Raw genomic sequence first — 57,671 nt, forward strand, 5'->3', positions numbered from 1 at the left:
GCCTGCTCGGCCCGCGCGCCGAGATGGTCTTCGCCATCACCTCCGGCCTCACCTATGCGGGCGGCATGCTGGCCCGCTACATCTTCGACAGCCCGCCCTGGCTGGCGACCACCCTGTTCCTCGCCACCTACTTCTTCGGCGGCTTCTTCACCGTGCGCACCGCGGTGCACACCGTGCGCCGCGGACGCTTCGAGGTCGACTTCCTCATGCTGGTCGCGGCCGTCGGCGCGGCGGCGGTCGGCAAATGGGCCGAGGGCTCGGTGCTGCTGTTCCTGTTCAGCCTCGGCCACGCGCTCGAGGAATACGCCATGAGCCGCGCCCAGCGCTCCATCTCGGCGCTCGCCGAACTGGCCCCGCGCACCGCCTTCATCCGGCGCGGACCCGACACCGTCGAGGAGATCGACGTCGACGCTCTCACGGTCGGCGACGTCATTGTGGTGCGGCCGAACTCGCGACTCAGCGCCGACGGCATCGTGGTCGCGGGCGTGAGCGCCGTCGACGAATCCGCCGTCACCGGCGAGAGCATGCCCGTCGAGAAACAACCCGCCCCCGACCCGGGCGCGGCCCTGACCAGCAACACGCCGCTCCCCGAAGCACAGCGCGTCTTCGCGGGCACCCTCAACGGCTCCGGCGTCCTCGAGGTCATGGTCACCAGCCGGGCGTCCGACTCCACCCTCGCCCGCGTGATCGCCATGGTGCGCGACGCGGAAACCCAGAAATCCCCCACCCAGCGCTTCATCGACCGCTTCCAACTGTTCTACGTGCCCGCCGTCATCCTCGGCGTACTGGCCGTGATCGCCTTCGGCGCCTGGGTTCTCACCGAGCCCTTCACCGACAGCTTCTACCGCGGCATGGTGGTGCTGGTCGCCGCCAGCCCCTGCGCGCTCGCCATCGCCACTCCCAGCGCGGTGCTCGCCGGCGTCGCCCGCGCCGCCCAGGCGGGCATCCTGGCCAAGGGCGGCGGGCCGCTGGAATCCCTCGGCCGGGTGAAGTCCATCGCCTTCGACAAGACCGGCACGCTGACCTGGGGTCAGCCCCGTGTCACCGATATCGAGCCCGCCCGGCCGGAACTGCGCGAGCAGCTCGTCGCCACCCTGTACGCGGTGGAATCCTTCAGCGACCATCCGCTGGCCTCCGCCATCACCCGCGACCTCGCCCCACTGGTCCCTGCGGAGCCGGAACTCACTGCCACCCAGGTGAATTCGGTGACCGGCCGCGGCGTCACCGCGCTCGTGAACGGTGTCGCCACCGAGATCGGCAACACCACGATGTACTACGAACTCGACCCCGACGGCCTGCCCACCGCCATCCTCACCACCGTCGACCGCCTGCACGCCGCCGGACGCACCACCATGATCGTTCGCAGCGGCGGCGTCTACCTCGGCGTCGTCGGCGTCATGGACACGCCACGCGCGGAAGCCGCCGCCGTCATGGATCACCTACGCGCCCTGGGCATCTCGGATCTCATAGTCATCTCCGGCGACAATCAGCGGGTGGCCGACGCGGTGGCCGACGGCCTCGGCCTGGACGCCGCCCACGGCGGCCTCCTCCCCGAGGACAAGGTCGACATGATCGGCCGCCTGCGCGCCGAGGGCGGCACCGCCATGGTCGGCGACGGCGTCAACGACGCCCCCGCCATGGTCAACTCCTCGGTCGGAATCGCCATGGGCGCAAGCGGTTCCGCCGTCGCGCTGGAAACCGCCGACGTCGCCCTCATGACCGACGACATCGGCCGCCTGCCCTTCGCGGTCGCCCTCAGCCGCCGCACCGCCGCCATCATCCGCCAGAACCTGACCGTGGCCCTGATCATCGTCGCCGGTCTCGTCCCCGCCACCCTGATCGGCCTGCCCATCGGCCCGGCCGTCTTCATCCACGAGGGCTCCACCCTCCTGGTCGTCTGCAACGCCCTCCGCCTGCTGCGTTTCCGGCGGGGCACCGAACATGCGGGCATCGACCACGAGTCGCGCCCCGGCAGCTGATCCCCTTAGGATCGAGCCGACCCTCTACTCGGATCGTCCGGCACGTTCCTGCCGGTGAAGGGATGTATTCAGCATGGCTACGGTCACTTTCGACAGCGCCACCCGGCTCTACCCCGGGGCCACCACCCCGGCCGTCGACGCCTTGAACCTCGATATCGAGGACGGCGAATTCCTGGTCCTCGTCGGACCCTCGGGGTGCGGCAAATCCACCTCACTGCGCATGCTCGCCGGGCTCGAGGAGGTGAGCACCGGGCGCATCCTCATCGGGGACAAGGACGTCACGCACGCCGAACCCAAGGAACGCGATATCGCCATGGTCTTCCAGAACTATGCGCTCTACCCGCACATGAGCGTGGCGGAGAACATGGGATTCGCGCTGAAGATGGCGAAGGTGTCCAAGGCCGAGCGGGAACAGCGCGTGCTGGAAGCCGCCAAGCTGCTGGACCTCGAGCAGTACCTGGGCCGCAAGCCCAAGGCGCTGTCCGGTGGTCAGCGGCAGCGTGTCGCCATGGGGCGCGCGATCGTGCGGCAGCCGCAGGTGTTCCTCATGGACGAGCCGCTGTCCAACCTCGACGCCAAGCTGCGGGTGCAGACGCGCACCCAGATCGCGCAGTTGCAGCGCCGGTTGGGGACCACGACCGTGTACGTCACACACGACCAGGTCGAGGCCATGACCATGGGTGACCGGGTCGCCGTGCTGAAGGACGGGCTGCTGCAGCAGTGCGCCTCGCCGCGAGATCTGTATCGGAATCCGGCCAACCTGTTCGTCGCCGGGTTCATGGGGTCGCCCGCCATGAACCTGTTCACCCTGACCGTGGAGAACGGGGCCGTGGAACTCGGCGGATACCGGCTGGCGCTGCCGCGCACGGTCGCCGACGCCACCGATGGCACCGTGGTGGTGGGCATTCGGCCCGAGCACTTCGAGATCACCGGGGGCGCGAACGGGCTGAGCAAGGAACCGACCGGCATCACCATGGAGGTGGACGTGGTCGAGGAGCTCGGCTCCGACGCCTACGTGTACGGGCGGGCGCTCGGTGCGAACAGCCAGGAAAGCATTGTGGCGCGGGCGGATTGGCGTAATCCGCCGGCCAAGGGCAGCCGGTTGGTGCTCACCGCCGACACCGAGCACATCTACTTCTTCGCGCCCGCCGACGGGCGCCGGCTCAACTGAATCGCGGTGGTGGCGTAAGCCGTCGAGTCCCTCAGGACCCGGCGGCTTTTCGTTTGCGCCGCCACGCGTCGTTGACGCGGACGCGCAGGTGCTCCGGGGGGACCTCGCGGCCCGAGGCGCTGCGCAGTTCCACCCGGACCGGTTCGCCGGTGGAATCCTCCAGGCGTTCCAGGGGTGCGACGCCGTCCTGGAGGTATTTGTCACCCCACTGCCAGAGGCCGACCACGACGGGGATCAGGTCCAGGCCCATCTCGGTGAGGATGTACTCGTTGCGGGTGCGCTTGCCTTCCTCCTGGTAGGGGCGCTTCTCCAACAGACCGGCCGCGGTGAGTTTGCGCAGGGCGCTGGAGGCGGCGGCATCGGTGACGCCCACCCGCGCGGCGAAACCGTCGAAGCGGGTGGTGCCGTAGTAGGCCTCGCGCAGGACGAGGATCGCCGAGCGGGTGCCCACGATGTCCATGGCCTTGGCGATCGAGCAGCCCTCCGGCTTCCAGCTGCTCAGATCACTGAGGGGTCCTTCCAGCACGAATGACATGACGCTCATCATACATGCGCTGACTTGCCTCTACTATCGCCAGGGCATACCCTGACTTTAGAGCAACGAAGCCAGGCAACTCCTCGAAGGACACAGCCATGAGAGACGCAGTCATCGTCGAAGCGGTCCGCACACCCATCGGCAAGGGCAAGCCCACCGGCGCCCTGCACGGCATCCACCCCGCCGACCTGCTCGCCCACAGCCTGCGAGAAGTGGTGCGGCGCAGCGGAATCGACCCGATCCTCATCGACGACGTGATCGGCGGCGTGGTCACCGCCGTCGGCGAACAGGGCAGCAATCTCACCCGGCGCGCCGCACTCGCCGCCGGATACCCGGAATCGGTGCCCGCCACCACCGTGGACCGGCAGTGCGGCAGCAGCCAGCAGGCCATCCACTTCGCGGCCCAGGGCGTCATCGCCGGGGCCTACGACATCGTGGTCGCCGCCGGAGTGGAATCCATGAGCCGAGTTCCCATGGGCACCAACCTGATCGGAGCCGAAGACGTGAGCGGGCTCGGCTTCGCCGAACGGTATCCGGACGGGCTGGTGCCGCAGGGCATCAGCGCGGAACTCATCGCGGCACGGTGGCAGCTCAGCCGGACGCAGCTGGACGAATTCGCGCTTTCCAGCCACGAAAAGGCCGCTCGCGCAACGAAGAACGGGTCGTTCGAAGCCCAGATCGCGCCCATCGCAGGGGTGAGCCTCGACGAGGGCATCCGCGTCGGCAGCACACTGGAAACGCTCGGCGGATTGCGGCCCGCGTACTTCAGCGAGGAGATGGCGGCGCGGTTCCCGGAGATCGGCTGGAACATCACCGCCGCCAATGCCAGCCAGATCAACGACGGCAGCTCCGCGGTGCTCATCATGACCAGTGAACGCGCCGCCGAACTGGGATTGCGCCCGCTCGCCCGGGTGCACAGCTTCGCCGTCGCGGGCGACGACCCGCTGCTCATGCTGACCGCCGTCATCCCGGCGACCCGGAAAGTATTGCAGCGCGCCGGACTTCAGCTATCCGATATCGACCTCTTCGAAGTGAACGAGGCGTTCTCCTCGGTCGTGCTGGCCTGGGCCCACGACACCGGGGCCGACCTCGGCAAGGTCAATGTGCACGGCGGAGCCATCGCCCTGGGCCACCCCCTCGGCGCCTCCGGCGCACGGCTGGCCACCACCCTCGTCCACGCACTACAGGAAACCGGCGGGCGCTACGCGCTGCAAACCATGTGCGAGGCAGGCGGTCTCGCCAACGCCACCATCTACGAGCGGCTGTAACAGTGCTAAGAGACCGCCACCATCGCGACCAGTAGCCCGGCCAGCCACGAGAACGCCAGCATCGGAAACGCCAGCAGGGCTGTGGGCCACGCCCGCTGACCCAGCCGAATGGCATGCAGCGTCCACAGCGGCACCAGCATGAGCGTGGCGATGATCCCGAACCAGCCCACGGCGTACGCGAGCGGCAGGTACCGGTCCCGGCCCGTATCGGCCACGAGCGCACCGTATTCGGGCACGAGCAGGGCCGCGAACCAGGCCGCGCCGCACGCCAGCACGTAGATCACCGTGGCGACGACGAGATCCAGCGAGCGTCCAGGCGGACGCCACCACTCCACCATGTCTCCGGAATGCCCCGTAACGACCGCGGCCATTCACCACCGACCGGTCGGTGCTATCCCTTGTCCCGCAACCCTTTCAGCTCACCGCCCCATTCACCAGGAAGTACCCGGCCAGCCCCGCCACCACGATCACCGGAAACGCCACAGCCGTCCACAACCAGGCATTTCGTCGCGTCACCGCCGCCACCGAGGCCAGCACCAAAGCGGCCACCAACGCCAAAGAGATTCCGCCACCAGCGATCAACAACCCGAGCAAGCCCGACGTGGGCGGCCGGATCACATCGCACTGCACCGAGAAATCCCGCTTCGCCGTACACCGATTGTGAATCAGCCCCGACAGCTTCCCCAGCACCAGATACCCGAGCACGAACGCCGCCACCACGTCCGCGGCGTACACCGCCACCGCGATCAGCACATTGCGCTTCCGCAACGGCCCCGCACCGACGGCCACGCCACTGCCCGCCTCCGAGCCCTCCGGCACCGACAGCGGCCGCTTGGCGGTCTCGACATCGTCCTCGGTCAGAACCGACGTCCCACCGAAACTCCCCGCGCTGGAGCGGTTCTCCGCCCCGAACGGTTCCATCGACCCATCCGGCCCGAACGACCCGGCGGGCACAGCGAACTCACCCGACCGAGGCCCCATCGGCATCGGAAACTCGCCAGATCGCGGCCCCGGCTGCTCGTACGCGGGCGGGAAGAACCCCGAATCATGCTCCTGCCCAGTGCTTCCCGGCCGATACGGCGGTGCCGGGACACCCCGGCCCGACGGCTGCGCCGGAGCCGCCGGCTCCCGCCGCCCCGCCCCCGGCGATCCCGCGTCCCCCGGCCACTGCGAGCGCCCGGCGCCGCCCTGCCGATTCGACTGGCCGGGTGCGCCGGCCGAGGCGGGCTGCGCCGGAAATCCCTGGCCCGCTGTTGAAGTGGGTGCGTCAGGATTGCGCGCCCCCTCCTGGCCGCCGGGCCGATACTGCGGTGCCGGATCTCCCGGACCAGGTGCTCGCCCCGGAACCGGATGGTTCGGTCCGGAGGGCTGATCGTCGGGACCGCGCCCAGGACCACCCGATCCGAACGGTCGCGCGGGTCCCCCTGGAGCAGATGGCCGGCCCGCACCGCCGGGGCCGAACGACTGCGCGGGTCCACTCGATCCGTGCTGCGGCCCCGCACCGCCGGAACCGGTCGGTGGCAGCGGATTCCGCGACTGCGCCGCACCGGCCGGATCCCGGACCGGCCCCGGTCCCTCCGCGCCCGGCTCTCGTCGTGGTCCCGGCCCGCCCGGTTCGAATGGCCGGCCGGGTCCGGCCTGACCGAATGGCGACGGCGCTTCTCCCGCGCGCGGCGGCTGACCTGGATTGCGCGACTGACCCGGTCCGCCCGGAGCCGAGGGCTGGCTGGGTCCGCCCACGCCGGGTTGCCCGAAACCACCCGGCCCGGCCGGGGCAGGGCCGCGCGGGCCGGTGGGACCGCCCGGTGCGGGCGCTTGGCCCGGCCCGGCCGGGGGGTGCGGTGGCAGCGGGCCCGCGCCCTGCGGCTGGGCGGGGGGCGTGAAACCTGGTGGTGGGAGAGGGTTTCGCGGTTGCGAACCGACCGGTCCGGGCTGCGCGCCCGAGGCATCTCGGGCCGGTGCCTGGCGGTCGCGGTCGCGCGCTTGCCCGGCGTTGCCGGGCGGATTGTCCTGCGGGGCAGGTCCGCTCGATCCCGGCGGACGGCCCGGAGGTCCCGAATGTCCCGATCCCTGCGCGGGATTCGACTGCTCTCGATCCTTCGGCGGCATTGGTGGCTCCCCCTGTCCAGTGGTTCGCCCGGCCTCGTCGGGGCCATTGGGCGGCACCATGTTCCACGTCTGTGTCATGCCGCCCGGCGTCGGCGGGCGCGCCGGTTCCGGGGGCGGACCGGATTCCGGGGCGCGGCGTCCAGGCTGATCTGGCGAATTCATGGCGCTGGCTCCCCGGGTCGATCGATGCTTTCTCCGAATTCTCTCCGGGTGGGAGATCCAATGCCACTCCGATTCCCGCGCGGGCACGGTGAGTAGGGTCTCCGATGTGAGTGAGCGCGTGGATACGCCGGACTTCGCGGGCGCGGTCGTGTACGCCATTCCACTGCGGACGCGGTTCCGTGGAATCACCGTGCGGGAGGGGATGCTGATCCCCGGACCCGCAGGCTGGGGCGAGTTCTGCCCGTTTCCCGAGTACGACGATCGGGAGGCGGCGGGCTGGCTGGCGACCGCCGTCGAACAGGCCACGATCGGGTGGCCGCGGCCGGTGCGGGATCGAATCCCGGTGAACTGCATCGTGCCCGCCGTGGGGCCGGAGCGAGCGCGCGAGATAGTCGCCGCCTCGAGTTGCCGCACCGCCAAGGTGAAGGTCGCCGATCATCCGGACTCCCTCGGTGCAGACCTGGAGCGTGTCGCGGCGGTGCGCGACGCGCTCGGCCCGGACGGCGCGGTGCGCATCGACGCCAATGCGGTCTGGGATGTGGACACCGCCGTCGATCGGATCGAGCAGATCGACCGCGCCGCAGGCGGATTGCAGTACGTCGAACAACCCTGCCGCACCATCGAAGAGCTGGCCGCCGTGCGCCGACGAGTGGACGTCCCCATCGCCGCCGACGAATCCATCAGGCGCGCAGCGGATCCGATGCGCGTCGCCGTCGCGGGCGCGGCCGACATCGCCATCCTGAAATGCACCCCGCTCGGCGGCGTACGCCGCGCCCTCCAGGTGGCCGAGGCCGCCGCCCTCCCCTGCGTCGTCTCCTCGGCCCTGGAAACCAGTGTGGGCCTCGCCGCCCAGATCGCCCTCGCCGCAACCCTTCCCGACCTGGATTACGCCTGCGGGCTGGGCACCCTCTCGCTCTTCACCGCCGACGTGGTGACCGATTCCCTCCGCCCCGTCGACGGCTGGCTGCCGGTTCCGCAAACCCCACCGGAACCCGACCCGGAACTCCTCGCCCGATACCTGCATCCGGATCCGGAGCGCACCGAATGGTGGCGGCAGCGCCTCGACCGCGTCCGGAAACTGCTGGACTGAACGCTCAGATCCGGACGCCGCAATCGAACATGGTGGTGCGCATGAGAAGTGCGGCTTCGGGTCCGACCACGCCGTCCAGCAATTCCAGATAGCGGTCGCAGAATTCCGGACCGTGCGCCGCGGAGTCGCCGGGATTCGGGTCCAGGTGATGGGCGATCTCGTGCAGGACCACCAATTCTCGTAAAGCCCAGGCGGTTCCGCGCGCGTGCAGCGGGACCGCCAGAACCGCACCCTCGCATTCGTAATGCGCGGCTTTCGTTCCCGCGCGGGAGCGCACGGTGATCGGCGTGGCGGCCCGCTCCCAGCGGGCCCGGACCCAATTCAGCGCAAGCACTCGATTCACGTAGTCCTGAATGGAATCCACCGAGGCGAAACGCCGTTCTATCGGCAGCGTCAGCTGTGAGCCGTGCAGCTCGACTGTTCGCGCACCGAATTCGTCGGCGCGCTCGAACATTCCGCGCACGAGACCTTCCGCGTCATAAACACGCGAGCGCTGCGAATCACGAACCATCGGTCAATTTTGCTCGCGCGGCACCCAATTCAGGTGCGGTGCCGAGACGGGCGGCGCGACCCGCGCGATCACCGGCGCGGCGCGCGGCCGCCGAGTAACCGGCGGAAGCCTGCGGCCCGCGCCAGGTGCCGCGCGCCTCCGAGGTGGATTTGTAGAAGTCGGTGAGTTCGAGTTCTTTGTTGCGGAGGGCCAGAGCGGTACCGGCGGAGGCTTTTTCGGCGGGATCGGCGCGCACGGCCTCGGCCTCCACGTCGGCCTTCACTTCCGAGAGGCGGGCGCCGATGCGGGACGCGAAGGCCATCTGGAAATTCAGGCGGGCGGTCACCGCGGCGACAGGCGCTTGAACCTTGCGCTGCACCTTTCGGCCCCAGCGGGTTTCGGTCACCAGTTTCGGGGTGGTCGCGGTCTTGTACGACCCGGACTTGATGTACTGATCCGACGCGCGCACCATCTGCACCAGCAGGCTGGCGTACAGCGCCTCGCAGGTGTCGATGTCGGTGTCGAAACCGTAGGCGTACACCGTGGTCGAGGTGCGGGCGACGTCACAGCGGACGTCATTCGCGTGGGCTATGGCCACGAACAGTTGCACGTAGGTGCGCAGGCCCTTCTTGCCGGGCTCGCCGATGGGGATGACCCGCTGCACCGGGGTCGGGCGTTTCTCGCGATTGGCGATGTGCGAGCGCGCCACCGCCAGGTCGACGGAGGATCGCGTGGCCAGCCGTTGGGCGGCCGCCAGGAACGCCTCGGCTTCGTGCTCGTTGTCGGTCGACTCCGCCTGCCGCAGCAGTCCCCCGATGCGGGTCAGCATCTTGTCCTGAGAAGACATCGAGAACCAGGGTAACCACAACGAAGATCACCGCGCTCAGCTGCAACGAGCGAGGTAGTTGGGGCGCGAGGAACATCCACCATGTATCTTCCTGTGTGCAAACGGCTGAGTGTGCCGCCGCTCACGTCTCGACCCTGGAGTTTCCGCGATGGCTTTGAAGAAGGTGTCGTCCCTACGATCGTCGCTGGTGCCGCGAGCGGCCTTCGCGGCCGCCTCCGTGGCGCTGCTGACCGCGACGTTCGCGACCGCCTGTTCCAGTGACAGTGGCAGCAATGCCATTTCGCAGAACCTGACCGGGCGCGGGCCGATCACCTACGTCGAGGGCAAGGACACCACCGAAACCGGTGCGGTCAAGCAGCTCATCGAGCGTTGGAACGCCGCGCACCCGGACGAGAAGGTCACGTTCAAGGAGCAGTCGAACGACGCCTCCCAGCAGTACGACGACCTCAAGCAGCACCTGAAGGCCAAGTCGGCCGACTACGACGTGTTCGCCATGGACGTGCCGTGGACCGCCGAGTTCGCCGCCAGCGGCTGGATCCAGCCGCTGAAGGACTCCTTCGCGCTGGACACCGGCACCCTGCTGTCCCCGCCGGTGGAATCCGCCAAGTACAACGGCACCCTCTACGCCGCACCGCGCAACACCAACGGCGGCCTGCTGTACTACCGCAAGGACCTGGTCACCGAGGCCCCGAAGACCTGGACCGAACTGCTGGCCCAGTGCCCGAAGGCCAAGGAAGCCGGAATCGGCTGCTACGCGGGCCAGTTCGCGCCCTACGAGGGTCTGACCGTGAACACCGCCGAGGTCATCAACGCCTTCGGCGGCAGCTTCGTCGGCCCCGACGGCAAGACCCCGACCGTGGACTCGGCGCAGTCGCGCGCCGGCCTCGCGACCCTGGTGGACGCCTACAAGAACGGCGACATCCCGAAGGAAGCCATCTCCTTCAAGGAGCCGGAGTCGCAGAACGCGTTCGTGACCGGCAAGCTCATGTTCATGCGCGGCTGGCCGTCGTCCTTCGGTGACGCCGGATCCGACGCCTCGGCGGTCAAGGACCGTTTCGCGGTCGCCCCGCTGCCCGGCAAGGACGGCATCGGCGCCTCGACCCTGGGTGGCTACAACGCCGCCATCAGCGCGTACTCCAAGAACAAGGCCACCGCGCTGGACTTCCTGCGCTTCCTGATCAGCGAGGACGCCCAGCACATCATCGCCACCGGCGCGTTGCCGTCGGTTCGCGCGTCCGTGTACGACGACCCGGCGCTGATCGCCAAGATGCCGTACCTGCCCGCGCTCAAGGAATCCATCGCCTCCGCGGTGCCGCGACCGGTCACCCCGTTCTACGACGCGGTGTCGAAGGCCGTGACCGACAACGCCTATGCTGCGTTGACCGGCACGAAGTCCGTCGACGACGCCATCGTCGGGATGCAGAAGGGCATCGAAACCGCCGGATCTCGCTAGCCGACGGCCCGACCGCCCATCCCGTAGGAGAGAGAAACGGTGTCACGTCCTTCGGGAGCGACCGAGTTCGCGCCGCCCGACCTGACCGACATGAAACCGCAGTCCGCCCGACCCAAAGGCCGTGCCGCACTGAGCGACACGGCCAAGGGCTGGCTGTTCGTCACCCCCGTGCTGGTCGCACTGGCCGTGGTGATCGGCTATCCGGTCGGCCGGGCGCTGTACATGTCCTTCCAGAAGGACGCCGGACTCGACCCCGCCACCGGCATGTTCGTCGAGGGCGGCAGCGCCGGTTTCGACAACTTCAAGCACTGGCTGCTGCAGCAGTGCACGAACTCGCTCGGCGAGACCGTCAGCTGCCCGACCGGCAATCTCGGTTCGCAGTTCTGGCTGGCCATCGGGGTCACGCTGTTCTTCACCGTGATCACCGTCGCGCTCGAGGCCACCATCGGCCTCGGCATGGCCGTGATCATGGGCAAGACCTTCAAGGGCCGCGCCCTGCTGCGCGCCGCCGTGCTCATCCCGTGGGCCATCCCCACCGCCGTGACAGCGCGGCTGTGGGAGTTCATGTTCCAGTACGACGGCGTCGTGAACCGCATCTTCGGCACCCACATCCTGTGGACCGCCGACGAATGGCCCGCCCGTTTCGCCGTCATCGCCGCCGACGTCTGGAAGACCACGCCGTTCATGGCGCTGCTCATCCTGGCCGGGCTGCAGGTGATTCCGGAGGACGTGTACGAGGCCGCGCGCGTGGACGGCGCGTCCGCCTGGCAGCGGTTCTGGCACATCACCATGCCGCTGCTGAAACCCGCACTGCTGGTGGCGGTCCTGTTCCGCACCATGGACGCGCTGCGCATGTACGACCTGCCCGCGATCATGACGCAGTCGAACCCGAACACCCGCACCATCTCCATGCTGGTGGTGGATCAGGTGCGCCAGGGACCCAACAGCGCCTCGGCGCTGTCGGTGCTCACCTTCCTGCTCATCTTCGCCGTGGCCTTCCTGCTGGTGAAGGTGCTGGGCGCCAATGCGGTTCGCACCCAGGAAGAACAGCGGGAGGCGCACTGATGATGAGAAAGCTCGCCAGCGGGCGCGTCTACCTGGGCGCGCTGATCGTGCTGATCTGGGGACTCGGGCCGTTCTACTGGATGGTCGTGACCGCCTTCCGCGATCCCGACTACCAGTTCGAGAACACGCCGTGGTTCACCCACGTCACCTTCGAGAACTTCACCAATGCCTTCGACACCAGCCGCGGCAACGACTTCGGGAAGGCGCTGATCAACAGCGTCATCATCGGCACGTTCACCACGCTGGCGGCGCTGCTCATCGGCGTCATGGCGGCGTACGCGCTGGCGCGGCTCACCTTCAAGGGCAAGTACGTGGTGTCCGGGCTGATCCTCAGCGCGTCCATGTTCCCCGTGGTCGTGCTGGTGACTCCGCTGTTCCAGCTGTTCACCAATCTCGGGTGGATCGGCGAATACCAGGCCATGATCATCCCGAATATTTCGTTCGTGCTGCCCATGACGGTGTACATCCTGGCGTCGTTCTTCACCGAACTGCCGTGGGAGCTGGAGGAAGCCGCGCGCATCGACGGTGCGTCGCGATTCCAGGCGTTCCGGCTGATCATGCTGCCTTTGGCGGCGCCGGCCGTATTCACCACGGCCATCCTGGCTTTCATCGCCTCGGTGAACGAATATCTGCTGGCGCGACTGCTTTCCAGTGACAAGACCGAACCCGTGACCGTGGCCGTCGCGCGATTCTCCGGCAACAATCCGCTGGTGCAGCCGTATGCCGCGATCATGGCGGCGGGCACCATCGTGACGATTCCGCTGGTGATCATGGTGCTGCTGTTCCAGCGGCGGATCATTTCCGGTCTCACCGCCGGTGGCGTGAAGAGTTAGGAATACGGGGGCCGTGCTCCCGGCCTCGCTGTAGCCGAAAGCACGGCTGTCAATTGTCTCGTCGTGGCCCATGCGTCCATTAGCATGGGCCACGCCGCATTTCGGGCCGCGGCATTCCCCCGTACGCAAGGCTTTTTCGAACGCTCCGGAAGGAGATGCTCGTGAGCTCTTCCCGAAAACGGCAGCGTGGCGAACCGGCTCCGTACGCCACGATGGCCGGGTGGAACGAGCTCGCGGCCGCGAACTCCCGGCGGCAGCCTTCGCACAGCAGGCCCCGGCGACGTCAGAAACCGCCCAAAACGTCCAAGCGGCAGGAGGGTTCGCGGCGGCCGCGCGCCTCCCGGGGGCGACGGGTCTTACGGGTGTTCACCATGCTGTTCGTGATTTTCGCCGTGATCCCCGCGCTGCTCGTCGGCCTCGCGTACTGGAGCGCCGAGATCCCGGACCCGAATGCGGTGCAGACCAACCAGATCGCCACCATCCTCACCGCGGACGGCCAGAACGTCATCGCGAAAGTCGTTCCCCCGGAGGGCAATCGCGTCCCCGTCCCGCTCACCGACGTGCCCGAACCGGTGCGCCTGGCCATGCTCTCCGCCGAGGACCGCAACTTCTACACCAACCCCGGCTACTCCACCTCGGCCTTCGTCCGCGCCGCCCGCGACAACCTGATGGGCAAGGAGGACGCCGGCGGCGGCTCCACCATTACCCAGCAGTATGTGAAGAACGCCTTCCTCACCTCCGAGCGCACCATGAGCCGCAAGATGCGCGAACTCATCATCTCCGCCAAGATGGCGCGCCAGTGGAGCAAGGACGAGATCCTCGAGGCCTACTTCAACACCATCTACTACGGCCGTGGCGCGTACGGCATCTCGGCCGCCGCGCGCGCGTACTTCGCGAAATCCGTTCCGGAACTGACCCTCGCCGAGGGCGCGGTGCTGGCCGCCGTGGTGCGCACCCCGTCCATCCTCGACCCGGAAACCCACCTGGACGCCCTGCAGAGCCGCTGGCACTACGTACTCGACGGCATGATCGAAATGGGCGTGCTGAACCGCTCCGAGCGCGCCGCCACCCAGTTCCCCACCATCGTGCCGGTCACCGAGGTCGCCGATACCGCCCCGCGCGGCCCGGAGGGCCTGATCCGCGCCCAGGTGCTGCGCGAACTGCGCACCTCCGGCATCAGCGAGCACGAGTTGAACACCGGTGCGCTGCAGATCTTCACAACCATCGACACCCGCGCCCAGCAGGCCGCCCTCGACGCCGTCGGCGACAACCTCGACGGCCAGCCGACCGAACTGCGCACCGCGGTGGTGTCCATCGATCCGCGCTCGGGCGCGGTGCGCGCCTACTACGGCGGCCCCGACGGCATCGGCTTCGACTTCGCGCAGGCCCCGCTGCAAACCGGTTCGGCCTTCAAGACTTTCGCGGTGCTGGCGGCCCTGCAGCAGGGCATCTCGCTGTCCTACAAGATCGACAGCGGTCCCATCACCGTCAATGGCGAGAAGATCCAGAACGTGGGCGGCGAGACCTGCGGCACCTGCCCGCTGTCCGAGGCGTTCAAGCGCTCGCTCAACACCAGCTTCTACCGGCTCAGCCAGGCCCTGTTCGAAGGCCCCAAGGCCATCGCCAACGCGGCGCACCAGGCCGGCATCCCGGAATCGATTCCGGGCGTGGGCAAGACGCTCACCGAGGAGGGCGGGCCGCCGCTGCCCGCCATCGTGCTCGGCGCGTACTCCGTGCGCCCCATCGACATGGCCTCGGCCTACGCCACCCTCGCCGCCTCCGGCGTGTACCACGAACCCTATTTCGTGCAGAAGGTCGTGACCGGCGACGGCCGGGTGCTGCTGGACCGCGGTGAACCGGGCCGCGGCGAACAGCGCATCCAGTCCACTGTCGCCGATACCGTCACCTCGGCCATGCAGCCCATCGCCGCCTACTCCAACGGCCACGCCCTGGCCGGGAACCGGCCGTCCGCGGCCAAGACCGGCACCACACAGCTCAACGACACCGACAGCAACAAGGACGCCTGGATGGTCGGCTTCACGCCTTCGCTGTCCACCGCCGTCTGGGTGGGAACCGAACAGTCCCAGCCGATTCGGACCGCGCGCGGTTCCTCGATCTACGGATCGATGCTGCCCGCCGACATCTGGAAGGCCACCATGGACGGCGCGCTGGAAGGCACTCCGGTGGAACAGTTTCCGAGTCCCGCACCGATTGCCGGAGCGCCGCCCGCCGACGGCAATTGGGACATTCTCAATCCCGGAAACGGCGCGCAGCAGGATCCCGTCGTGGTGATTCCGCCCGCACCGGAGCCCAAGCAGGTCGAGATCTTCCCCGGCCTGTCCATACCGGTTCCGGGTTAGCCGGAAGGCAGCTGTTGATCATGAATCAGCACTACCCGACCCATCCGAGCCCGGCTGTGGATATTGTGGAATCCGCCACCGATGCCAGCGACTCCGGGCAACGGTGGCAGGATGCGGGTGAGAGCAGGGTGGGGTCGGAGACAGCACGAGACTTAGGGGCGACGCCGGTGGATTTCCATGTCGTTGAACGCCACGAGACGCTGGTGGCCGGAACGGTGCTACGCAGCCCGGCACTCGCGGTCGAGGGACCGCGCCGTGTGAAGGTCGAGGAAGCCTGGAAGCGCAACCTCTCGCGCACGCTTCCCGGACCGCCCGCGACCGCCTATGTGGATCACGCGCCGGAGATCGGCTCGTACCTGACCCACATCGTCGGGTACCGCTGCCGCAGCCTGGACGACCTCGTGGCCGGCGATGTCCTGGCCCGCATACCGGCCGGCAAGTTCGCCCTGTTCACCCGCAGCGGCGACAATCTGGGCGACACCATCGCCTCCATCTGGCGCACGGTGTGGGATCTGGAAGCATCGGGCACGCTGCAGCGCGCCTACACCGGGGATTTCGAGCGGTACCCGGATTCCCGGACCGTGGAGGTTTACGTCGCGCTGGATACGAGCGCGGAGGGGTAGGGGCAGAAGTGGACTTCGAAATCATCACCATGGATCCGTTCCTGGTCGGCGGGCTGACCATCCCGCTGGCCGGGCGCGAGGTCACCGCCCGTGACCTGGACCTGGTCAACTTCACCTGGGACCGCTACCTGGCACGGGAGAAGAAGGTCGAGCGGGTGGCGGCCTACATCGGGCAGAACGATCACGCGGTCGCGGTGCTCGGCTACGAGCTGAAGAGCCTCGACGATCTGGACTACGGTGACGTGCTCACCCGCATCCCGGCGGGCCGCTACGCGAAATTCGTTGTCTCCGACAAGCCTTACGACCTGCTGCGCACCGCGTGGGCCAAGGTCGCCAAGGCGGAGAACGCGGGCACCATCACGCGCAGCCACACCGCGGAGATCGAGCGCTACACCGGGCCCACCTCGGTCGAGGTCTACGTCTCGCTCGACTGACCCCGTCATCCCGGCACGTTTTTGGCCGGGATCCACACCCGCAGTGCCCCAACAGGTTTCGTCATTCCGGCCACAAGCACGCCGGAATGACGAAATGGAGCCTCCCACAATGCGAAAGCCCGGCCGGAGCATCCCCGGCCGGGCTTCCCTCATCCATGCGCCGAATTACTCCGCGTCGATGATGAACGCCTCGAGCTGGGCGCGGGCGATATCGTCGGCGATCTGCTTCGGCGGGGACTTCATCAGGTAGGCCGAGGCCGGGATGACGGGTCCGCCGATGCCGCGGTCCTTGGCGATCTTCGCGGCGCGCACGGCGTCGATGATGATGCCGGCCGAGTTCGGCGAGTCCCACACCTCGAGCTTGTACTCCAGGTTCAGCGGCACGTCACCGAAGGCGCGACCCTCGAGGCGGACGTAGGCCCACTTGCGGTCGTCGAGCCACTCGACGTAGTCCGACGGGCCGATGTGCACATTGCGGTCGTGCACCTTGCCCGCCAGCGGACCCTCGAGGTTGGAGGTCACGGCCTGGGTCTTGGACACCTTCTTGGACTCCAGGCGATCACGCTCGAGCATGTTCTTGAAGTCCATGTTGCCGCCGACGTTCAGCTGGTAGGTGCGGTCCAGCGTGACACCGCGGTCCTCGAACAGCTTGGCCATGACGCGGTGCGTGATGGTCGCGCCGACCTGCGACTTGATGTCGTCGCCGACGATCGGCACACCGGCATCGGTGAACTTCTTGGCCCACACCGGATCCGAGGCGATGAACACCGGCAGCGCGTTGACGAAGGCCACGCCCGCGTCGATGGCGCACTGCGCGTAGAACTTGTCGGCCTCCTCCGAACCCACCGGCAGGTAGGACACGAGGACATCGACCTTGGCATCCTTGAGCGCCTGCACGACGTCGACCGGCTCGGCATCCGACAGCTCGATGGTCTGCGCGTAGTACTTGCCGATGCCGTCCAGCGTCGGACCGCGCTGCACGGAGATGCCCGACGGCGGCACGTCGGAGATCTTGATGGTGTTGTTCTCGCTGGCGAAGATCGCGTCGGCCAGGTCGAAGCCGACCTTCTTGGCGTCGACGTCGAACGCGGCGACGAACTTCACGTCGCGGACGTGGTAGGGACCGAACTTGACGTGCATGAGACCCGGCACGGTCGAGTCAGCGTCGGCGTCCTTGTAGTACTGCACGCCCTGGACCAGGGAAGAAGCGCAGTTGCCAACGCCGACAATGGCCACCCGTACTTCGGTGTTGATGTCACTCATGGCCGATATTTCCCTCTTTCTGTGGTGCCGCCTTCGTCGATTGCTCCGCAGCAATCAACTCGTTGAGCCAGCGCACTTCGCGCTCGCTTGATTCGAGACCGAGTTGATGGAGCTGGCGGGTGTAGCGATCCAGCTGCCCGCTGGCTCGTTTGATCGCCTCCCGCAGTCCTTCTCGGCGCTCCTCGACCTGTCGCCGCCTGCCCTCCAGGATTCGCATCCGCGCTTCCGCGGGGGTGCGGCTGAAGAAGGCGAGATGAACGCCGAAGCCGTCGTCGGTGTAGTTCTGAGGTCCGGTATCCGCGAGCAATTCGTTGAACCGCTCCCGGCCGGTGTCTGTGAGGTTGTAGACCCGCCGCGCCCGGCGCGTGGCCAGACCCAGCGGTGCTTCCTCGGCGATGAGGCCGTCGGCCTGCATGCGCCGCAGGGTCGGATACAGCGACCCATAGGAGAAGGCACGGAACGGACCGAGCAGGCCGGTGAGGCGTTTGCGCAGTTCATATCCGTGCATCGGAGATTCGAGGAGCAGCCCGAGGATTGCCAACTCGAGCACCGGGCCTCACCTCCCTGACTGTTCTCTACAGACCTAACCGATGGATGCAGCTCCAAACTATATCGCCGCGATATAAACGCGCTACATTTCGACCCCCGTGGGAACCCTGAGAGTTCATCCGGGGAGTGCAAGGGTCGTACCCCCGCAAGTACTCTGGGTCGCGTGCGAATACAGCGGCAGGTAGTGGACTATGCGCTCCGGCGCCGGTCGCTGCTGGCCGACGTCTATGCGGGCCGGGTGGCGGTCGCCGAGGTGTGCGATGCGAATCCCTACCTGTTGCGTGCGGCCAAATTTCACGGCCGCGGGAGCGAGGTCACATGCCCGATCTGCAGGAAAGAGCAGTTGACCCTCGTATCCTGGGTCTTCGGCGACGGGCTGGGGCCCGCCGCCGGCTCCGCCCGCACACCCGAGGAGTTGCTTCGGATGGCCGAGGCTCGCGAAGAGTTCTCGGTTCACGTCGTGGAGGTGTGCCGGACCTGCAGTTGGAATCACCTGGTGCAGTCCTACGTGCTGGGCCACGCGCCCGCGCCGACGGGACGCCGCCGCACCGGGACCCGGCGTTCCGCCGCCGAGTGAAAGGCCACGCAGACTGCTGATCCGCGGGCGCGTGCGTGCCCGCAGCGGTGAACGTGACCGCGTCGAGCCATCAGGACCGTATTTCGAGTAGTTATTGGAGAGCCAGGCTGTGAATTCGCCCTATGACGACGGACCGCGCGGCGGCCGCCCCCGTGGCGGTTCGCAATCCGGCCCCGGCGGCTACCCGCCGCCTCGACCGGCAGGCCCGCCGCCCGGCGCACGACAGCCCGGTGGCCCAGGACCCGTTCCCGGCGGCGCGCCACGGCGCGGCCCGGCGCAGAACGGCCCCGGCGGGCTGCCGCCACGCGGCCCGCAGCCCGGCCGCACTCCCCTACCTCAGGGCGGACGCGCCGGTGACGCACCGCGCCGGCCCGCGCCGCAGGGCGGTCAGCCCGGGGGCGTAGGCCCCGGCGGCACCCGCAAGCTACCCCATCCGGCCGCGAATACCGGTGGGCGACAGGCGGTTCCGGAGCACATCCAACGGGCCGCCACCTCCGATCGCGCCCAGCGCGCCGCCGAATCCGGCCGCCGCGCGGGCACCGCGACCCGGCCGCGCCCGGCCGACGACCGCACCCGCCCGCCGTCGGGCGCGCAGCCGGCGTCCCGGCGGCCGCAGGGCGACGCTCCGGCGGGTCCGCCGCCGCGTCGGCCCGGTGGCGGGTCCGGCGGGTCGGGTGGTTCCGGCCGCGGGCCGGGCGGCAAGAAGAAGACCTCGCCGTGGAAGATCATCCGGCGGGTCTGCTACATCACGCTGGCGCTGTTCATCATCGCGCCGAGCACCGTATTCCTGATCGCCTACTCGACGGCCACCGTGCCCAAGCCGGGCGACCTGAAGACCAACCAGGTGGCATACATCTACGCCGCCGACGGCACCACCGTGCTGTCGAAAATCATTCCGCCGGAAGGCAATCGGACCGATGTGACCATCGATCAGATTCCGCCGCAGGTGCGCAACGCGGTCATCGCGGCCGAGGACCGGTCCTTCTACACCAACCCGGGCTTCTCGATCAGCGGCTTCATCCGCGCGCTGTGGCGCAATGTGCGCGGCGTCGAGGACGCCGGTGGTGGTTCGACCATTACGCAGCAGTACGTCAAGAACGCCATGGTCGGTAACGAGCACTCGCTCAACCGCAAGCTCAAGGAGCTGGTGATCTCGGCGAAGATGGCGCGGCAGTGGTCCAAGGACGACATCCTCACCGCCTACCTGAACACCATCTACTTCGGTCGTGGCGCGTACGGCATCGACGCCGCGTCCAAGGCCTACTTCGGCAAGCCGGTCGGCGAGCTGAACGTCGCCGAGGGCGCGGTGCTCGCGGCGGTCATCCAGCAGCCGTCCAACCTGGACCCGGAGAAGAACCCGACGGGCGCCAAGGACCGCTGGAACTACGTGCTCGGCGGCATGGTCGACATGGGCAACCTGTCCGCGCAGGACAAGGCGAGTATGCAGTTCCCGCAGGTGATTCCGGCCGCGGACGCCGCGGGCGAGAACACCACCGACAACGGTCCCGAGGGCCTGATCAAGCGGCAGGTGCTCAAGGAACTGACGGCGGCGGGCATCTCCGAACGCCAGCTCAACACCGAGGGTCTGTCCATCACCACCACCATCGATCCCACCGCGCAGCAGGCCGCGGTCGACGCGGTGGCCAAGTACATGGACGGCGAGCGCGAGAACCTGCGCACGGCAGTGGTTTCCGTCGATCCGAAGTCCGGCGCGGTGCGCGCCTACTACGGCGGCAACGACGGTTCGGGCTTCGACTTCGCCAATGCCGGTCTGCCGGCGGGTTCCTCGTTCAAGGTGTTCGGCCTGGCCGAGAACCTGGAGCTGGGCAAGCCGCTGTCGACGCTGTACGACTCGGGTCCGGTCTCGGTGAACGGCATCAAGATCACCAACGTGGAGGGCGAGCAGTGCGGTAACTGCACCATCGCCGAAGCGCTCAAGCGCTCGCTGAACACCAGCTTCTACCGCATGATGCTCGACATGCCGGGCAACGGCCCGCAGAAGATCGCCGACATGGCGCACAAGCTCGGCATCCCGGAAGAGATTCCGGGCGTGGGCAAGACGCTCACCGAGCCGGACGGCAGCGGCCCCAACAACGGTGTCGTGCTGGGCCAGTACCAGGTGCGGCCGCTCGACATGGCTTCCGCGTACGCCACCCTGGCGGCCTCGGGCGTCTACCACGCACCGCACTTCGTGCAAAAGGTCGTGGCCTCCGACGGCAGCGTGCTGCTGGACCGCGGCGAGGTCGCCGGCGAACAGCGCGTGTCGGCGGCGGTGGCGGACAACGTGACCGCGGCCATGAAGCCCATCGCGGCCTGGTCGCGCAACCACAATCTGGCCAACGGTCGCGAATCCGCGTCCAAGACCGGCACCCATCAGCTCGGCGACACCGGCAACAACCGTGACGCCTGGATGGTCGGGTACACGCCGTCGCTGTCCACCGCGGTGTGGATCGGCACCGAGCAGGGTGATCCGATCCTGACCCCGGGCGGCGGCCTGATCTACGGTTCCGGCCTGCCCTCCGACATCTGGAAGGCCACCATGGACGGCGCGCTGAAGGGCACGCCGAACGAGACCTTCCCGAAGCCGGGCGCCATCGGCGGCCAGGCGGGCGTGCCGTCCTGGTCCGCGCCGTACACCGCGCCGTCGAGCACCGCGCCGACCATCGCACCGCCGGTGATCACGCAGAGCCAGGTCGAGATCCTGCCGGGCATCACCATCCCGGTTCCCGGTCTCGCGCCGCAGAATCAGCAGCAGCGGCAGACCGAGGACGAGGACAGCGGCGGCAACACCGGTCCCATGCCGGGCCAGCCGGTCGCACCGTCCGACGGGTCACCGCTGACCACCACGCGACCCGCGCCCACCACCGCCAACAGCGGCGGTGGCACCGGGAACGGGAATGGCAACGGCAACGGGTCACCGCGGTCTCGGTAGCCTTCTGCCGTGATCGAGCAGGAACTGGAACACCGGCCGGCCGCCGCGGGCGCGCCGGCCGGTGCCACGGTGGGGACAGGGGAATCGGTGACCGAAGACGCTGGTGCGGCACGCGATTCGGGTGAACCACACGATTCCGCGGACCTGTACGTCTCGCCCGCACCGCTCGCCGCGGATCAGCGGTCGCTGGACGACCGCGACGAACCCAGCCGCACCGACACCCTGACCGCGCAGCTGTGCACGCTCGTCGGCGGACCCGTCGGTGACCACGCGCTGATCGGCCGGGTGCGGTTCTGGACACCCATGCGCGTCATGATGGCGTTCGCGCTGCTGTTCCTGGCCTTCGGCTGGTTCGGCAAGGCCGGCTGCATCCAGCAGACCCGCGACGCCGACGGCCTCATGAGCCTGGACTGGAACAACGGCCGGCAATACGTGGCCATGTGCTACTCCGACACCGTGCCGCTGTACGGGGCCGAACACCTCAACGAGGGCGCCTTCCCGTACAAGAAGCAGTGGACCGACTTCGACAGCGACGGCCGGCCGCAGGTGCGGTACATGGAGTATCCGGTGCTGTCCGGGCTCTACCAGTACGGGGCCATGGGAATCGCCAAGGTGTGGAAGGCTTCTCCGCTGCCCGGCGGGCTTGAGGTCGTCATCTACTTCAATGTGGTGGCGATCGGACTGGCCATGGCGTGGCTGGTGACGGTGTGGGCGTCGGCGCTGCTGGCGGGCCGCCGCATCTGGGACGGGGCGCTGATCGCGCTGTCGCCACTGGTGGCGGTGCACGCCTTCACCAATTTCGACGCTCTCGCAACGGCTTTCGCCGCCGGAGGGCTGCTGGCGTGGGCGCGGCGACGCCCGGTGCTGGCGGGCGTGCTGCTCGGGCTGGGCGGGGCGGCGAAACTCTATCCGCTGCTGCTGCTCGGCCCCATCCTCATCCTGTGTCTGCGCGCCCACTGGCAGGAACCCCCACCCAGTGACGGGGGCCGGGGGCAGAGCCCCCGATTCCGGGGGTCCGGGGGCGGAGCCCCTGGGAGTACTCTGCGCAGCGCCGGGTACACCATCGCGGCGACGGCGGTGACCTGGCTGGCGGTGAACGCGCCTATCGCCATCCTGTACCCGAACGGGTGGTGGGAGTTCTTCCGGCTCAATACCGAACGGCACGCCGACCCGGATTCGATCTACAACGTGATCACCTCGTTCACCGGATGGGGCGGCTTCGACGGACCGCTGAACCCGGGTGAGACGCCGTCGATTCTGAACCTGGTGTCACTGCTGCTGTTCCTGGCCGCCTGCGCCGGAATCGGCTGGATCGGCCTGACCGCCGCACGCCGACCACGCCTGGCGCAGTTGGCTTTTCTGGTGGTGGCGGCCTTCCTGCTCACCAACAAGGTGTGGAGCCCGCAGTATTCGCTGTGGCTGGTGCCGCTGGCCGTGCTCGCACTGCCGCAGCGACGAATCCTGTTGGCGTGGATGACGATCGACGCCCTGGTGTGGGTGCCGCGCATGTACTACTACCTCGGCACCGACCGCAAGGGCCTGCCGGAGGAATGGTTCACGGGCACAGTGGCTCTCCGCGATATCGCGGTAATCGCACTGTGCGTCCTGGTGATCCGGCAGATCTACCGGCCCGCCGAGGACGTGGTGCGCCGCGACGGCCAGGACGATCCGTCCGGCGGCGTGCTGAACCACGCCCCCGATCCCGAAATCCCGTGGCTCCCACCGGCACTGCGCCCCCGCGCGGTGGCCGCCGCAACCTGAGCGGCAGAAAACCTTTCGTCATCCCGGCGCGTTTTTGGCCGGGATCCATACTGTCGACGCGGACGCCATGACAGTGTGGATCCCGGCCAAAAGCATGCCGGGATGACGAGCGGTCATGCCGGGATGACGAGGGCGGTCAGGAGACGAAGCGGCCGAGCTGCGGTAGCGCCTCACCCGGATGCTTGGCCTGGAAGCCTTCGCCGATGGCCTCCATCTTCCAGACGCCCCCCGCGCCGTCGCGCGAGAGCTTGGCCATGGCCATGGCCGTGGTGGGCGTGCCGCCGTCGAGGGTGTAGCGGGCCAGCTCGGCATTGCTGGTGCCATCGACCAAGCGGCAGAACGCATTCGCGACCTGCTGGAAGGTATGGCCCTTGTAGGAGGTCACCATGAACAGCAGGGTGGTGACGTGCGAGGGCACCCGGGTGAGGTCGACGAGAATGACCTCGTCGTCGCCCGCGCCCTCACCGGTCAGGTTGTCGCCCTGATGGCGCACCGAGCCGTCCTTGGAGGAGAGCGCGCCGTAGTAGACGACGTCGACCGGACTCATATCGGCGAACAGCGCCACCGACGCATCCAGATCGATGTCCACGGCCCGGTTTCCGAACATCCCGCCGCGCTTGACCGGATCCCAGCCGAGACCCATCTTCACGTAGGTGAGCGAGCCGCCGCCCTCCTTGCGGAGGTTGACGCGCTGCCCCTTCACCAGGCTGACGGTCTGGCCACCGGCCGGCAGGTCACGATCCCCGGCGGGCGCGGGCTGCCCGTAGCCCGGTCCCCCGGCAGGCGGGTAACCGGCCTGCGGCGGGTACTGGCCGCCGGGCGGCGGCGGATAGCCCTGTCCGCCGGGCTGATTCGGCGGCGGATACCCACCACCCGGCCCGTATTGCCCGGTGGGCGGCGGCGGATAACCACCGGTCGGCGCGTACTGGTCGCCGGGGCCGGGCTGGCCGTAGCCCGGCGCGGGCGGCGGGTACCCCGGTCCCCCGGCGGGCGGATAACCCTGTCCGCCAGGCTGATTCGGCGGCGGGTAGGCACCCTGGCCACCGGGCGGCGGCGGGTAGCCCCCCGCCGGTGCGGCCGGCTGCGGCGGTGCGGGCTGCTGCGCGGCGGGCTGCGGGGATTCGTTCACCGAGACGCCGTGATCGGTGACCAGTGCCGCGAATCCGCCCGCGTAGCCCTGGCCGACCGCGCGCACCTTCCAGCTGCCCTGCCGCCGGTACAACTCCAGTGCGATGACGATGGATTCGCTGCTGAGCCCCTCGACCCGGTACTCGAACAGCACATTGCCGCTGCCGTCCGCGATGCGGGCGGTGGGTGCGGGGATCCGGCCGAAGTTGTTGCCCGGATCGTCGAGGGTGATGACCGCGCGAATCTGCGCGATATCGGCCGGCACCCCCGGCAGCGAGACCACCAGTGCGGCGGGCTGTCCGGGCGAGGGCTGCAGATGCACCCCGGGCCCGCTGGGCTGATTGAAGAAGACGAAGTCGGCGTCCGAGCGCACCTTGCCGTTCTCGGTCACCAGGAGCGCGGAAAGGTCGGCGGGAGCGGCGATCTCCACGCTGATCACCACGTCGTTCACGTCGAGAGGGCCGTTCTGGCCCTTCACCAGTGCTGTGGACAAGGCTGACCCTTCACTCTCGCCGATGTTGTCGTGGCCCACTCTACGAGAAAACAACGACACCAGCGGGCGGCCGCATCGGTTAGGGTGGCGGCAAAGTTCGAGTGCAAGGCGACAGATGGCGCAGCTTTTCGAGAAATCGAAGAAGGTGATCGAGGCTCAGCTCGCGGGGACAGGTGTCCGCGCGATCTCCGGGTCCATGGTCGCCTATGAAGGCAATGTTCAGTTCAAGAGCGCCGGTTTCGGCGGGGGTGACGGGGTGCTGGCGGGCTTGAAGCGCCGCGCCACCGGCGAATCGCTGTCGCTAATGGAGTGCAACGGCCACGGCAAGGTCTACTTCGCCGTGAACGGCCAGAACGTCACCGTGGTGGATCTGAACAACGAGACCCTGCAGGTGGAGTCGCAGCAGTTGCTGGCGTTCGCCGGAAACCTGCGCAGCAGTGTGTCTTTCGCGGGCCTGCGCGGGGCGACCACGGGGGCCGGGCTGTTCACCACCACGGTCACCGGCGTCGGCCAGGTGGCGCTGCTGTCGGCGGGCGGCCCGCTCATCCATCTCGAGGTGTCCCCGCAGTTCCCGCTGGTGGTGGATCCGGACGCGTTCGTGGCGGCGCGCGGCAATCTGAATCAGTCCTTCGTCACCGACGTGTCGTGGCGCGATGCCATGGGTCAGGGCGGTGGTGAGGCGTTCTCGCTGCGCTGGGACGGGCAGGGCGTCGTGCTCATCCAGCCCGCGGAGCGGTAGGGGGACAGCGTGTTCGAACAGGTCAACAGCAAGGTCGTGAAGGTGAACGTGGGCCAGGCGGGCGGCGTGGTCGCCCGCACCGGCGCCATGCTGTTCTACACCGGCGACGTGTCCTTCGCCCCGCATCAGGTGCCGGGCGCGAACCAGATGGGCGGCATGGGCGGTCTCGCCCGCATGGCCGGTCGCATGATGGCCGGTGAGCACGAGCGCACCATGCTGGCCACCGGAATGGGCGAGGTGCACTACGGTTTCGCGGGTCTGGAGACCCAGGTGGTGCACATGCAGCCCGGTGCGTTGCTGCGCGTGGAGGCGTCGCGGCTGCTCGCCAATACCGCGCATCTGCAGAGTTCCATTGTCTCCGTGGCCAGTTCGGGCGGCGGCGGGGGCGGGCGCGGCGGCGGCCTGATGGGCGCGATCCGCGGCGCCGCCACCGGAGTGCTCACGGGCGCGGGCATGTTCACCACGCAGCTGTCCGGTCAGGGCAGTGCGGTGCTGCTGGGTCACGGTGGTTTCCTCGAACTCCAAGTGGGCGGCCAATATCCGGTGGTGGTCGACCCGCAGGCGTTCGTGGCCGCCTACGGCAATGTGCAGACGGAATTGAAATCGGCGCTGAGCTGGCGGGACGCGGTGGGCAAGGGCTCGGGTGAGGCCATGCAGCTGCACTGTGTCGGGCAGGGCGTGGTGTACGTGCAGGCCAGCGAGGAGAAGCTGTGACTCAGATTCTGAATCCGATGAATCTCGGTGACAGCGACAATGTTCCGGGCAACGACTACGCGTACTGCATCGATCTGCGCAAGCCGTGGTTCATGCGCAAGGGCGCGATGATCGCCTACTACGGGCAGATGCAGTTCAACGCGCTCTCGCACGGCCTGCACGGCGGGCTCATGCACATGGTGGCGCAGCAGTTCTCGGCGCCGCTGTTCTCCGGCGACTACGTGGTGGCCGAGGGCCAGGGCAAGCTGATCATCGGCGACCGCGGCTACAACATCAATTCCTTCGACCTGGACAATGGCAATCTGACCGTGCGCGCGGCGAATCTGCTGGCGTTCGAGCCGGAGCTGGCGTTGAAGCAGTCGATCGTGCCGGGCTTCCTGACGCTCATCGGCACCGGCCGGTTCCTGGCCTCCTCGAACGGCCCGGTCATCTTCGCCGAGCCGCCGTTGCGGGTGGATCCGGAATCGCTGGTGGGCTGGGCGGATTGCCCGTCGCCGAGTCATCATTTCGATCAGCGCTGGGTGTCGAGTTTCCTGGCGGCGGGCGCGGCGCGCTTCGGCGTGAATTCCGGCGAGGAACGCCAATTCGATTTCACCGGTGCCGGAACCGTGCTCATCCAGTCGAGTGAGAAGGTGCTCGACGACGCGCATCTGGTGCGCACCATCGAGGGCCAGTTGCAGACCGGCATCACCCCGCCGGGCTTGCAGCGCTTGCAGGGCGTGATCATGCAGCAATTACAGGGCCAGCAGCAGAACTATTGAGCTGCGGACCCCACAACGGGGGCCGGGGGCAGCGCCCCCGATTCCGGGGGTCCGGGGGCGGAGCCCCTGGGAGAAACACTGCCAGCAAATGCTCAGCATTCACCGGTCGGCCGCTCCCCCGTGGCAGGATCGGCCTCGTGAGCGACGGTGAGGTTGATCCCGCGGAAGCGCACGAACAGTATCTTCGAGCCTTCCGGCATCCCGCCGTGTCCCGCGACCAGCTCGAGCATCTGCTCGACGCGGTGAACGGATTCCTCGACACCATCACGCCCAAGGATGGCGAGTTCGTGCCGAACGGCGGCTGGGCGCCGGAATCCACGGCCATGGCCTTCCAGATCGGCCGGGCCGTCGAGCAGGTGCTGGCCGAACGCAAGTCCGCCGAGCGAGAGGTGCAGCACCGGCGCGATATTCGCGATCGCCTGGTCGCGGCGCTCGATGCCGTGCTGGACTGTCTGCGCACCCTGCCCGATCTGGCCGAGGCCGAGATCTCGCTCGGCACAACGGCTGTCAACGAGGGCTTCCAGGTGTTCGAGGACGGCTCGGTGCGCACCACGCCGATGCAGGAGGCGCACGCCGACCTCGGGGCCCTGGAAATGCGGCGCGCGGAACTGGACGAGCAGATGACGGCCGCGGTCACCCGGCGCACCGAACTCGTGGACGACACCACCGATCTTGTCCGGGAACGCCTCGGCGTGGCCGACGTGGGCATTCCGTGGGTGATCCTGGAGGCCACGCAGGGCGGCCTGGACATCTCCGAGCCGTTCGAATTCGCCGCGCACCACCTGCCCTCGGGTGAGTTGCGCGAGCTCATGGTGCAGCTCGTCACCGATATCGAACTCGCGCGATCCCTGGAGGACGGCGCTCCCGAATAAGAACGGTGGTTCACCCACCCTCCGCACCCGAAAAGTCCGAAATCTCGGGCGGACCGGGGACGGGGGTGTCACTCTGACCTGTGAACCCTTACGGCCTTGCGAGGGGAGTTCTCGGTGAAAAAGCTGATCAACGATCCGGGCGAGGTGGTGGACGCCGCCCTTGCGGGCCTGGCGGCAGCCCATCCCGACCTGCGGGTCGACGCCAAACAGCGCATCGTGGTGCGCGCGGACGCACCGGTCGCGGGCAAGGTCGGGCTGGTCTCCGGCGGCGGCTCCGGGCATGAACCGCTGCACGCCGGATTCGTCGGCCACGGCATGCTCGACGCGGCCTGCCCGGGCGAGATCTTCACCTCCCCGGTCCCCGATCAGATCCTGGCCGCCACCACCGCCGTCGACGCGGGCGCGGGCGTACTGCACATCGTGAAGAACTACACCGGCGATGTCATGAACTTCGAGATGGCGGCGGAACTGGCCGCCGACTCCGGCGTCGAGGTGCTGCCGGTGGTGGTGAACGACGATGTGGCGGTACAGGACAGCCTCTACACGGCCGGTCGGCGCGGCGTCGGCGCCACCGTGATTGTCGAGAAAATGGCCGGGGCCGCCGCCCAGCAGGGCAGGCCGCTGGCCGAGGTCGCCCGCATCGCGGAAAAGGTGAACGCCGAATCCCGCAGCATGGGAATGGCTCTCACCTCGTGCACCACCCCCGCCGCCGGGCGGCCGACCTTCGATCTCGGCGAGCACGAGATGGAGATCGGCATCGGCATCCACGGCGAACCCGGCCGCATGCGCGTACCGCTGGCCGCCGCGCACGAGGTGGCGGCCATGCTGGTCGAGCCCATCCTCGCGGATCTGCCGTTCTCCCAGGGGGATCGGGTGCTCTGCTTCCTCAACGGCATGGGCGGCACCCCGCTGCTCGAGCTGTATCTCATGTTCGACGAGGTGTCGCGCATCCTGCGCGGGCACGGCGTCGAGATCGAACGCGCTCTGGTCGGCCCCTACATCACCGCCCTGGAGATGGCCGGCTGCTCGGTGACCCTCACCCGGCTCGACGAAGAAATGACCACGCTGTGGGACGCGCCCGTGCGGACCCCGGCCCTCCGATGGGGAATGTGATGACGGCCATCGACGCCGCGGCCTGGATCCGCGCCTTCGCCGCCCTGGTAACCGAACGCATCGCGGAGCTCACCGCGCTCGATTCCGCCATCGGCGACGCCGACCACGGCGCGAACATGAAGCGCGGTCTGGACGCGGCCGTTGCGGCCCTGCAGGATTCGACCGCGAGCGGACCGGCCGCCATCTGCAAGCAGACCGGGACGGTGCTGGTCTCCACGGTCGGCGGGGCCAGCGGCCCGCTGTACGGCACGTTCTTCCTGCGCTGCGCTCCCATGCTCGAAAACGGCACGGACATAGCCACTTTCGCCAAGGCGTTCCGCACCGGGGTGGAGGCGGTGGCCGAGCGCGGCAAGGCCGTGCCCGGCGACAAGACCATGATCGACGCCCTGCTGCCCGCCGCCGACTGCCTCGACAAGCAGGTGGCGGTGGGCTCGTCCCCCGTCACCGCCCTGGAAGCCTCGGTGGCCGCCGCCGACAAGGGCCGGCGCGCCACCCAGCCCCTGCAAGCCCGCAAGGGCCGCGCCTCCTACCTGGGCGAACGCAGTATCGGCCATATAGATCCGGGCGCCGCGAGCGCGGTCCTGCTGGTGCGAGCAGCCCGGCAGGCGCTGCGTTGATCGGCCTGGTGGTCGTCTCGCACAGTCGCGCCCTGGCCACCGCGGCGGTGGATCTGGCCACCGCCCTGCTGCCGAATCCGCAGGCCCGCATAGTGATCGCGGCGGGCCTGAGCGAAACCGCCTACGGCACAGACGCCGTCGCGGTGGCCACCGCGATCAAGGCCGCCGACTCCGGCGACGGCGTGCTGATCCTCATGGATCTCGGCAGTGCGGTGCTGTCCGCCGAAACCGCCCTGGACCTGCTCGATTCACCGCATCGAGTACGGCTGTGCGGCGCGCCCCTGGTGGAGGGCCTGGTCGCCGCACTGGCAGCAGCCGACGGCGGCGCCGACCTCGACAAGGCGGCCCACGAAGCCGACCGGGCCCTGGACGGCAAGCGGGCGCAACTCGGTGAACCACCAACGCCCCCAAGGGAAGAACAGTCGAACGACGCGACGACACCGATGCGGGCGACCGTCACGGTGACCAATGAGCACGGCCTGCACGCCCGGCCGGCGGCCGAATTGGTCTCCGCGCTGCGGGATCTCGACGCGGACATCCAGCTGCGCAATGCCACCACCGGAACCGGCCCCGTTCCCGGCGACAGCCTGACCCGCGTGCTCACCCTGGGCGTGCTGCCCGGCCACCAGCTCGAAATCTCGGCCGACGGCCCCGATTCCGCAACCGCGATGGAGCGCATCCGCGCCGTGGTCTCCAGCCCCTAGCCGTGGTCTCCAGCCCACAGAAAGTACAACCCCGTCATCCCGGCATGCTTTTGGCCGGGATCCACACCACTGCGGTGGATTCCGGCCAAAACGCGCCGGAACGACGAAGGGACGGGAGGCACTCAGGAGGCGATCGTCGATTCCTGCTCGGATTCGGGGGTGGAGCGCATGAACCAGTCGATGATCTCCTCACCGGCGCGGATGCCGGAGGTGCGGGTGACCGTCAGATTGGGGCTGGTCCAGTTGAGCTGCTCGAGTTCGCCGTGCCGGGGGCGGATGGCGGAGTCGGCGGTGCGCAGCATTTCCGCGTCGAGCGCGCCGTCGCCGGCCGCCAGCAGGCGCGCGCCGGGGGCGAGTTCGGCCGATTCCGTCAGGCGGCGGCGGACTTCCGCGACCGCGCGGGATTTGCAGACCGCCAGCGGCATGGTGTAGATCTTGCGGCCCTGCTGGGAGGCGGACCAGCCGCGCGGACGGCACCAGGCATCCCATTCGGCGAGGAAATCGGCCGGCACCGCCTTGGGCTTGACGACCAGATAGCAGAAGAGATGATCCGCGATCCGGAACTTGCTGACGAAGGAATCGTCTATGCGGGACCGCAATTCGGCGCTGACCTCGGACAGGGTGGCGGAGGTGGAGCGCACCTCGGCGTCGAGGTCGATGCGCCAGCGCATATCGGGAATGCCATTGACCAGGATATTGCCCCCATTGCTGGTGACGGCGTACCGCCAGGGGGCGCCGGGTAGTCGAATCCGGTTGAACTGCTTGATGGTTCGCGTCGTGGTGGGAATGACCGCGGCCGGTTCGGTGAGGGTCCGCATGCGGTCGGCGGCGGCGATCGTCATGAACGACAGCGGCTCGCCCTCCAGATGCTCCACGCACACCGTCGGCAGTTCGGTGTCGGCGCCGATGGCATTGCGGGAGTAGATCATCGTGCGATCGAGATCGGTCGCGATGAGCGTGCGTCTTCGCGACAGGCGTCTTCGGTCGAGCATTACTTCTTCACGTCCTTGATCAGTCCCATACAGGCGTATGCCAGATCGGGCACGACTTCCACCGGCACCCCGCGCGCCGCGGCCAGCATCCGAATGTGCGCGTGCTCGGGTGCGTCGGCGTCACGCACCAGCACCTTCCACGGCACCCGGCGCAGCAGCACCCGGGTCGTCTCGCCCACACCGGGTTTCACGAAGTTCACGCTGGAGATGCCGTACTCGGCGCGCACCGCCTCCACCGACCTCCAGCCCGCCCAGGTCGGGGAGCGATCGGAATCCCGCACGGCGGCAACATGTTCGGCCACCAGCGGGCGCACGGTGTCGAACTGCGCGCTGACGGCGTCGAGCAGCCTGCCCGACACGTCGTCACCGGCGAGTTCCCGGTAGAACTTCGCGCCGTGGAAATCGCCCGGACCGATCAGCGTGTCGTTCAGCACCGTGCGCGAAACCAGCCCCGACACAGTCGAATTCAGGCAGGCCGAGGCGATCAGGAAGTCATCGCGCGTCCCGTAGGTGCGCACACAGCTGCCCGGATCGGCCAGCACCGCCAACTCGTCGTTGAACCGCGCCCCTCCGGCGGCGTGATACGCGTCCAGGGCCTCGGTGAGTTCCCGGGTGATCGCGCCCTTCCCGGTCCACCCGTCGACGAAGACGATGTCCGCCGCATTGTGATGCCGCGCAAGGTAATCCAGTGCGACCGGATCGATCCCCCGGTCCCGCACGATGGACACCGCATAGTGCGGCACATCCAGCCCGCGCGTGGCCAGCCACCGCCGCATGAGCACTCCGACCGGCGTCCCCGCTCGCGCAAGCGACACCAGCACGACATTCTCACCGCGCTCGGCCACCACGATTTCCGACACGGTCGCCACCGCCAGCGCCAACCGCTCCGCGCTCTCCGCGAGCACCTTGTCGAACAGTTCCCGATAGGCCGCATCCGGCTGATACTCGATCGGCAGCGACTCCGCGTAATGCGCGACCCCCGCCTGAATCCGCGCTTCCCGCTCGGCCACATCGGCTTCCAGATCCGCGTACGACAGATCCTTCAGCAGCCACGCCACCTCATCCGGCGCATACGACCCGAAGTCAGGCCCCCGCAATGGTTCCGGCAATTCGCCACCCCCCGTCATCCCGGCGTGGGTGCCACCCACCGTCATCCCGGCGTGGGTTTGGCCGGGATCCACACTGTCGTCGCCATCCTGGTGCAGTGGATTCCGGCCAAAAGCACGCCGGAATGACGAAGGCCGGTCTCCCTCCTCGCGGTTACGCTGCGCGTGCAATGCCCGCGGGTCGGCTCCCGGCAGAACCGCCAGGACGACGTCGGCCCCCGAAGCGGTCAGTACATCGACGAGGCCACCCGCACCCGTGAGCCGCTCGTTGTCGGCGGGTTCGTCCACGACCACGAGCAGGATCGGATCGACCTCGCTCGGTTCGGGCCAGTGCGCGTTGTAAACGAAGCGAGGCGCTTCGTCGTCGAATTCGGGTGCGATGAACCGGAATCCGCGACGCAGCGGGTAGCCCGGCTCGTCGAGTACATACGCCGGTGAGCGCGTAGTGGTCTGATACCGCGTCGCCACGCCACTGTCCGCGAGCGCCGCCGCCAGCCGCAGCGGCAGGTACATGAGTTCCTCATGCCCCAGCACCACCACCGGGCGCAGCGCGGTCGGCCCATCCTGACCGAAGGCCGCACCCGGCGCACCGGGCTGCGCATCGACGCTGCCCCAGGCCAGCGCATCCAGTTCGCGCCACAGGGTTTCGGTGGTCTGTGCCAGTGCGGCCTCGAAAGCGGGGGCATCGGCGGCGAGAGTGCCGTGCCGGCCGCCCTCGGGAACGTCGCTGGGCCAGGGGAGTTCGATGCGTGCAACGTGGCCGCGCGCGGCGGCGATCGGGTTCAGTTCCGGATCCGGCAGGGCGGCAACGGAATCCACCAGGCCCTCCGGCAGCAGGGTGGAACCGGAGGCCAGGCAGACGGTATCGATGCGCGCGCCGAGTTCGGCAGCGGCGGCTGCGAAGGCGGCCTTGTCCGCCTCGGTGCGCATGTCCACCAGCGAGGCCAGCACGTAATGCGAGCGCGGCAGGAATTCGTTCAGGGCGCGGATGGCGTCGATCGCGGTTGCGCCGGTGGATATTTCGTCGTCGACCAGGATCATGGGCAGGTCGTTGAGGAAGATGCCGGCGGGGGCGGGCTGGAGCAGGTGCGAGGTGGCGTGCGAGTGACCCTCTTCGAAACCGGTGAGGGTTTCGGCGGTGGGGACGTCGCGCCGCGTCGAGTGCAGGTAGCACTCGGCCTCGATGCGGGCCGCCACACAGTGGCCGAGTCCCGTTGCGGTTTCGGCGAATCCGAGCACCACCACCGGTCCGGAGACGACCTCGCGAACCAGGTCACCGAGCCGGTTGCCGGCCTCGATCACGCGGTGCGGGTCGGTGGGCAGGTGCTTGCCGAGCACCGTGGACACCAGCAGGTGCGCCCGGCGCGGGTTGCGACGCAGACCGGGTTCGATGAGCGCGGCAATATCCCAATCAGCTTCCGCCACAAAGGAATTCTCGTGCCGAAGGCCCAGTCCCAATTCGCGGGTAGCCCAGGGCTCGGTGACGGTGGTGCCGTCCGAGCTCGCTCCCGCCACGCCGCTCGTGCGTGTGCTCTCGGCCATCAGGCGACCAGCGCCTTCAGCAGGTCCACGAAGGAGACTCCTTTATTGGTGACGCCGAAAACTCGTGCGCGCAGCAGGGTTTGGCGGGCCCAGCTGCGGTGCGGCTTCATCTCGTTCATCTTGTTGCGGTATTCGGAGGCGGCCACTCCCCCGGCTTCGCCGCCGAGCACATCGAGGGCGTCGGAGTATTCCTCGTGCGTCACCACCGACATGGCGTGCACGACCGATACGTGCGAGGGGTGGATCACCGTCTTGCCGTGGATGCCGTTGGCCCGGTCCAGCGCGATCTCCCGCAGCAGCCCGTCCAGATCCCGGCTGACCAGGTATTCGCGGAACGGCACGGCGTCGACCTCGGCGAACGGTGAGGTGCGCAGCAGCGGCCGGAACATGCGCTCGTGGTCGGCGAAGTACTCCCACACCGGTCCGGTGATGGTGAAGCCGGTGCCGTCGGTGCGGCCGAGGTAGTTGACGATGTCGGCGATGACGTCGGCGACCACGCGCACGTCGTAGATGGTGAGGTCGCGGTCGCGGCGGATGCCGAAGGTGGAGCACATGTCGGTGGCGCCGATGCGCACGGCCAGGATGCGGTCGCGGTGCTGGGTGAGCATGTCCTGGATGCGATGCAGTTCCAGGTCCCGCGTCTGCCGGTGCACCAGCGACGGCGATTCGAGCACGGGCATGCCGAAGACGGTGCGGCCCAACCGTTCCGAGGCCGCTTCGAGCGCGTCGAGGTATTTCGCGCCGGACACGCTGTCGAATTTGGGGAAGACGAATCCGGTGAGCACGCGCGCCCCGGGCCCGATCCAGTCGATGATCTCGCCGATGGTGTCGGCATCGCGCACGCGCACGAACAGCAGCGGATACAGGCCGGTGCTCTCGCCGAGTTCGTCCAGGGTGGCCACGGCCTGGCGTTTCCCGAATTCCAGGTCGTCGTCGGCGACGGCGTCCTCGAGGTCGATGACCATGGAGCACACGCCGGTTTCGGCGCGGCGCACGATGGTGGCGGTGAGGTCGGGGCGGGTGGCGGGCACGTAGAGGGTGGCGCCGAGGGCCATGGCGACCAGTTCGCGGTCGGTGAGGTCGCCGAGCGGTTCGGGGGCGCGGTGGAACAGCAGGCGTAGCTCCGGGCCCGGTACCTGCCGGTGGTGGCGCATGGGTAGGCGCTTGTGCAGCGATACCTTCGGCTGCGATACGGGGGCGAACAGGCCCGGATCGGTGGTGACGACTCCGGTCATCGGCCCCCATCCTTCCTAACTAGTCGGTCGGTTTATCTATCTGTGTTTCGCATCCGTTCGACAACACCCGCGACGAAATTCGAGATGGCATCCAGTTCGGACACGTAGGCCCAGTAGTCCGGGTGCCGGCCCTCGAGGTGGCCGGTCACCCGATCCAAGCGTTCGGCCTGGGCATCCAGTACCGAACCCCATTCGGCGACGAGGCCGTTGTTCACGGCCAGCATCTGCGCGTCCCGCAGTTTGAATCGAACGGCTTTGGCTTTGTCCTGTGGCTTGTCACGGACCTCTCGCAGCAGGGCAAGCCGGTCGGTGATGGCGTCGGCCTGTTCCTCGGCGGCGGCGAGGTGCGCGCGGGCGGATGTGGTCAGCTCGAGTGTTTGCTCCGGGTCGTTGTTCTGCAATGCGGCCCGGGCTCGGGACAGCTCCGCCGCGGCGGCGTCCACGGCTCGGTGGGCTTGCTGCCCATTGTTGGTCAAATCCGACGAACTCGCAGCGTTGAACTCCCGGAGCAGGGTGGACATGGCGGGTCCGGTCCGCTCCAGCCGGTGCTGCGCCGCGGCTAGTCGAGTCGCGGCCGAGGATAGTGCGGTGCTTGCCGAATGCTGTTTGCCGGGAGCATCTTCCAGGGCCCTTGACAGTTCGCGGGTGAGTGCTTCCAGCCGGGTCGCGGCCTCCCGCACCGCACCCGTGGCACCCCCCGCGACCGCACCCTCGAGTGTGATCAGTCCCTCATCGACGGCGGCCGTCGCGCGCCGGATCGACGGGTATCCCGCGTACGGCGACGCCTCCGCCGCCTGCCGCGTCTCCCCCGCCGCGGCCCGGACCTGGGCCGCCAATTGCGGCACCGTGTTGTACACGGCGACCGCGTGCTCCAGATGCGCCTGATTACCCCGATAGAACCGATCGACCCCGCCCGCGGCCTCGCCCAGCCGCCGCACGATCGTGTCGATCTCCTGCTGCGGCACCGTCGTGTCGTCGCGTTCGGCCTGGTCGAGCCGCTCGTTCAAGGCCAGATACGCCCCCGCGGCGTCATAGCAGCGGGCCCGCACCGGCTCCCACTGCGCCGCCATCCCCTTCTCCGGGAACATCTGCGCGGAGGCCGCCACGGCCGTCTCGGCGATGCTCTGCCGGGTATCCATATCCAGGAAGGCGGCCGTCAGCGTCTGCCGGGCCTGTTGCACCCATTCGTTGTTCCGCGCGCTCCCCCGGAACCATCCGCGTCTACGGCCTGCCACGCCCCGATGTTAGGAGACTGTTCACGCCGGAGGCGACTGTCGCGATCCCTCCGGTGACATGTCGCGTGACAGGCTTGTCCCGTCCATGTCCTCGGTTTGTTCCTGCACAAGGTCCGCGAAAGCTACTAGGGTCGAGGTAAGCGGACCCGGCAATTCGGACATGCCGCGATACAGCAACGCTAGAAACACTTTCCAACGGAAGGGATTCCCGCATGGGTGTCAGTTTGTCCAAGGGCGGCAATGTTTCGCTGACGAAGCAGGCTCCGAACCTCACGGCCGTGGCCGTCGGCCTGGGCTGGGATGTGCGGACCACCACCGGGACCGACTTCGACCTGGACGCGAGCGCGATCGCGACCGGCGCCGACAAGAAGGTCGTGTCGGACAAGCACTTCGTCTTCTTCAACAACCTGTCCTCCCCGGAAGGCAGCATCGTCCACGCCGGCGACAACCGCACCGGTGAGGGCGAGGGCGACGACGAGGTCATCAATGTCGACCTGGCCAACACGCCGCCGACCATCGAGTCCATCTTCTTCCCGGTCTCGATCTACGACGCCGAAACCCGCAGCCAGTCCTTCGGCCAGGTCCGCAACGCCTACATCCGCGTCGTCGACCAGGCCAACGGCGCCGAGCTCGCCCGCTACGACCTGTCCGAGGACGCCTCGACCGAGACCGCCATGGTCTTCGGCGAGCTGTACCGCAACGGCGCCGAGTGGAAGTTCCGGGCCATCGGCCAGGGCTACGCCTCCGGCCTGTCGGGCATTGCACGCGACTACGGCGTCAACGTCTAGCAGTTTCGCTCCACGCCGAGGGGGCTCGGATCGACCGGGCCCCCTTCGGCATACTCACCCCCGACAACCGTCGCCCGATATCACTCATGAAAGGCCATAGCCGGTGCGAATATTCGGCCTCTCCATAGCTGTCACGGTCGTGTCTTTGATCGTGGCGGCCGCGTATGGCGCCCAAGGCTCCATGGGCGCACTGAAGGCGCTCGCACTGTGCGCCATTCTGGGCATCCTCGAGGTGTCGCTGTCCTTCGACAACGCCGTCATCAACGCCACCGTGCTGCAGCGGATGAGCGAGTTCTGGCAGAAGATCTTCCTCACCATCGGCGTGCTGATCGCCGTCTTCGGTATGCGCCTGGTCTTCCCGCTCGCCATCGTGTGGATCACCGCGGGGCTGAACCCCAAGGAAGCCCTCGACCTGGCGCTGAACCCGCCCACCGACGGCAGCCCCACCTACGAAAGCCTGCTCACCGCGGCACATCCGCAGATCGCGGCCTTCGGTGGCGCGTTCCTGCTGCTGCTGTTCCTGAACTTCATCCTCGAAGAGCACGAGATCACCTGGCTCAGCTGGCTGGAGAAGCCGCTGGCCAAGCTCGGCAAGCTGGACATGCTCGCGGTGGTGCTGACCCTGGTCGCCATCGTGCTGGCCGCCGAATTCGCCGCCTCCGAGGAGGAGCGCTCCACGGTGCTGCTGGCCGGCATCCTGGGCGCGGTCACCTACATCGTGGTCGACGGCCTCGGATCCATGTTCCACACCGAGGAAATGGTCGAGGAGGCCGAGCACGCCGGACCGTCGGAACTGGCCAAGGCCACCGGTAAGGCAGGCTTCTTCCTGTTCCTGTACCTGGAAGTCCTCGACGCGTCGTTCTCCTTCGACGGCGTCATCGGCGCGTTCGCCATCACCTCCGACCCGATCATCATCGCGCTGGGCCTGGGCCTGATCGGCGCCATGTTCGTCCGGTCCATCACGGTGTACCTGGTGCGCAAGGGCACGCTCTCGGAGTACGTGTACCTGGAGCACGGCGCGCACTGGGCCATCGGCGCGCTGGCGGTCATCCTGCTTGTCTCGATCGGCCCGCACGTGCCCGAACTGGTCACCGGTCTCATCGGCGTCGGCTTCATCGGCGCGGCCTTCATCGCCTCCATCCTGCGCAACAAGCGCGAGGGCGGCGAGGAGAGCATCGAACTCGAGAAGGAAACCACACCGGTCGGCTGAACAGCCGAGTAGTGTGGTCGGCGAAGATACGCCGACTTCCCGCGCCCGCCACGAGAATTCGCGGCGGGCGCGGGTCGTTTCGGAACCTCTTTCGAAAGCCTGTGTGCAGAACCCTGGGGAGGGAGTTCGATCATGACCTATCAGCAGCCCGGCGGCGTGAATCTCGGCAAGGTGACCCTGGACAAGGCGACCCCGTCGGTCAGCCTCACCAAACCCGGTGACCGCCAAGGCGTCATGCGGGTGAACCTGAACTGGTCGCAGGGGGTCAAGCGCGGACTGTTCCGCCGCTCCAATGCCGTCGACCTGGACCTCGGCTGCCTGTGGGAGCTCAACGACGGCCGCAAGGGCGTCATCCAGGCCCTGGGCAACAGTTTCGGCAATCTGCAGGCCCCGCCCTACATCCAGCTCGACGGCGACGACCGCAGCGGCTCGTCCACCGGCGGCGAGAACATGCACATCAATCTGGATCAGCCGGACTTCTTCCGCCGCATCCTGATCTTCGCCTACATCTATGAGGGCGTACCGAACTGGGCCTCGGCCGACGGCGTGGTGACCCTGTTCCCCACCGCCGGACCCCAGGTCGAGGTCCGGCTGGACTCCCCCGTCAACGACGCCCGCTCGTGCGCGGTCGCCCTGCTGGAGAACATCGGCGGCGGACTCCAGGTGCGGCGAGAAGTGCAGTACATCAACGGAAGTCAGAGCGCCATCGACCGCGCCTACAACTGGGGCCTGAACTGGACCCCCGGTCGCAAGTAATTCACAGCATGCGGCGCGGCGCGATCATGTGCCGCGCCCGCCACACCGACACCCGCGACCACACCGCCTGCTGAATCGCGAGCGTGGCCCAGCCCGCCAGAGCCATCCCGGCGATGTTCAGGAACAGCTGCGCGACACTGCCCCACACCGTGGAACCGTCCAGGAACGCCACGCCCAGCGCGATATTGCCAGCGGCGGGCACCGTCGTCACCGAGATGAAAACCCCGGCCAGGCCCAGGGCTTTCGCCGAGGTGATGGCCAGCACGCCCGCCGCTCCCGCGACCACCGCGACAATGAACGACCACTTGTCGGGCGTGTAGATGAAGGCCGTGCCCGGCCGCGGCCCGTCGATGTCCTCGAGGGTGATCCAGCCCAGCCCGCGGGCGATGATCGCCAGCACCAGCGTCAGCGCGATCGCCACCACGAAACCCACCACCAGGGTGCGAAGCGCCAACTGCAACAGGGTGAATCGCCGTCGCACCAGCGCCACACCCAGCGCGGCGATCGGGCCGAACTCGGGCCCCAGCACCATCGCGCCGACCACCAGAATCGGCGCGTCGGTGATGATGGCGATACTGGCGATGATGGTGGCCAGCGTCATGAAACTCAGGTAGGTCCAATTGAGTTCGGTGTCGTCGTAGGCGCGCTGGGCGACCTCGGCCCACACCACGGCATCCGAACTACTGCCGGGCGTGCGGATCTCCGCGTCGAAAGCCCTGCGGGACAACCAGGTATCGACCCGCTCGAGTTCGACACTGCCCTCCTGATGCACCCGCATGGCACGCAACTGCTGCACGATGTCGTTCGCGCCCTCCCGCGCGACCTGCGCGGTGATCATGTCGCCGGGCGGGCACACCCCCACCCCGCGGAACACCGCCAGCCCGGACACCGCCTCGTCGCAATCGAGAATGCCGAGGATGTCGTCGGTCATCTTGTCCGGAGCCATGATCCGAAGGTGCAGCATGGGGACAGTCTGCACGGCTCGCGCCGCGGTAGCGGGTTATCGGCCGGGCACCGGCGCGGATGTCGTGTCCCGGGCGATCCCGGCGAGCGCGTTGAAAGGGTAGAGCTCCACGAATTCCCTACGTGCGGCGCCGAATCCGCGCACCCGCGGCTCGGCCCACAGGAACACGAAGAAGAACACCACCAGCAGCGCGGCCCGGCCCCACACGCCGAACAGCACGATGTTCTCCTCCACCTCGGCCGGATAACCGGAGCCGAGCGCGTAGAAGTAGCGGAACACCCCGATGCCGATGGCGGCGTCGGCCAGCAGGTACACCGCGATCAGCGGCCAGCGCACCCGCAACAGCACCAGGAACGGAATCAGCCACAGCGTGTACTGCGGCGAATGCACCTTGTGGAACAACAGGAATCCACACAGCATGGCGCCGCTCACGCCGATCCACGGAAAGCCGCCGGTGGCCAGATACCGCCTGCACCCCAGCCACACCGCGAGCCCGAACGACACCAGGATGAGCAGCGGCGAAATCGTCGACACCAGATCCTGGAACGCCTGCTCACCATGCTCGGAGGCGTCGAACATGGGCCGCAGTCCCCAGTACCAGATGGAGTTGGTGGTGATGTCGGCCTGCCGCAACTGCTGGAAGGTGATCGACGCCCGCCAGCCGTCGTAGCCGGCGACCGCGAACGGCAGATTGATCGCCACCACGGTGCCGATCGCGGCCAGGGCCACCGAGACCGCGCCGCTCACGTCGAAGCGCCGTTCCTCGCTCGGATATTCGTCCTGCTCACCGAGGAGCACGTAGATCATCAAGGGAAGCACGAAGATTCCCGGATACAGCTTCAGGCAGAAGCCGACACCCAGCAGCACCGCGGCCGCGATTCCCCTGGCGCGCAACGAATACCGGGTCAGCGCGGTCATCACATAGAACGCCGCCACCGCCGTGCAGACCACCGGCAGTTCCCAATTGTGGAAGGCGTACAGCACCAGCGGCGGGCCCGCCGCCCACAGGAAGGCCGCGCGTCCCGCCATCCGGCCCAGCATCCACGCCGTCAGCAGCGCGAACGGGGCCAGCAGCAGTGCGGTGTCGAACAGGAACATGGCGTCGTTGTCCGCGCCGAGCGCACCCGCCCACATGAACAGTCCGCTCAGCACCGGGTATTCGACCGCACCGCCGGTCAGGTAGCCGTCGGCGGTGATGCCGCCACTCACATAGGGAAAGACATGCTCGTCGATGCCCCGCCCGAGCCACAGGTACTGGATATCCGAGTAGCAGACGCTCGAGTCCTTGATGACGTCGAACTTCAGGCTGCGCCCCGAACTCTCGAACGGGCCTCCCGCGCACCGCGCCTTGTTCAGATATCCGAGGAGCAGCGTGAGCGCGCACACCAGCACACACCAGAACGCCGCCGTCGCATGCCAACCCGCTGCTCCCGCACGACGCCCGGTTTCGGACTCGCGGGAGACGGGTCGGTTCGACATGCGCACCACCCTAGGCGGCAACCCTGCCCGGCGGCTCCCTTTGCCCGGTCGATGGGCTGATTTCACCCCGAGGGTCAGGCGGTTTCACCCCTGGGTCGCGCCCCCTGTAGTCTTGTCGGGTTGCTGACGCAACGAACCCTCCTGCCCACGGAACGTCCGTGGGCCGTTCACAGTCCACAGGAGGTGATGAGGTCCGTGCGTCATTATGAAGTGATGGTTATTCTCGATCCGAGCCTGGACGAGCGCACCGTCGGCCCGAACCTGAACAACATGCTTGGTGTTGTCGGGTCCGAGGGCGGCAAGGTCGACAACGTCGACATCTGGGGCCGCCGTCGTCTGGCTTACGAGATCAACAAGCAGGCCGAGGGCATCTACGCGGTGGTCACGCTGACCGCCGAGTCCGCGACCGTCAGCGAGCTCGATCGCCAGCTGGGTCTGAACGAGTCGGTGCTGCGCACCAAGGTGCTGCGCCTCGACAAGAAGTAAGTCCAGTTCTCCCGCACGTGCACACGTTGAACGTCGGTCCCTTTCTCTAGGCTGACTGACAACAGACGCGTGCACTGCGGACTGCACCGGAGTAGCAGGAGGAACCATGGCAGCAGGCGACACGGTCATCACCGTCATCGGAAACTTGACGGCCGACCCCGAGCTTCGATTCACGCCCGCGGGCGCAGCGGTTGCGAACTTCACCGTCGCATCCACTCCCCGTGTGTTCGACCGTAATTCGAATGAATGGAAAGACGGCGAAGCGCTTTTCTTGCGCTGCAACATCTGGCGGGAAGCTGCGGAGAATGTCGCTGAAAGCCTGACCCGGGGCTCGCGAGTCATCGTGAGCGGACGACTGAAGCAGCGCTCCTACGAAACCCGTGAGGGTGAGAAGCGCACGGTCGTCGAGCTCGAGGTCGACGAGGTCGGTCCCTCCCTGAAGTACGCGACCGCGAAGATCAACAAGACCACCCGTGGCGGTGGCGGCGGAGGCTTCGGCGGTGGCGGCGCCCAGCAGGGCGGCGGCAACTTCTCCGGTGGCGGAAGTGGCGGAGGTCGTGGCGGCCAGAGCGCCGGCGACGACCCGTGGGGCAGCGCACCCGCGGCCGGCTCCTTCGGGGGCGGCCAAATGGACGACGAACCGCCGTTCTAGACAACGGCTTTCATATGAGCTCTCCTCCAGGCTGGGCTCGCGAAATTACGGAGTAAGACCATGCCCAAGGCACCGGCACGCGAAAAGGTGCTCAAGAAGAAGGCCTGCACCTTCTGCAAGGAAGACAAGGCCGGCAAGAAGAACAACACGGCAGGCGCCAAGATCGATTACAAGGACACCACCTTGCTGCGCAAGTACGTGTCCGATCGTGGCAAGATCCGCGCTCGCCGGGTGACCGGCAACTGCGTTCAGCACCAGCGCGACATCGCCGTGGCCGTCAAGAACTCGCGTGAGGTGGCCCTGCTGCCCTACGTGTCCACCGCTCGCTGAGAAGGGAAGGCACAGCAATGAAGCTCATCCTCACCGCTGATGTCGACAACCTCGGTGCGCCCGGCGACACCGTGGAGGTCAAGGACGGCTACGGCCGTAACTTCCTGCTGCCCCGCGGTCTGGCGATCGTTGCCACCCGTGGCGCGCAGAAGCAGGTCGAGGGCATCCGCCGGGCGCAGGACGCCCGCAAGGTGCGCGACCTGGACCACGCCAACGAGCTGAAGCAGGCCATCCAGGGCCTGGAGTCGGTCTCCCTGTCGGTGAAGACCGCGGGCACCGGCAAGCTCTTCGGTTCGGTCACCACCGCCGACGTCGCGGCCGCCCTCAAGGCTGCCGGCGGCCCGGTCGTCGACAAGCGCAGCATCGAGCTGCCGAAGGCGCACATCAAGACCACCGGCAAGCACGGTGTCGTGGTGCATCTGCACCCGGATGTGGCCGCCAAGTTCGACCTGCAGGTCAACGCCGCCGAGTAATTCGGTATGGATCGGAGGCTGTTCTCGTGCTCGGGAACGGCCTCCGATTCTGTTTGCCAGGGTGTTGATCGCAGGTTGTGGATTACGCAGTGGGCCAATCACTCCCGCTGTGCCGCAGGTCACCTGCCGGTTCGGCGCTGTTCACCCAACACGCCCGAAAGGGCATGTCCAGCGACACGCCGCACCGGATTGATCCACAGTTGCACACAGTGAGAAATAGCCCACTACCTGCTGCTCGACCAGCACTGACGACTGTTGTCCCCAACCTATTCACAGGGGGTGCACAACAGTTGGTGAACAACACCCAGTTTGTCCACAGATGTGTGCACAGCTCGGTTTGGCGGGTCCCCGCACGGTCGCCTAGGTTCGCATGACGGGTTTGCCGAACCTTGTGCCGCAACCGGATTCCGCCGCCGCGTCGCTGCCTGAACCTGTCGGTGCACAGGCGTAGAAACAAGACGTCGGACCGGGCGCGAGAAGAGAGGACGGTCGAGCCGTATGGCAGTCATCGACGATCGCGGCCACAACGACGACGGCCCCGCCGAATACCCCGACGCCCCCGGCGAAGACTTCGGGCGCCAGCCCCCACACGACATGGCGGCGGAACAGTCCGTCCTCGGCGGCATGCTCCTGTCCAAGGACGCCATCGCCGACGTCATCGAGGTGGTCCGCCCCGGCGACTTCTACCGCCCCGCCCACCAGGCCGTCTACGACGCCATCCTCGACCTCTACGGCCGCGGCGAACCCGCCGACCCCGTAACAGTTTCCGCCGCCCTGGACCGCAAGGGCGAGCTGAAGCGCATCGGCGGCCCGCCCTACCTCGTCACCCTGACCCAAACGGTCCCCACCGCAGCCAACGCCGGCTACTACGCCGAAATCGTCGCCGAGAAGGCGATCCTGCGCCGATTGGTGGAGGCGGGCACCCGAATCGTCCAATTCGGCTACGCCGGCGCCGACGGCCAAGACGTAGCCGAGGTCGTAGACCGAGCCCAGGCCGAAATCTACGAGGTCACCGAACGCCGCTCCTCCGAAGACTTCGTCCCCCTGGAGGAAATCCTCCAGCCCACCATGGACGAACTCGACTCCATCGCCTCCCGAGGCGGCATCTCCCTCGGCGTCCCCACCGGCTTCACCGAACTCGACGAACTCACCAACGGCCTGCACGCGGGTCAGATGATCATCGTCGCGGCGCGACCCGGTGTTGGAAAGAGCACGCTTGGTATGGATTTCATGCGGAGCTGCTCGATCAAGCACGGCCTCGCCAGCGTTATCTTCTCCCTCGAAATGAGCCGCACCGAAATCGTCATGCGTCTGCTATCGGCCGAGGCGAAAATCAAACTGGGCGATATGCGTTCGGGGCGGATGAGTGATGACGACTGGAGCAGACTGGCCCGTCGAATGAGTGAGATCAGTGAGGCTCCGCTGTTCGTGGATGATTCACCGAACCTCACAATGATGGAAATTCGGGCAAAAGCACGACGATTGAAACAACGCCACGATCTTCGGCTTGTTGTTGTAGACTACTTGCAGCTGATGACCTCCGGAAAGAAGGTCGAGTCTCGACAGCAGGAAGTTTCAGAATTCTCACGAAGCCTGAAACTCTTGGCTAAAGAGCTTGAGGTTCCGGTTATTGCGATTTCGCAGCTCAACCGTGGTCCTGAGCAGCGAACTGATAAGCGCCCGATGGTGTCCGATTTGCGTGAGTCGGGATCGCTGGAACAAGATGCTGACATGGTCATTCTTTTGCATCGGCCGGATTCAATCGAGCGCGACGATCCTCGCGCCGGCGAGGCAGATATTATTGTCGGCAAGCATCGAAATGGACCTACTGCAACGATTACCGTTGCACATCAGCTGCATTTGAGTCGATTCGTCGATATGGCCCGCGGTTAAGAGAAAAATTCGAGAGTTTCTCGATATGATTCGAACATGCATTCGATGCGAATCCTTCGGGCGGACACGGGACGTGAAGTAGCGGTCAGCGAGCTGGCCGGCAGTATCACGCAGATGGAGGTTTGGTCGCTGGCTGCTCGCCTGCGAATGGTCGCGCGACCGATCACCCTTTCATTCGCGGGACGTACGGCCTTCTCTCGGCTTCGCTTCGCGTCCGGACTCGAGATCGAGTTGCCGCCACACACTCAGCTACTGACCGTTGACGGTTGGGTACCGGTCGACAGCCTCGAAATCGAAAGCCGTGTCGCGGTTCCTCGTTGGATTCCGGAGCCGACCCACGCTGCGGAAATGGCCGACGCCGAGGTGATTCTGTTGGCACACATGATCGGTGATGGATCCTGCGTCAAAGGGCAGCCGATCCGCTATGCCAGCATCGACGAGGAAAACCTCACAGCAGTGACGGATGCGGCAACACACTTCGGCGTCACTGCAATACGTGACGAGTACGCCGCTGCCAGGGTCACCACCCTGCGCTTGCCCGCACCCTATCGACTGGCGCGCGGGCGGCGGAATCCGATCGCTGCCTGGCTCGACGAACTGGGTCTGTTCGGACTGCGCAGTTATGAGAAGTTCGTACCTGAACCCGTTTTCACGCTGCCGACGGATCAAGTCGCGCTCTTTCTTCGTCATCTGTGGGCCACGGACGGCTCGATTCGTTGGGATGAGCGCGGACGCCAAGCCAAGATCTACTACGCGTCCACCAGCCTCCGCCTTATCCGTGATGTTGTTCAACTGCTGCTGCGACTCGAGATACATGGACGGATCAAGCGGGCACGCAAGCCCGGCTACCGCGACTGCTGGCATCTGACCATCGACGGGTCGGAGAACCAGCAAACGTTTCTGGAAGACGTAAGCGCTCATGGCGCACGAGGAGTCGCTGGCGAAGCCGTGCTCCTCGAACTCCGGAAAATGACGGCCAACCCGAACGTGGACACCGTTCCCAAGGAGGTTTGGAGCAGGGTTCGAAGCCTGCTCGCGCACTTCGCGGTTGGCCATCGCGAATTCCAGGCCGCCATGGGTAGCCGCTATTGCGGCTCCACAATGTGGAAGTACTCACCCAGCCGTGCTCGCCTCGCCCAGGCAGCCACCATCCTGCAGGCTCCCGATCTCACATTGCTGGCGAGGAGCGACATCTTCTGGGATCGGATCGTCGAAATCAGTTCTGCTGGTGAGCAAGACATCTACGACACCCGAGTGGAGGGGACACACAATTTCGTCGCTCACGGGGTTCTGGTGCACGACTCGACGGAGCCCGCTGCCATGGTCAGGTGGTGAGCGGGGGTGCGGGGGATTGGTTAGCATCTTCGGGTGACCAGCGGCACCATCACCGAGGCGGAGAGGGCCGGGGCTGCGATCTACGGCTATCGGGCGCTTCGCATCTATGACTTTGTTGTGCTTCGGGTTTCGAACTCGCTGGTGTGGCGGTGCCCGAGTCGGCGGATGCTGGCGAGCTATGACGCTCAGGTGTCGGGGGATCATCTGGATATCGGGCCTGGGTCGGGGTGGTTTTTGCGGGAGGCGCGGTTTCCGGTGGGGGAGACCGCGGTGACGCTGGTGGATTTGAATCCCGCTGCGCTGGAGATGAGTACGCAGCGGTTGCTGGGGCGGGGGATCGAGCCGTCCTGCCGGATCGGGAGTGTGGTGCGGCCGTTGCCTGTCGAGCGGCGGTATCGGTCGGTGGCGGCGAATCTGGTGATGCACTGTGTGCCTGGGGGTTGGGCGGAGAAGGGGGTGGCGTTTCGGCATATTGCCGATGTGATGGCTGCGGATGGGGTGTTTTTCGGGAGTACGGTGCTGGCGCGCGGGGTGCGGCAGCATCCGGTGGCGCGGTGGCTGATTCGGTTCTACAACCGGGCTGGGGCCTTTCAGAATGCGAGTGATGATCGGGCCGGGTTGGAGGCGGCGTTGCGGGGTGCGTTCGCGGAGGTGAAGGTGGTTGTGGTCGGGTCGGTGGCGTTGTGGGAGGCCCGGGCGCCACGCGGGGCGGCGGAGGTCTAGGCGGGCCGGTGCCTTCGGTCCACGGTGCCCGGATCGCGGACGGCTCGCCGAGGGCGCGAGTTAGGGTCGCGGGGTGAGTTTCGCGGTGCGCGTGGATATTGCGGGTGCGGTCCGGATTGTGAAGACCGCCGCGAGATTCGGGTGGGTGTGGGACGCGGGGGATGTGCGGGGGTTCGCGCGGCAGTTGGCGTGGGCGGCGCCGCAGCCGGTGGGGACCATGCGCAGGGGGGCGTTGTTCTCGCGGACGGGTTTGGGGGTGTGGTGGGATTCGGTGATGTTCTGGGGGAACGGTCATGGTCTCGGCTATGTGCGCGTGACTGTTTCGGATTGTCTGGGGCCGGGGGAGTTCGGGTCGGCGGAACTGTTGCGGGGCGCGCTGGAGAAGCTGACGGCCCGGTTCACCGAGCTATGGGGCGAGCCGGAGAGTGGCGGGGCGGGGCCGGAGTCCGGTCCCGCGTGGGTGTTTCCGAGCGTGGTGGCGGGTTTGGCGCTGGGTCCGGCGACGGTGGATCTGCTGCTGGTGAGTCCCGCGGAGCAGAAGTATTGGCGGGACCGGAAATACGGTGCCGCGCGCGCTCGGACGGGACTGGGAGCGTGGGGCCGGTTCGCGGAGGATCTGGCCGGTTATGTGGAGGCGCTGCCGCCGGAGTCGATTCTGGTGCTGAGTGCCCGGGGCGGCCGCTATGTGCAGTTCTCCACCGATGAGGAGCATCTGCACGGCGAGTTGAGCCGCAGTGAATTCGTCGATCCGACTTGGCGTTACGGCGAGGAGACGGGTGCGGCGCTGCGTGCGTTGGGCTGGTCGCCGCCACGCGAGTCGAACTGGTGGCGGATCCAGCCGCGTCGGGCCGTGACGCCGGCGGTGAGCCGTTTCGCGGTGGCGGCGGTGGATGGTTTGCGCACGCTCGGGGTCGAGTCTCCGGGTGATCTGTTCGCCGATGCGTGGGTGGAGGGCGGCGACGATCTGGACATCGCGCCGCTGGGCATTCCGCTGAATTCCACGTCCCGTTCCAAGCGGGCCGAGTACCTGCTGCACTATGCCGCCTACCCGGCCGATTCCGAACCGCTGCGCACCGATATTCCCGGCGGCATCGGGATCGCCCGCGCCGCACAGGCTTTCGCGTGGTCGTGGACGCGCGAGGATGCGGAGCGTTTCGCCGGGGCGGCGGGCTGGCGGCCGCAGCGCGCCCCGGCCCCGTCCGCACGCACCACCTGGATGCAGACCGGTTTGCGGGTCGACACCCCCACCGCGGTCTTCACTTTCGACGGCGATCGTCTGGAGTCGATCTGTGTAACCCTCAGCGACAGCATCGAATCCCATCTCTACGAGGACGGTCTGCCCGCCGATGTGCAGGCGCAGCTGACGGCCGCTTTCGCGCGCGCCACCGATGGTTTCCGCACCGATCTGGGCCCGCCGGTGCACGGTGTGCTGTGGCATGCGCACGGCCCGGTGTGGGCGTCGGCGAATCTGCTGCTGGGTCTGGTGGCCGACACCGACACGGTCGATCTGTTCCTGGTGAATCCGGCCGAGCGGGCCCGCCGTCTGATCATCGAGCAGCAGCAGCTGGCGCTGCGGGCCGCGGATCACGAATGGCGGCAGTATCTGGACGATCTGGCCGGGCTCGCGCACGGTCTGGCGCCGGGCTCGCAGTTGATCATCGACAGTCGCGAGCACGGTTTCGCCCGCCTGGACCGCGCCGAGCGGGAGTTGCGGGTGGAGCTGGTGGGCGTCACCGGCCCGCAGCCGCAGCCGCAGGTCGCGGAGGTGATGTTGCGCGATGGCTGGCGGCATCCGGACGAGGTGCGCCCGCGCTGGCGCAATGCCTTGCCGCTGCCGGCACTGCGCCGCGATTTCCGCTGGTTCATGCAGATCGTGCTGTGGCCGCTGCGCACCGAGATGACGCCGGAGACGGAATTGCATGTGCGCGTGGATGGCTGGGATCAGGGCCTGCGCACGCCTCCGATCGGTGCGCCGCTGTCCTGACGGGCCGAGTTTTCCGCCACCGCCTACAGTCGGTGCGGTGAGCGAGAGTGCTGATGTGCGTGCCACGCGGCAGGCGTACGACGAGATGGCCGAGCTGTACTCCGATTTCGTGCATCGCCATCTGGAGTCGAGTCCGTTCGATCGGGCCATGCTGGATGTGTTCGCGGATGTGACGCGCGGTGCGGGCGAGGTGCTGGAGGTGGGCTGCGGTCCGGGCCGTATCGCGGGCTATCTGCATGCGGCGGGGCTGCGGATCTCCGGCTTGGATCTGTCTCCGGAGATGATCCGTATCGCACGAATCGCGCTTCCGCACTTGTCTTTCGAGGTCGGCAACCTGGAGCGGCTGGATCGCCCCGACGCGTCGCTGGCGGGGATCGTGGCCTGGTACTCCCTCATTCACACGCCGCCGGCGCGCATCCCCGCGGTGCTGTCCGAGTTCGCGCGCGTGCTGCGTCCCGGGGCGCATCTGTTGCTCGGCTTCCAGGCGCCGGCGGCGGGACCGTCGGGGCAGAGCTACGACCACAAGGTGGCGACCAGCTACCTGTGGACTCCGGACGCCATGTCGGAGGCGCTGGCGGGCAATGGTTTCCGCGCCACCGCCACGCTGTCCCGGGAGGCGCGCCCGGACGAGCGCACCCCGCAGGGTTACGTCCTGGCCGTACGGCTCTGACTCGCCCCGATACTTCCTGGCTACCGGGACATCGTCTCTCCTGACCGCGCGTCCACGCCTACCCTCGACCGCAGACGAGTGCAGGGAGTTGCGGTGACGGTCTGGAACGAAGAGGTCGATGTGCTGGTCGCCGGTTCGGGCGGTGGCCTGTCCGGCGCCTATACGGCGGCTCGGGAGGGCCTGTCCGTGGCGGTGGTCGAGGCCACCGACAAGTTCGGCGGCACGACGGCGTATTCGGGCGGTGGTGGCGTCTGGTTCCCGTGCAATCCGGTGCTCCGGCGGGCCGGGGTGGACGACACCATCGAGGACGCGCTCGCCTATTTCCGTGCGGTGGTGGGTGATCGCACGCCCGCGGACCTGCAGGAAGCCTATGTGCGTGGCGGCGCGAAGGTGATCGAGTATCTGGAGCGGGACGAGGCGTTCTCGTTCCAGGTGTTCCCGTGGCCGGACTATTTCGGTAGGGCCCCGAAGGCGCGCCTGGACGGAAAGCGCCACATCATCCCCACTCCGCTCCCGGCCGCCGAGCTGGGTGAGCTGAGCACCGCCGTGCGCGGCCCGCTGAGTACCGATCGCCACCGGGCTCCGCAACCGGACTATCTGGTCGGCGGCCGCGCCCTCATCGGTCGCTTCCTGCTGGCACTTGCCAAGTACCCCAACGCTTCGCTGTCGTTGAATTCGCCGCTGGTGGATCTGGTGGTGGAGGACGGCGGGGTCGTCGGCGCGATCGTGGAGCGTGCGGGCGAACGCGTCGCCATCCGCGCCCGCAGGGGAGTCCTGCTCGCGGCGGGCGGTTTCGAGGGCAATGACGAACTGCGACAGCGCTACGGCGTTCCCGGCTGCGCCCGGGACACCATGGGCCCCTGGGGAAATATCGGCCAAGCCCACGAGGCCGGCATCGCCGCCGGAGCCGCCACGGATCTGATGGATCAGGCGTGGTGGTCGCCGGGCCTGATCCACCCGGATGGCCGTGCCGCCTTCGCGCTCTGGTTCACGGGCGGTATTTTCGTGAATCAGCGCGGTGCGCGTTTCGTCAACGAGTCCGCCCCGTACGACCGCCTGGGCCGCGACATCATCGACGCCATGTCCGAAGGCGCTGTCTCCCTGCCCTTCTGGATGATCTACGACGATGCGGAGGGCGCGGTCCCGCCGATCAAGGCGAGCAACGTGCCCATGGTCGACGCGGAACAGTATGTGGCCGAGGGTCTTTGGCACACCGCCGTCACCGTGGAAGAGCTGGCGGCGCTGATCGGTGTCCCCGCGGATGCGTTGTCGGCCACCGTTTCCCGTTTCAACGAGATGGTAGCCGCGGGCGTGGACACCGATTTCGGCCGCGGCGACGAAGCCTACGACCGAGCCTTCTCGAACGGTGCATCTCCGCTGGCCCCGATCGTGAAGGCCCCGTTCCACGCCGCCGCTTTCGGCATCTCGGATCTGGGCACGAAGGGCGGCCTGCGCACCGACACCGCTGCTCGGGTCCTCGACGCCGACGGCGCCGTGATCCCCGGACTGTACGCGGCGGGCAACACCATGGCCGCGGTCAGCGGCACGACCTACCCCGGCGGCGGCAATCCGATCGGGGCGTCGGTTCTGTTCAGCCATCTGGCCGCCTTGGATATGGCCGGTCGCTAGCTTCCGGCCTACCGTGGTCTCATGACACCCGAGAGCGGCGCCACCGCCTGGGTCCCGGACGCCTGCACCCTGCCGACGGTCGAGCAGCCGTTGCGCACACTGGAATTCGCCACGTTGCTCGGTGAGACGGCCCGTCGCGTGCACCGTCGTTCGGCGACCCGTCTGGAGGTGGTCATCCCGGCCGCCGCCGAGTCCGCCGCCCGCGATCTGGCGCGCCGCGAGTCCGAATGCTGTGCTTTCTTCGCCTTCAGTTTCGAGGGCGACGCGGACGACACGGTCATGGGTATCGAGGTTCCGCCCGCCCACAGCGACATTCTGGACGCCATGCAGGCCCGCGCCGCGCGCTGACCCGGTGCGGCGGCGCGACCCGCACGCGCCGCGCTTCTACAGTCGGTACATGAGCGACTCCGAGAGGCACCCGCGCCCCCGCCGCGACCGGTACGACGTGGTGATCGTCGGCGGCGGCCACAACGGCCTGGTGGCGGCGGCCTATCTGGCGCGTGCGGGCCGTTCGGTGCTGCTGCTGGAACGCGAGCCGCACACCGGCGGCGCGGCGGTGTCGGAGCGGGTGTTCCCCGGCGTCCTGGCCCGCCTGTCGCGTTTCTCGTATCTGGTGAGCCTGCTGCCGGAGCTGATCGTGCGGGATCTGGGTCTGCGCTTCGAGACCCGCAAGCGCCGGATCTCCTCGTACACGCCGGTCGGTGAGCACGGCCTGCTGGTGGACAACGCCTCGGTGGCGGGCACCCGGGACAGCTTCGCCCGCGTGACCGGTTCGGAGCGGGATTTCCTTGCCTGGCAACGCTTCTACGCGATGACGGGCGAGCTGGCGCGGCGCGTGTTCCCGACCCTGACGCAGCCGCTGCCCTCGCGGGCCGAGCTGCGCCGCCGCGTGGGCGATCCGGCCGCGTGGGAGGCGGTGTTCGAGCGCCCGCTGGGTGAGGTCGTGGAGGCCACCTTCGCCGACGACACGGTGCGCGGCGTGGTCCTCACCGACGCGCTGATCGGCACGTTCGCGCAGGCGCACGATCCGTCGCTGCTGCAGAACCGCTGCTTCCTCTATCACGTGATCGGCGGCGGCACCGGCGACTGGGATGTGCCGGTGGGCGGCATGGGTGCGTTCACGGACGCGCTCGCGGCGGCGGCGCGTGCGGCCGGCGCGGAGATCGTCACGGACTGCACGGTGACCGGGCTCGAAACGGACGGCGGCACAGCGGAAGTCCGCTTCACCCTCGGTGATGCCGTCGCGGGGGCGGTCGCCGCCCGTCATGTCCTGGTGAACGCGGCCCCCTACGTACTGGCCGGGCTGTTGGGGGAGGAGGCCGCGAAACCCGAAGGCGCCCAGTTGAAGATCAATATGTTGCTGCGTCGCCTGCCGCGCCTGCGCGACGCATCGGTCGACCCGCGCACGGCATTCGCCGGAACCTTCCATATCGCCGAGTCCGCGACCCAGCTCGACAAGGCGTATCGGGAGGCGGCAGCGGGCCGGATTCCGTCCGCGCCGCCGTCGGAGATCTATTGCCACACCCTCACCGACCCGTCGATTCTGGCCCCGGAACTGATCGAGCAGGGCATGCATACGCTGACCTTGTTCGGCTTGCACACTCCGGCACGGCTTTTCGCGACCGAGCCGGAGTCGACGAAGGCTCGCCTGGTGGATGCCACACTGGCGCAACTGGATTCGGTGCTGTCCGAGCCCATCCGCGACTGCCTGGCCCTGGACGCCGACGGCAACCCCTGCCTGGAGGCCATGTCCCCGGTGGACCTGGAAACCGAGGTGCATATGCCCGGCGGCCATATCTTCCACGCGGACTTGGCTTTTCCCTTCCACACCGAGGACGGCGACCCGGCCACCCCGGCCGCGCGCTGGGGTGTCGCCACCGCGCACGCCAATGTCTTCCTCTGCGGTGCGGGCGCGGTGCGCGGCGGCGGCGTCAGCGGCGTGGGCGGCCACAATGCCGCCATGGCGGTGCTGGAAAGCTGACCTGCCGAACAGATTCCGACACACGCGCGCATGAGGCCGGATGAGGTGGCCGTCCTCGGCGACGGCGACGAAGCACCGCAGCTTTCGCGGGTCGATGTCCGCGGGTCCGGGTCAGGAAGTGCGCCGGCCGTCTCCGGCCTGCTGGCCCATGATGTCGGTGCAGCAGCGAATGAAGTACCGCACCACGGCATCCGATTCGGAGGCGTCCGGCCACACCAGCGCCACCCGGGTGGGTCCGATGCCGTGCACGGGCCGGAACACCACGCCCGGATAGGCGTTGGCGCGCACGGTGGAGGACGGGGTGAAGCTCACCCCGAAACCGTTGGCGATGGCACGCAACCACTCGTCGGTATTGCGTGCGATGGCGCCGATGATGGCGGTGTCGGCGGGCCGGGAGTCCAGGCCCATCCAATAGTCGCGCCACCACCCGGTTTCGGCGGGTGAGGCGACATACGGTTCGTTCCAGAGTTCGCGGAAGGCGATGTCGTCGCGTTCGGCGAGCGGATGGTCGGCGGGCAGTGCGATCCAGCGGGGTTCGGCGAACAGTTCCCGCAGGTGGTATTCGTCCTGGCCGGGGAACGGCAGGCGCAGCAGGGCGACGTCGACGTCGCCTTCGTCGAGACCCGCGGTGGGGTCGGTCCAACCGCCCTGGTGGATATCGACCTGCCAGTCGGGGTGCAGACGGTGGAAGACGCGGATGATCTCGGCGATGTGCTCGTCGGCGGTGTTGTGCACGCAGCCCAGCCGCAGCACGCGCGACGCGCGGCTGGCGTCGCTCTTGGTGTCGCGCAGGATGCGGTCCCAGGCGGCGAGCAGGCTCGGCACGGTGGCGGCCAGCACCTTTCCCGGTGCGGTGAGGGTCATTCCGGCCCGGGACCGGATGAAGAGCTCCACTCCCAGCTGCTGTTCCAGCTGCTTGATCTGCGTGGCGAGCGCTGGTTGCGCCACGTGTAGCCGCTGCGCTGCCAGGGGCAGGTGCTCGGTTTCCGCGACTGCCAGGAAGTAACGCAGCAGTCGCGTGTCGATATCCATCCCCCCAGGGTATGAACGGACTTGCCGATAGGCATAGCTGTGTCTCATTTCCCTCGCGCTTCGCTGCGCGTGGCGGCGTTTGTTAGCGCGCGTTCTCCATCGGAGGTGGGACGGCGTGTCCGACGCGGCTCGGCCTGTTTGCCGCACGGTTGCTGTTTGCTGATGGGGGAGTAGAACGGTATGCGGGGAACGACGGTGAAGGAGGCGGATGAGCAGGCCCGGCCCTCGGCATCTGCGCTCCCGGCCGCGGCCCGCGGGTGCGAGTGTCGCGGCGGTCGGGAAGCGGCTGACCTATACGGCCAAGCGGGCCGGTGGCGTGTTCGACGACTGGCTGGTGCGGCGGGTGGTGAATCGCGCGGGCGCGCACGAGCTGCATGATCCGCCGCCGCCGGAGGAGCCGCCGGTGTCCGCGGACCTGCTGAATCTGCTGCGGCTGCTGGGCGTGATGCTGATCGGGTCGGGTGAGACCACCGGGCGGGTGCAGGAGATCCTCGACGACACCGCGCGCCGCTACGGCGCCAATGAAGTGCAGTTCTTCGTGCTGCCCACGGGAGTGTTCGTGCGCGTGGAGGATTCGCGCGGGTCGGCGGTGGATCTGCAGGCCGCGTTCACCGATACGCTGCGGCTGGATCAGATCGCGGCGCTGTACCGCGTGCTGGACAACCTGAAGCACGAGCTGCCGTCGCCGGTGGAGGTGACCGAGCAGCTCGAGGACATCATCGCCTCGAAGCGGCCGACGGCCGTCTGGCTCATGCTGCTCGGCAATATGGTGCTGACGGTCGGTCTGGGCCTGATGCTGAATCCGACCGTGCACGCGCTGGCCGGATACGCGGTGCTCGGCCTGGTGGTGCAGTTGCTGATCCTGCTGGCGGACCGGATTCCGCTGCTGTCGCTGGCGCTGCCGGTGACCGCGGGTGCGGTGGTCACCTTGCTGGCCTTCGGTTTTCCGCACGCCCTCGGTGGCGGGCAGCCGTCGGAGCTGCTGATTCCGGCGGTGGCGAGTCTGCTGCCGGGTGCCATGCTCACCAATGGCGCGATCGAGCTGGCGACCGGGTCGATGGTGGCGGGTTCGAGTCGCACCATCGCCGGGCTGAACAAGCTGCTGCTGCTGGCTTTCGGCATCTATATCGGCCTGCAGTTCCTGGGCCCGCAGCCGCCGGATGTCGCCGATACGAGCCAATTGGGTTGGTGGGCGCCGCTGCTCGGTGTGCTGCTGATCGGTTTCGGGCATTCGTGGCGGTCCAGCGCGCCGCCGAAGTCGCTGTTCTGGCTGTTGCTGGTGTTGTACGCGACCTATGCCGCGCAGCGCTTCGGCATCCAGACCGGCGGGGCGCTGCTGGGTGCGTTCCTGGGCGGGCTGACCGCGGTGCCGACCGCATATCTGGTGCAGCGCAATCGGAATGCGCCGCCCACGCAGGTGGCGTTCCTGCCCGCGTTCTGGATGCTGGTGCCCGGCGGTATGGGGTTGACAGCGGTGTCGGAGCTGGTGACCAGCAAGGGCGGCAACGGACTTCAGGTGCTGGTGAACGTACTGCTGTCGGTGCTGGCCATCGCCCTGGGCGTGCTGGTGGGTTCGGGCCTGACCAATACCCGCAAGCCGGGCGCGGCGTCGATGGTGGATTGGCTGCTGCCGCCCGCCGATCAGCATCCGGCGGGGCAGCATGCCACCGGGCAGCGCGCCGAAGGTCAGCGCACGACAGGCAGATCCGAGCCGGGATCGACGAGCCAGAGCAACCAGTGCGGGACGAGCGAGTCGGCGAATTCGTCGTAGCCGACGGCGCTGGGGTGGTAGCCGTCGCCGGCGCGAATGTCGCGCATCCAGGTGGTGTTCTCGCGCAGGGCCTGATGGGCGCGGACGTAGGGGACGCCTGCGCTCTCGCAGCAGTCGGCGAAGCGCCGGTCGAGTTCGGCGATGCGCTTGTTGTGGTCGTCGTGGATATTCGGCGGCGGCGACACCACGAGGGTGGTCCAGCCCTTGTCACGGGTGCCGTCGAGGATGGCCGCGAGGTTCGCCACGGACTGGTCGGATTCCACTCGGGGACGGTCGTTCTCGACCATGGTGTCGTTGACGCCGGTGGAGATCACCACGCGCGCATCCACTCCGGCGGGCAGCCGGAGCGTGCATTCGGCCTCCCAGCGGTCCCGTAGTTCGGTGCTGGTCTCGCGTCGAATCCCGAGGTTGTAGTAGTTGAGCGGCTGTCCCGCCGCGATCGAGCGCTGTGCCAGCCGACCGGCCCACCCGAGACACTTCTCGTCACCCACCCCCGCGACGAACGATTCCCCCAGAAAACAAACACGCAGATCGAGCACCACGTCCTGATCCTCGCACAATGTTGTTCCCAGGGGCTCCGCCCCCGGACCCTCGGAATCGGGGGCTCCGCCCCCGGCCCCCGTTGCGGGTCTTGAATTTGCGGGGTGTACCGCGGTGAGGGACACGCCGGACGGCGGTGCGGGGGCAGGCTCGTCCCACTGCCGGGTCGCGACGGGTTACGGTAACCGCGTACCGAGAACCGACCATGGGACCGTACCCGTTC

General features: G+C 67.8%; 52 protein-coding genes (1 of these 52 cut by a window edge). 36 read left to right on the plus strand and 16 right to left on the minus strand.

Annotated elements, in window-relative coordinates; translation table 11 throughout:
- Positions 1-1,979 carry the 3' portion of a heavy metal translocating P-type ATPase gene (locus tag H0264_RS00530; protein WP_181582130.1) on the plus strand. 85 nt of this gene lie to the left of the window's left edge, so the window shows 1,979 of its 2,064 coding nt (coding positions 86-2,064); its start codon lies off the left edge, out of view; its stop codon occupies positions 1,977-1,979.
- A 73-nt stretch (positions 1,980-2,052) separates the two neighbouring features.
- Positions 2,053-3,150: an ABC transporter ATP-binding protein gene (locus tag H0264_RS00535; RefSeq protein ID WP_181582131.1), complete on the plus strand. Its 1,098-nt coding sequence runs from the start codon at positions 2,053-2,055 to the stop codon at positions 3,148-3,150.
- 31 nt (positions 3,151-3,181) lie between these two features.
- Here H0264_RS00535 and H0264_RS00540 read toward each other — a convergent pair whose 3' ends face one another.
- Positions 3,182-3,697, minus strand: a complete 516-nt coding sequence (locus H0264_RS00540; protein WP_181582132.1) for a winged helix-turn-helix transcriptional regulator — start codon at positions 3,695-3,697, stop codon at positions 3,182-3,184.
- Positions 3,698-3,783: 86 nt separating this feature from the next.
- Here H0264_RS00540 and H0264_RS00545 point away from each other — a divergent pair, with 86 nt between their 5' ends.
- A complete protein-coding gene (locus tag H0264_RS00545; protein ID WP_181582133.1) occupies positions 3,784-4,953 on the plus strand; it encodes a thiolase family protein in 1,170 nt (389 codons plus the stop codon).
- Between the two features lie 5 nt (positions 4,954-4,958).
- On the opposite strand, the gene H0264_RS00550 is transcribed toward H0264_RS00545, so the two are convergent.
- Positions 4,959-5,324, minus strand: coding sequence for a hypothetical protein (locus H0264_RS00550; protein WP_181582134.1), 366 nt, complete (start codon positions 5,322-5,324; stop codon positions 4,959-4,961).
- A gap of 43 nt (positions 5,325-5,367) precedes the next feature.
- Entirely contained in the window at positions 5,368-5,874 is a 507-nt protein-coding gene (locus H0264_RS00555) for a hypothetical protein (protein WP_181582135.1), read from the minus strand.
- Between the two features lie 1,456 nt (positions 5,875-7,330).
- Between H0264_RS00555 and H0264_RS00560 the strand changes: the two genes are divergently transcribed.
- Positions 7,331-8,314, plus strand: a complete 984-nt coding sequence (locus tag H0264_RS00560; protein WP_244976076.1) for an o-succinylbenzoate synthase — start codon at positions 7,331-7,333, stop codon at positions 8,312-8,314.
- Positions 8,315-8,318: 4 nt separating this feature from the next.
- On the opposite strand, the gene H0264_RS00565 is transcribed toward H0264_RS00560, so the two are convergent.
- Complete coding sequence (locus tag H0264_RS00565; protein WP_181582137.1) at positions 8,319-8,825, minus strand: TIGR04338 family metallohydrolase; 507 nt, start codon at positions 8,823-8,825, stop codon at positions 8,319-8,321.
- Complete coding sequence (locus tag H0264_RS00570) at positions 8,815-9,651, minus strand: DUF2786 domain-containing protein (RefSeq protein WP_231083731.1); 837 nt, start codon at positions 9,649-9,651, stop codon at positions 8,815-8,817. Before H0264_RS00570 ends, H0264_RS00565 begins: the two co-directional genes overlap by 11 nt.
- A gap of 148 nt (positions 9,652-9,799) precedes the next feature.
- Between H0264_RS00570 and H0264_RS00575 the strand changes: the two genes are divergently transcribed.
- The 6 genes from H0264_RS00575 to H0264_RS00600 all read left to right on the plus strand — a co-directional run bounded on the left by H0264_RS00575 (position 9,800) and on the right by H0264_RS00600 (position 16,419).
- Positions 9,800-11,104, plus strand: a complete 1,305-nt coding sequence (locus H0264_RS00575; protein WP_181582138.1) for an ABC transporter substrate-binding protein — start codon at positions 9,800-9,802, stop codon at positions 11,102-11,104.
- A gap of 90 nt (positions 11,105-11,194) precedes the next feature.
- A complete protein-coding gene (locus H0264_RS00580; protein ID WP_181585189.1) occupies positions 11,195-12,169 on the plus strand; it encodes a carbohydrate ABC transporter permease in 975 nt (324 codons plus the stop codon).
- A complete protein-coding gene (locus H0264_RS00585; protein ID WP_181582139.1) occupies positions 12,169-13,002 on the plus strand; it encodes a carbohydrate ABC transporter permease in 834 nt (277 codons plus the stop codon). The genes H0264_RS00580 and H0264_RS00585 overlap by 1 nt, the downstream gene beginning before the upstream one ends.
- A gap of 155 nt (positions 13,003-13,157) precedes the next feature.
- A complete protein-coding gene (locus H0264_RS00590; protein ID WP_181582140.1) occupies positions 13,158-15,362 on the plus strand; it encodes a transglycosylase domain-containing protein in 2,205 nt (734 codons plus the stop codon).
- A 20-nt stretch (positions 15,363-15,382) separates the two neighbouring features.
- Positions 15,383-15,985, plus strand: coding sequence for a GyrI-like domain-containing protein (locus H0264_RS00595; protein WP_231083734.1), 603 nt, complete (start codon positions 15,383-15,385; stop codon positions 15,983-15,985).
- 8 nt (positions 15,986-15,993) lie between these two features.
- Complete coding sequence (locus tag H0264_RS00600; RefSeq protein ID WP_181582141.1) at positions 15,994-16,419, plus strand: GyrI-like domain-containing protein; 426 nt, start codon at positions 15,994-15,996, stop codon at positions 16,417-16,419.
- 165 nt (positions 16,420-16,584) lie between these two features.
- On the opposite strand, the gene H0264_RS00605 is transcribed toward H0264_RS00600, so the two are convergent.
- Positions 16,585-17,682: an inositol-3-phosphate synthase gene (locus H0264_RS00605; protein ID WP_181582142.1), complete on the minus strand. Its 1,098-nt coding sequence runs from the start codon at positions 17,680-17,682 to the stop codon at positions 16,585-16,587.
- The gene (locus tag H0264_RS00610; RefSeq protein WP_181582143.1) at positions 17,675-18,232 is read right to left on the minus strand and encodes a PadR family transcriptional regulator; all 558 of its coding nucleotides are present in this window, start codon (positions 18,230-18,232) and stop codon (positions 17,675-17,677) included. The genes H0264_RS00605 and H0264_RS00610 overlap by 8 nt, the downstream gene beginning before the upstream one ends.
- 162 nt (positions 18,233-18,394) lie before the next feature.
- Here H0264_RS00610 and H0264_RS00615 point away from each other — a divergent pair, with 162 nt between their 5' ends.
- The 3 genes from H0264_RS00615 to H0264_RS00625 all read left to right on the plus strand — a co-directional run bounded on the left by H0264_RS00615 (position 18,395) and on the right by H0264_RS00625 (position 23,501).
- The gene (locus H0264_RS00615; RefSeq protein WP_181582144.1) at positions 18,395-18,808 is read left to right on the plus strand and encodes a DUF5318 domain-containing protein; all 414 of its coding nucleotides are present in this window, start codon (positions 18,395-18,397) and stop codon (positions 18,806-18,808) included.
- Positions 18,809-19,532: 724 nt separating this feature from the next.
- The gene (locus tag H0264_RS00620; RefSeq protein WP_244976320.1) at positions 19,533-21,740 is read left to right on the plus strand and encodes a transglycosylase domain-containing protein; all 2,208 of its coding nucleotides are present in this window, start codon (positions 19,533-19,535) and stop codon (positions 21,738-21,740) included.
- A gap of 144 nt (positions 21,741-21,884) precedes the next feature.
- The gene (locus H0264_RS00625; RefSeq protein ID WP_181585191.1) at positions 21,885-23,501 is read left to right on the plus strand and encodes a glycosyltransferase family 87 protein; all 1,617 of its coding nucleotides are present in this window, start codon (positions 21,885-21,887) and stop codon (positions 23,499-23,501) included.
- A gap of 136 nt (positions 23,502-23,637) precedes the next feature.
- Here H0264_RS00625 and H0264_RS00630 read toward each other — a convergent pair whose 3' ends face one another.
- A complete protein-coding gene (locus tag H0264_RS00630) occupies positions 23,638-25,122 on the minus strand; it encodes a TerD family protein (RefSeq protein ID WP_181582146.1) in 1,485 nt (494 codons plus the stop codon).
- Between the two features lie 115 nt (positions 25,123-25,237).
- On the opposite strand from H0264_RS00630, the gene H0264_RS00635 reads away from it, so the two are divergent.
- The 7 genes from H0264_RS00635 (at position 25,238) to dhaM (ending at position 30,642) form a co-directional block, all read left to right on the plus strand.
- On the plus strand, positions 25,238-25,861 hold the full coding sequence (locus tag H0264_RS00635; RefSeq protein WP_181582147.1) for an AIM24 family protein: 624 nt from the start codon (positions 25,238-25,240) through the stop codon (positions 25,859-25,861).
- A gap of 9 nt (positions 25,862-25,870) precedes the next feature.
- Positions 25,871-26,575, plus strand: coding sequence for an AIM24 family protein (locus H0264_RS00640; protein ID WP_181582148.1), 705 nt, complete (start codon positions 25,871-25,873; stop codon positions 26,573-26,575).
- Positions 26,572-27,336 (plus strand): AIM24 family protein, encoded by a 765-nt coding sequence (locus H0264_RS00645; RefSeq protein ID WP_181582149.1) that lies wholly within the window; start codon positions 26,572-26,574, stop codon positions 27,334-27,336. Before H0264_RS00640 ends, H0264_RS00645 begins: the two co-directional genes overlap by 4 nt.
- Positions 27,337-27,473: 137 nt before the next feature.
- The gene (locus H0264_RS00650) at positions 27,474-28,208 is read left to right on the plus strand and encodes a hypothetical protein (RefSeq protein ID WP_181582150.1); all 735 of its coding nucleotides are present in this window, start codon (positions 27,474-27,476) and stop codon (positions 28,206-28,208) included.
- A 114-nt stretch (positions 28,209-28,322) separates the two neighbouring features.
- Complete coding sequence (gene dhaK / locus H0264_RS00655) at positions 28,323-29,321, plus strand: dihydroxyacetone kinase subunit DhaK (RefSeq protein WP_181582151.1); 999 nt, start codon at positions 28,323-28,325, stop codon at positions 29,319-29,321.
- Complete coding sequence (dhaL, locus tag H0264_RS00660; RefSeq protein WP_181582152.1) at positions 29,321-29,938, plus strand: dihydroxyacetone kinase subunit DhaL; 618 nt, start codon at positions 29,321-29,323, stop codon at positions 29,936-29,938. Before dhaK ends, dhaL begins: the two co-directional genes overlap by 1 nt.
- Positions 29,935-30,642, plus strand: coding sequence for a dihydroxyacetone kinase phosphoryl donor subunit DhaM (dhaM, locus tag H0264_RS00665; protein ID WP_181582153.1), 708 nt, complete (start codon positions 29,935-29,937; stop codon positions 30,640-30,642). Before dhaL ends, dhaM begins: the two co-directional genes overlap by 4 nt.
- A 122-nt stretch (positions 30,643-30,764) precedes the next feature.
- Here the strand turns inward: dhaM and H0264_RS00670 are convergent, their stop codons facing one another.
- The 4 genes from H0264_RS00670 to H0264_RS00685 all read right to left on the minus strand — a co-directional run bounded on the left by H0264_RS00670 (position 30,765) and on the right by H0264_RS00685 (position 36,752).
- Entirely contained in the window at positions 30,765-31,634 is an 870-nt protein-coding gene (locus H0264_RS00670; RefSeq protein ID WP_181582154.1) for an HAD family hydrolase, read from the minus strand.
- The gene (locus H0264_RS00675) at positions 31,634-34,282 is read right to left on the minus strand and encodes a phosphoribosyltransferase domain-containing protein (RefSeq protein ID WP_181582155.1); all 2,649 of its coding nucleotides are present in this window, start codon (positions 34,280-34,282) and stop codon (positions 31,634-31,636) included. The genes H0264_RS00670 and H0264_RS00675 overlap by 1 nt, the downstream gene beginning before the upstream one ends.
- Entirely contained in the window at positions 34,282-35,436 is a 1,155-nt protein-coding gene (locus H0264_RS00680) for an HpcH/HpaI aldolase/citrate lyase family protein (protein WP_181585192.1), read from the minus strand. The genes H0264_RS00675 and H0264_RS00680 overlap by 1 nt, the downstream gene beginning before the upstream one ends.
- A gap of 113 nt (positions 35,437-35,549) precedes the next feature.
- Positions 35,550-36,752 (minus strand): hypothetical protein, encoded by a 1,203-nt coding sequence (locus H0264_RS00685; protein ID WP_181582156.1) that lies wholly within the window; start codon positions 36,750-36,752, stop codon positions 35,550-35,552.
- Between the two features lie 212 nt (positions 36,753-36,964).
- On the opposite strand from H0264_RS00685, the gene H0264_RS00690 reads away from it, so the two are divergent.
- The 3 genes from H0264_RS00690 to H0264_RS00700 all read left to right on the plus strand — a co-directional run bounded on the left by H0264_RS00690 (position 36,965) and on the right by H0264_RS00700 (position 39,506).
- A complete protein-coding gene (locus H0264_RS00690) occupies positions 36,965-37,540 on the plus strand; it encodes a TerD family protein (protein WP_181582157.1) in 576 nt (191 codons plus the stop codon).
- Between the two features lie 103 nt (positions 37,541-37,643).
- A complete protein-coding gene (locus H0264_RS00695) occupies positions 37,644-38,750 on the plus strand; it encodes a DUF475 domain-containing protein (protein WP_181582158.1) in 1,107 nt (368 codons plus the stop codon).
- Positions 38,751-38,882: 132 nt separating this feature from the next.
- Positions 38,883-39,506, plus strand: coding sequence for a TerD family protein (locus H0264_RS00700; RefSeq protein ID WP_181582159.1), 624 nt, complete (start codon positions 38,883-38,885; stop codon positions 39,504-39,506).
- Position 39,507: 1 nt separating this feature from the next.
- On the opposite strand, the gene H0264_RS00705 is transcribed toward H0264_RS00700, so the two are convergent.
- Positions 39,508-40,470 (minus strand): DUF389 domain-containing protein, encoded by a 963-nt coding sequence (locus H0264_RS00705; RefSeq protein ID WP_181582160.1) that lies wholly within the window; start codon positions 40,468-40,470, stop codon positions 39,508-39,510.
- 36 nt (positions 40,471-40,506) lie between these two features.
- Positions 40,507-41,949: a glycosyltransferase family 87 protein gene (locus H0264_RS00710; RefSeq protein ID WP_181582161.1), complete on the minus strand. Its 1,443-nt coding sequence runs from the start codon at positions 41,947-41,949 to the stop codon at positions 40,507-40,509.
- Positions 41,950-42,144: 195 nt separating this feature from the next.
- Here H0264_RS00710 and rpsF point away from each other — a divergent pair, with 195 nt between their 5' ends.
- The 12 genes from rpsF to H0264_RS00770 all read left to right on the plus strand — a co-directional run bounded on the left by rpsF (position 42,145) and on the right by H0264_RS00770 (position 54,105).
- Complete coding sequence (gene rpsF, locus H0264_RS00715; protein ID WP_181582162.1) at positions 42,145-42,435, plus strand: 30S ribosomal protein S6; 291 nt, start codon at positions 42,145-42,147, stop codon at positions 42,433-42,435.
- A 106-nt stretch (positions 42,436-42,541) separates the two neighbouring features.
- Entirely contained in the window at positions 42,542-43,087 is a 546-nt protein-coding gene (locus tag H0264_RS00720; RefSeq protein WP_181582163.1) for a single-stranded DNA-binding protein, read from the plus strand.
- Between the two features lie 60 nt (positions 43,088-43,147).
- On the plus strand, positions 43,148-43,417 hold the full coding sequence (rpsR, locus tag H0264_RS00725) for a 30S ribosomal protein S18 (RefSeq protein WP_181582164.1): 270 nt from the start codon (positions 43,148-43,150) through the stop codon (positions 43,415-43,417).
- A gap of 17 nt (positions 43,418-43,434) precedes the next feature.
- Positions 43,435-43,890, plus strand: coding sequence for a 50S ribosomal protein L9 (gene rplI, locus H0264_RS00730; RefSeq protein WP_181582165.1), 456 nt, complete (start codon positions 43,435-43,437; stop codon positions 43,888-43,890).
- A 498-nt stretch (positions 43,891-44,388) separates the two neighbouring features.
- Positions 44,389-45,783, plus strand: coding sequence for a replicative DNA helicase (gene dnaB / locus H0264_RS00735; protein WP_181582166.1), 1,395 nt, complete (start codon positions 44,389-44,391; stop codon positions 45,781-45,783).
- A gap of 36 nt (positions 45,784-45,819) precedes the next feature.
- Entirely contained in the window at positions 45,820-47,118 is a 1,299-nt protein-coding gene (locus tag H0264_RS00740; protein ID WP_181582167.1) for an LAGLIDADG family homing endonuclease, read from the plus strand.
- A 33-nt stretch (positions 47,119-47,151) separates the two neighbouring features.
- Entirely contained in the window at positions 47,152-47,841 is a 690-nt protein-coding gene (locus H0264_RS38930) for a methyltransferase domain-containing protein (RefSeq protein WP_181582168.1), read from the plus strand.
- 73 nt (positions 47,842-47,914) lie between these two features.
- Positions 47,915-49,825 carry a DUF6301 family protein gene (locus H0264_RS00750; protein ID WP_181582169.1) on the plus strand — a complete coding sequence of 637 codons (1,911 nt, stop codon included), beginning with the start codon at positions 47,915-47,917 and terminating at the stop codon, positions 49,823-49,825.
- Positions 49,826-49,862: 37 nt separating this feature from the next.
- Entirely contained in the window at positions 49,863-50,495 is a 633-nt protein-coding gene (locus H0264_RS00755; protein WP_181582170.1) for a class I SAM-dependent methyltransferase, read from the plus strand.
- A 93-nt stretch (positions 50,496-50,588) separates the two neighbouring features.
- Positions 50,589-52,124, plus strand: coding sequence for an FAD-binding protein (locus H0264_RS00760; RefSeq protein ID WP_181582171.1), 1,536 nt, complete (start codon positions 50,589-50,591; stop codon positions 52,122-52,124).
- Between the two features lie 21 nt (positions 52,125-52,145).
- Complete coding sequence (locus H0264_RS00765; protein WP_181582172.1) at positions 52,146-52,472, plus strand: hypothetical protein; 327 nt, start codon at positions 52,146-52,148, stop codon at positions 52,470-52,472.
- A gap of 49 nt (positions 52,473-52,521) precedes the next feature.
- Entirely contained in the window at positions 52,522-54,105 is a 1,584-nt protein-coding gene (locus H0264_RS00770) for a phytoene desaturase family protein (protein ID WP_181582173.1), read from the plus strand.
- A gap of 111 nt (positions 54,106-54,216) precedes the next feature.
- Here H0264_RS00770 and H0264_RS00775 read toward each other — a convergent pair whose 3' ends face one another.
- Positions 54,217-55,137 carry a LysR family transcriptional regulator gene (locus H0264_RS00775; RefSeq protein WP_181582174.1) on the minus strand — a complete coding sequence of 307 codons (921 nt, stop codon included), beginning with the start codon at positions 55,135-55,137 and terminating at the stop codon, positions 54,217-54,219.
- Between the two features lie 208 nt (positions 55,138-55,345).
- Here H0264_RS00775 and H0264_RS00780 point away from each other — a divergent pair, with 208 nt between their 5' ends.
- Positions 55,346-56,908, plus strand: coding sequence for a threonine/serine exporter family protein (locus tag H0264_RS00780; RefSeq protein WP_181582175.1), 1,563 nt, complete (start codon positions 55,346-55,348; stop codon positions 56,906-56,908).
- On the opposite strand, the gene H0264_RS00785 is transcribed toward H0264_RS00780, so the two are convergent.
- Positions 56,824-57,450 carry a GDSL-type esterase/lipase family protein gene (locus H0264_RS00785; protein ID WP_181582176.1) on the minus strand — a complete coding sequence of 209 codons (627 nt, stop codon included), beginning with the start codon at positions 57,448-57,450 and terminating at the stop codon, positions 56,824-56,826. The genes H0264_RS00780 and H0264_RS00785 overlap by 85 nt on opposite strands.
- Between the last annotated feature and the right edge of the window lie 221 nt (positions 57,451-57,671).

Origin of the sequence: Nocardia huaxiensis (assembly GCF_013744875.1) — a bacterium.
Lineage (GTDB): Bacteria > Actinomycetota > Actinomycetes > Mycobacteriales > Mycobacteriaceae > Nocardia > Nocardia huaxiensis.

Coding starts and splice junctions, on each gene's coding strand:
- H0264_RS00680 (WP_181585192.1), bottom strand. CDS start 35,436: ATGCGCCACCACCGGCAGGTACCGGGCCCGGAGCTACGCCTGCTGTTC.
- H0264_RS00575 (WP_181582138.1), top strand. CDS start 9,800: ATGGCTTTGAAGAAGGTGTCGTCCCTACGATCGTCGCTGGTGCCGCGA.
- H0264_RS00545 (WP_181582133.1), top strand. CDS start 3,784: ATGAGAGACGCAGTCATCGTCGAAGCGGTCCGCACACCCATCGGCAAG.
- H0264_RS00535 (WP_181582131.1), top strand. CDS start 2,053: ATGGCTACGGTCACTTTCGACAGCGCCACCCGGCTCTACCCCGGGGCC.
- H0264_RS00565 (WP_181582137.1), bottom strand. CDS start 8,825: ATGGTTCGTGATTCGCAGCGCTCGCGTGTTTATGACGCGGAAGGTCTC.
- H0264_RS00675 (WP_181582155.1), bottom strand. CDS start 34,282: ATGGCCGAGAGCACACGCACGAGCGGCGTGGCGGGAGCGAGCTCGGAC.
- H0264_RS00765 (WP_181582172.1), top strand. CDS start 52,146: ATGACACCCGAGAGCGGCGCCACCGCCTGGGTCCCGGACGCCTGCACC.
- H0264_RS00595 (WP_231083734.1), top strand. CDS start 15,383: ATGAATCAGCACTACCCGACCCATCCGAGCCCGGCTGTGGATATTGTG.
- H0264_RS00605 (WP_181582142.1), bottom strand. CDS start 17,682: ATGAGTGACATCAACACCGAAGTACGGGTGGCCATTGTCGGCGTTGGC.
- H0264_RS00690 (WP_181582157.1), top strand. CDS start 36,965: ATGGGTGTCAGTTTGTCCAAGGGCGGCAATGTTTCGCTGACGAAGCAG.
- H0264_RS00770 (WP_181582173.1), top strand. CDS start 52,522: ATGAGCGACTCCGAGAGGCACCCGCGCCCCCGCCGCGACCGGTACGAC.
- H0264_RS00540 (WP_181582132.1), bottom strand. CDS start 3,697: ATGATGAGCGTCATGTCATTCGTGCTGGAAGGACCCCTCAGTGATCTG.
- rpsR (WP_181582164.1), top strand. CDS start 43,148: ATGCCCAAGGCACCGGCACGCGAAAAGGTGCTCAAGAAGAAGGCCTGC.
- H0264_RS00590 (WP_181582140.1), top strand. CDS start 13,158: ATGCTCGTGAGCTCTTCCCGAAAACGGCAGCGTGGCGAACCGGCTCCG.
- dhaL (WP_181582152.1), top strand. CDS start 29,321: ATGACGGCCATCGACGCCGCGGCCTGGATCCGCGCCTTCGCCGCCCTG.
- H0264_RS00780 (WP_181582175.1), top strand. CDS start 55,346: ATGAGCAGGCCCGGCCCTCGGCATCTGCGCTCCCGGCCGCGGCCCGCG.
- H0264_RS00585 (WP_181582139.1), top strand. CDS start 12,169: ATGATGAGAAAGCTCGCCAGCGGGCGCGTCTACCTGGGCGCGCTGATC.
- H0264_RS00550 (WP_181582134.1), bottom strand. CDS start 5,324: ATGGCCGCGGTCGTTACGGGGCATTCCGGAGACATGGTGGAGTGGTGG.
- H0264_RS00710 (WP_181582161.1), bottom strand. CDS start 41,949: ATGTCGAACCGACCCGTCTCCCGCGAGTCCGAAACCGGGCGTCGTGCG.
- H0264_RS00705 (WP_181582160.1), bottom strand. CDS start 40,470: ATGCTGCACCTTCGGATCATGGCTCCGGACAAGATGACCGACGACATC.
- dnaB (WP_181582166.1), top strand. CDS start 44,389: ATGGCAGTCATCGACGATCGCGGCCACAACGACGACGGCCCCGCCGAA.
- H0264_RS00740 (WP_181582167.1), top strand. CDS start 45,820: ATGCATTCGATGCGAATCCTTCGGGCGGACACGGGACGTGAAGTAGCG.
- H0264_RS00720 (WP_181582163.1), top strand. CDS start 42,542: ATGGCAGCAGGCGACACGGTCATCACCGTCATCGGAAACTTGACGGCC.
- H0264_RS00700 (WP_181582159.1), top strand. CDS start 38,883: ATGACCTATCAGCAGCCCGGCGGCGTGAATCTCGGCAAGGTGACCCTG.
- H0264_RS00555 (WP_181582135.1), bottom strand. CDS start 5,874: ATGGAACCGTTCGGGGCGGAGAACCGCTCCAGCGCGGGGAGTTTCGGT.
- rplI (WP_181582165.1), top strand. CDS start 43,435: ATGAAGCTCATCCTCACCGCTGATGTCGACAACCTCGGTGCGCCCGGC.
- H0264_RS00635 (WP_181582147.1), top strand. CDS start 25,238: ATGGCGCAGCTTTTCGAGAAATCGAAGAAGGTGATCGAGGCTCAGCTC.
- H0264_RS00580 (WP_181585189.1), top strand. CDS start 11,195: ATGAAACCGCAGTCCGCCCGACCCAAAGGCCGTGCCGCACTGAGCGAC.
- H0264_RS00775 (WP_181582174.1), bottom strand. CDS start 55,137: ATGGATATCGACACGCGACTGCTGCGTTACTTCCTGGCAGTCGCGGAA.
- H0264_RS00670 (WP_181582154.1), bottom strand. CDS start 31,634: ATGCTCGACCGAAGACGCCTGTCGCGAAGACGCACGCTCATCGCGACC.
- H0264_RS00570 (WP_231083731.1), bottom strand. CDS start 9,651: ATGTCTTCTCAGGACAAGATGCTGACCCGCATCGGGGGACTGCTGCGG.